The sequence below is a fragment of the Streptomyces sp. NPDC057697 genome (assembly GCF_042799335.1).
Classification (GTDB): domain Bacteria; phylum Actinomycetota; class Actinomycetes; order Streptomycetales; family Streptomycetaceae; genus Streptomyces.
Genome location: NZ_JBHVJA010000020.1, coordinates 1 through 56,339, shown reverse-complemented (window position 1 = coordinate 56,339; position 56,339 = coordinate 1). Strand labels below are relative to the sequence as shown.

Below are 56,339 nucleotides of genomic sequence, written 5' to 3'. Positions count from 1 at the left end.
GTCGTCGATCCAGGCGCGGTGCCCGTCGAGGACGCCGGGGGGCGCCGGCCGGACGTGGCGGGTGAGCACGTCGTGGACGGGGGCGGCGGCGAGTCCGGCGAGCAGCGCGGGGAGCTCGTCGGAGGGGACGAAGTGGTCGGCGAGGCCGCACAGTTGGGCGTCGGCCGCGCCGATGGGCGTACCGGTGAGGGCGAGGTGGGTGCCCAGTTCGCCGGGGGCCAGGCCGAGCAGATGGGTACCGCCCACGTCGGGGACGAAGCCGATGCCGGTCTCGGGCATCGCGATCCGGGAGCGTTCGGTGACCAGGCGCACGGTCCCGTGGGCCGAGATGCCGACGCCGCCGCCCATGACGATGCCGTCCATCACGGCGACATACGGCTTCCGCAGGCGCGCGATCCGGGCGTTGAGCCGGTACTCGTCGCGCCAGAAGTCCGCGGAGGCGGTGCCGCCCGTGACGGCGTCGTGGTGGATGGCGCGGATGTCTCCGCCGGCGCACAGACCGCGCTCGCCCGCTCCGGTGACGACGATCGTCTCGACGCCGGGGTCGGACTCCCAGGTGTCGAGGGCGTCTGCGATCGTGCGGACCATCGCGTGGGTGAGGGCGTTCAGCGCCTTGGGCCGGTCGAGGACGATGTGGGCCGCACGGCCCTCGGTGCGCAGCAGTACGGGGCTGTCGGAGGGGGCCGTCATCGGACGGCCTCCGTCAGTGCCCGCGCCACGATGACACGCATGATCTCGTTGGTCCCTTCCAGGATCTGGTGCACCCGCAGGTCGCGGACGATCTTCTCGATGCCGTATTCGCTCAGGTAGCCGTAGCCGCCGTGGAGTTGCAGCGCGCGGTCGGCGACGGAGTATCCGGTGTCGGTGGCGAACCGCTTGGCCATCGCGCAGAGCCGGGGCGCCGCCGGATCTCCACTGTCGAGGGCCTCGGCGGCCTGCCGGACGAGGGCGCGGGCAGCCGCGAGTTCGGTGGCCATGTCGGCCAGCCGGAACTGGAGTGCCGGGGCGTCCAGAAGCCGGGCGCCGAACGCCTCGCGGTCGGCGAGGTGGGCCAGGCTGCGGTCCAGAGCGCTCTGCGCGCCGCCCAGCGAGCAGGCGGCGATGCCGAGGCGGCCGCCGTTGAGCCCGTTCATGGCGATGCGGAACCCGTCGCCCTCGGCGCCGAGCCTGCGGTCGGCGGGTACGCGTACGCCGTCCAGGACGACCTGCCGGGTGGGCTGCGCGTTCCACCCCATCTTGCGTTCGTTCGGCCCGAAGGAGAGCCCGGGGTCGTTCCGTTCGACGACGAAGGCCGAGATCCCGCCGGGTCCCTCGCCGCCGGTGCGCGCCATGACGACGTACACGTCGGCGGCGCCGGCCCCGGAGATGAACTGCTTCACCCCGGTGAGCACGTAGTGGTCCCCGTCCCGGACGGCCCGGGTGCGCAGGGCGGCGGCGTCGGAGCCCGCCGCGGGTTCGGTCAGGCAGTAGCTGCCCAGAGTCTCGGCGGTGCAGAGGGCGGGCAGCCGGCGGGCGCGCTGGCCGTCGTCCCCGTACCGGTCGATCATCCAGGCGACCATGTTGTGGATGGAGAGGTAACCGGCGATGGAGGGGCAGCCGGTGGCGAGGACCTCGAAGACCAGGGCTCCGTCGGTCCGGGTGAGGGCGGAGCCGCCGTGTTCCTCTCGGACGTAGACGCCCGCGAGGCCGAGTCCCGCGGCCCTGCGCAGGACGTCCAGGGGGAAGTGTTTGTCCTGGTCCCAGGCGACGGCGTGCGGGGCGAGGTGTTCCTGGGCGAAGTCGAGGGTGACCTCGGCCAGGGCGAGTTGGTCCTTGGTGAGCGAGGTGGTGGTGGTCACGGCGCTCAGCCCATCGTCGGGATGGTGAAGCTCGCGCCCTCCTTGACCCCGGAGGGCCAGCGGGAGGTCACGGTCTTGGTGCGGGTGCAGAACCGGATCGCGTCCGGGCCGTGCTGGTTGAGGTCGCCGAATCCGGAGCGCTTCCAGCCGCCGAAGGTGTGGTAGGCGACCGGCACCGGGATGGGTACGTTGACGCCGACCATGCCGGTGTCGACCCGCCGGGTGAAGTCGCGGGCGGTGTCCCCGTCGCGGGTGAAGATCGCGACCCCGTTGCCGTACGGGTGCTCGCTGGGCAGCCGCAGCGCCTCCTCGTAGTCGGCCGCGCGGACGACGGACAGGACGGGCCCGAAGATCTCCTCCTGGTAGATCCGCATGGCGGGGGTGACCCGGTCGAAGAGGGTGGCTCCGGCGAAGAACCCGTTCTCGTGCCCCGGAAGGGTGAAGTCGCGCCCGTCGACGACGAGTTCGGCGCCCTCCTCCACTCCGGTGGCGACAAGGCGGCGGACGCGTTCGAGGGCGTCCCGGCCGACCAGCGGGCCGAAGTCGGCGTCCGGGTCGTCCGAGCGGCCGATCCGGAGCGTGGCGATCCGGTCCCGGAGCGCGGCGACGAGCGCGTCGGCGGTCTCCTCCCCCACCGGGACGGCCACCGAGATCGCCATGCAGCGTTCGCCCGCGGATCCGTACCCCGCGCCGACGAGGGCGTCGACGGCCTGGTCGAGGTCGGCGTCCGGCATCACGATCATGTGGTTCTTGGCGCCGCCGAAGCACTGCGCCCGCTTGCCGTGCGCGGCGGCGGTGGCGTAGACGTGCGCCGCGACCTGGGTGGACCCCACGAAGCCGAGCGCCCGCACCCGTGGGTCCTCCAGCAGGACGTCGACCGCCTCCCGGTCGCCGTTGACGACATTGAGGACGCCGGGCGGCAGTCCGGCCTCCAGGAAGAGTTCGGCGAGCCGCAGCGGTACCGAGGGGTCGCGCTCCGAGGGCTTGAGGATGAAGGAGTTTCCGCAGGCCAGCGCCGGGGCGGCCTGCCACAGCGGGATCATCGCGGGGAAGTTGAACGGGGTGATGCCGGCGATCACGCCGAGCGGGGCGCGCAGCGAGTGCACATCGATGCCGGTTCCGGCGCTGTCGGTGAAATCGCCCTTGAGCAGGTGCGGAATCCCGGCGGCGAACTCGACGACCTCCAGGCCGCGTTGGATGTCCCCGTGGGCGTCGGACACCGTCTTGCCGTGTTCGGCCGAGAGCAGGCGGGCGAGGTCGTCCCGCTCGTCCTCGACCAGTTGGAGGAAGCGCAGCAGGACCCGGGCGCGTCGCTGCGGGTTCCGGTCGGCCCATTCGGCCTGCGCGGCGGCGGCGTCGGCGATCGCCGCCCGCACTTCCTGCCCGTCGGCCAGGGGGACCCGCGCCTGGACGGCGCCGGTGTTGGGGTCGTGCACGTCGGCGAAGTTGCCGGACGTTCCGGCGGTGCGCTTGCCGCCGATGAAGTGGGTCAGTTCACGGACCATGGGAGCCTGCTCTCGTCAGGTGGGATCCGGGGAAGGCACGGCGGGGCGGCGTACGCGCCGGGGGCGGCACACGCGGGTCCTGCCGTGGGTCGTGCGGGGGGAGCCGTCGAGGACCGAGGGCTGTCCCGTAATCCCTGGTGGGTCAGCGCGCGGCGGCGGACGCGGTGCGCCGCGGAGCGGAGGGGCGCCCGGGGTGCCGGGCGCACGCGGACGTTCCGACGGCACGGCGGGGTGCCGTGGCTGTCGTCGCGCGCATGCCAGGGATTACGGGGCAGTCCTCAGCCGCGTGACGGGACCCGCGTGTGGCCGTGCGGCACGAGCCGCACGCGCTTCGCCGGATCACCTGGGCCATGGGTACGGACCGGTGCCATGAGTGTCTGCTCCATCCTCGTGGACAACACGGAACAACCCGCGGCCGGTATCCTGACTCCCGGATCGACGCACGCGCCCCGGCCTTCCCGACGGGTCTCCCCGTCAGTGGCCTTGTCCTGCTGAGGCGCACGCTCCCCGGTCACAGTGGCGGGACCGTGCCGGATTCACACCGGCTTCCCTGCACCGCGGACCTACCCCACGAACATATAGTTGGACGTCCTAGTAAGTCCACCCCCGCATCCGGCCGCGTCGACGACCGGCCACACCGGCCCGGCCCTCCCCGGCTCCCCGGCATCCGCGCCGGCGCACGGGGCATCTCCCGGCGGATCACGGGGCGGCTGTCGGCGGGATCGTCGTGCTCCAGGTGGAGTTGGAGCGCCTCCGGCCCATCGATAGCCTTCGGCCTCATGACACGCGCCTGGATCCTGCCGATGCTGATGGTGCTCTGCGGTTCGGCCCTCGCGGCGGGGTCGCTCGCCGGTGGGAACCCCGGCACGGCCGTTGCCGTACTGACCGTCTTCGTGCTGCTCGCGGCCGTGAACTCGCCCCTGTTCTTCCCGAGGTCGATCGGCGCGCCGGAGGCACGACGCCGCAGCGCGGCCGACGGACGGCCGGTCGTCTACTGGCGGCCCGGCTGCGCGTACTGCCTGCGCCTGCGCGTCCGGCTGGGCCTGCGTGCCCGCCGGGCGCTCTGGGTCGACATCTGGCGCGATCCGGAGGGAGCCGCGACGGTGCGGGCGGCCAACGACGGCAACGAGACCGTGCCGACCGTCGTCGTGGCGGGCCGGCCGTACACCAACCCCGATCCCGCGTGGGTGCGCCGGCAGCTCTCCCGCACGCCCGGGTCACCGACCGGGTGACGGAACCTGCGACGCCTCGGGCCGGGAGCGCGCGGATCGGGGACGTACGGATCGGGGACGTGCGGGGACGTGCGGATCGGGAGGGAGCGCGCGGGGACTTGCGGATCGGGAGCACGCAGGCCGGGAGCACGCGGACACGGAGGAACGCGCGGACGGTGCCGGAGTGCGGCAGCACCGGGGGCCGGGCGGCCGGTGCGATGCCGCTCGAACCCACCCGGTCCGCGCGGGAGGACGTCACCATGGGCTTGCGATACGGCGGCAGTTGACGTTACGTCACATATACGCCTCCGGCAGGGCCAAGGACCTCCGGAACGCCCGCCGCACACACCGTCGCCCGCCGCACCCCGACACCACGATCCGCACCACCGGGCCGGAGCGCACCGGGCGCCGCGGAATGCCCCGCGAGGCCCGCCGCCCCGACCCCGGCCCCCGGTGTCGCGGCGCGCCACCGGGGCAGCCACCGCGACCGGACGACCGGGGCCCCGGCCCCGCATCCCGCATCCCGCATCCCGCATCCCGCATCCCGCAACCGTCCGCGAGGCGGTGCGGCCGGGACGGCCCGGCGTGAGCAGCGCGCCCTCCCCCGGCCGTCCCGGAGCGGAGCGCTCGGGAGCGGCCGGGGGAGGGGACGCGCGGCGGGCCCCGCCGCCGCGGCTCAGGCCCCCAGACGCAGGGCGATGGTGTCGCCCACCTTGATCACCTTCTCGCGGAGGGCGCCCGCGAACGCGGAGCCGTCGACGCTGACCTTCCAGGTGCTGGAGCCGCTGTTGGCCTTGCCGTTGACCGCGGTGACGGCGCCCGTGCCCGACGAGGGGGTCACGGCCGTGACGCAGCCCGACGGGGTGGCGGCGCTCGTCGCGGCGGCCAGGACGTCGCCGAGGGTCGTGGTCGTACCGGTCGGGGTGAGGGCCACCGAGCACACCTTGAGGCTGCCGGTGCCGTCGTCGACGGTCAGCGCCAGCTCGGTGGCGGTGCCCGAGGCGAAGGAGGACTGGCCGACCCACTGCGGGGCGCCGGGGGTGACCGGGACCGGCGGGGCGGCCGTGAAGCCGCCGCCGACGACCCCGCGCAGCGCGTCGATCGAGGAGTAGGCGGACGGCGCGGTGTCGGACGGCTGGTACTTGAAGCCGCCTCCCGGGTTGTACTGGTTGGCGATCAGGAAGTCGACCGGCGTGTTGCCGTTGACGGTGAGGAAGTCACCGGTCTGCGGGTCGATCCCGCAGGCGTTCAGACCGGCCACGCCCCAGCCGTTGGAGCTGGTGTTGACCCCGTAGAGGGAGTTGAACGCGCCAGTGGTGGCGACCAGTTTGCCCTTGAGGAAGTTCTTGGCCCGCACGACGTCCGCGTCGGTGCGGGGTACGCCCGAGACGCAGAGGGCGGCCATCGAGGCGCCGGTCATGTCGACGTCGCTCGCGGAGCCGAGGGCGCCGGGGTCGCCTTCGGCCTTGCTGTAGGTCCAGCCGCCGTCGACGTGCTGGTTGGCCCGGATGCGGGCGACCATCGAGCTGGTCAGCGCCTGCGGGACCCGGACGCCGCCCGCCTGGGTACGGGCGCCGCCGAGCGCGAGGGCCGCGAAGACGGTGCCGTTGAAGTTCGCGGACGGGCCGAAGTAGCCGGGTTCGGCGGTCTGCCAGTAGGAGTAGATGTCGGCGACGAGGTTGCGCGAGGCGGAGACACGGGCCGGGTCGATCCCGGCGGCGTACGCGTTCAGTGTGCCCCGCTCGTAGTCGGTGACCACGGGGGCTGCGGAGGGCCAGCCGGACGTGGCCAGCAGATTGCGGTACACGGTGCGGGCGTTCTTCGTGGTGTCGCCGCCCGGAGCGACGTCGACGACGGCCGTCCCGGCGGCCGCGAAGGCGCTGAACGCCCACTCGTTGGACAGCCCGGAACCGGCGTACGAACCGTCCGCCGCCTGGAGCGACTTGAGGTAGGTGACGCCGTTGGTTCTGGAGGTGGCTATCTGCGCGGGGCTGGAGGTCGCGAGGGCGGGCAGCGTGGTGAGGGCGAGGGCGCCGAGCGCGGCGGGAACGACGAGTGCGAGACGGCGGGACGTACGGGGACGGGACATGGCCTGCTCCTGGAATCGGCGGACGCCGGTCTCCGGGGCATGCCGGGCCCTGCCCCGTGAGGAGGCACGGCCGGGCCTGGTCGGGAGCCGCCGTCCGGAACGCGTGGTACGGCTTCATGTGCTGCTGCACCATGGGCATTCGGGCTCGGAAACGGCCCCCGCCGTCCCATACCGCTGCGCGTCAGCTCCGGCCTCGCACCGGATTCCCCCATGTGGCAGCCCAGGACGCTACCCGAGCGGTGGAGGGTCCGCCAGCGGTTCGCCCGGGGCCGCCCGGATGTCCGGGATGCGTCCGGTGCGACGGACACCACCTTGACGGCCCGGCCGGAACCGTGTTGCACTCCGGCTGACAAGCACTCAGCACCAGGGGAAGCCGGTCGAATTCCGGCGCTGACCCGCAACCGTGGACCCGGTATCTCCCGGGTGAGCCGGAATGCCTGGAGCTGGACCGGAGCAAGAGGAACGCCGTCGCGGACTACGGCGTGGCCGTCGCAGTCTTCCCACGGCGCAGCCGTGCGGGGGCGCATCGCCACACACGCAGCCGCCCGGCAGAGCCGAGGGGGCCGTGGTGGGTACCGATCAGCAGACGAAGAGACGGACGGGCGGGAGACGGCGGCTGCTGTCCCTGTTGGCCGTCTTCTTCCTGACGCTCGGTGCGGGAGCCGCGTTCCTCTCGGCGTCACCGGCGAGCGCCGACCCCGTCGACCGGTGCACCGCCACGACCGGCGCCGTCGTCGCCGTCGACTTCGGCCCCTTCGGCGGTCCGGTGGTCCGTGGCTGCGACACCACCCCCACGACCGGCTACGAGCTGCTCCACGAGGGCGGGTTCAGCACCACCGGTACCGTCCACGACGGCGACGGCTTCATCTGCCGCATAGGCAACGGCTCCTTCGGCGGCGGCACCCAGTACCCCACCCCGGACAAGGAGGACTGCGTCCTCACTCCGCAGGCCACCGCGTACTGGTCGTACTGGATCGCCTCGCCCGGCCAGAAGAACTGGACGTACAGCCCCCTCGGCGCCATGTCCCGCACCCCTCGTGCCGGTGACGTCGACGCCTGGGTGTTCGGCGGCACGGACGTCGGCGGCACCACCGGCAAACCCACCTTCTCCCCCGACGACGTACGGGCCGAGGGCGGGTCCGCCACCCCGGACCCGACCGGCCCGACGGGACCGCCGACCACGACCCCGGACCCGGTCGACACGGCCGCGGCCACCCGCTGGATCACCGGGATGCTGAAGGACCAGGAGCGTGTCGTCGACGAGGGCGCCACCGCTCCGGACCACCTGCTCACCACCGAGGCCGTGTACGCCCTGGCAGCCGCCCGCTCCAAGGGCCCGGCGCTCCAGAAGGCCGCCGCGTTCCTCGCCCGGCCCGAGCAGACGGACGCGTACGCCTACCCGGCGGGCAAGAACGGGGTACCCGACGCCTCGGCCGCCGCGCGTCTGGCGCTCGTCGCCGAGGCCACCGGCGGGAACCCGCGCGACTTCGGCGGACACGACCTCCTCGGGGACCTCGTCGCACACGTCTGCCCGCGGGACATCGGGGACGGCGAGACGGTCCCCGGCTGCCTCACCAAGGGCGACTTCCGCACCACCGGCCAGGCCGACGCCCAGGCCATGGCCGTCATCGCCCTGCTCAACGGCGGGGTGACTCCCCCGGCCGACGCCGTGACCCGGCTGACCGGCCTCCAGTGCGAGGACGGCGGCTTCACCGGCATCCTCATCCGGTCCGGCGAGTGGTGCGACAGCGACGCGGCCTCCACCGGGCTGATCACCCTGGCCCTCCGGCGGGCCGGCGGCCACGACGCGGCGGTCGCGAAGGCACGGGCCTACCTCACGAAGTCCCAGCTCACGTCCGGCGCCTGGCCCTCGGCCTCGTACCTGACGACCGGCAGCGCGGGCCCCACCGGCTGGGCGGCGCAGGCGCTGCGCGCCCTGGGCGACACGGCTCGGGCCGACGCGGGCGTCTCCTGGCTCTCCGAGCAGCAACTGCCCGGCGGCGGCTTCGGGTTCGAGGAGGGCGAGACCGAGCCCCGGCTGTACGCCACCGCACCGGCCGTCGTCGCGGGAGCCGGGAGCGACCTGGTCGCACTCACCACCGAGAAGACCGATCCGCCGACCACGGAACCGCCGGCCGGCGCGGGGCCCGATCTGAAGAAGGGCATCGCCTACCTCACCGACCACCGCCGGCTGATCCAGGGCCACTACTACGAGAACGCCAAGGGGTCCGGGTTCGCCGACTTCGGCATGACCATCGACGGCGCCTACGCGCTCGCCGCGACCGGCACGGACAACAACGCCCTGCGCACCGTCGTCGACTTCCTCGACAAGGGCGGCAAGGACGGCACGGGCCGGGGAATCCACGACTGGACCATGATCGGCACCAAGTACGCGGGCGGCGGCTTCCTCGGCAAGACGGCCGTCCTGGCCGAGGCCGTGGGGCGCGACCCGCGCGACTTCGGCGGACAGGACCTGATCGGCGCACTGGCCAAGGCGGTCTGCCCGGCGAAGACACCGACGCCGCGCCCCTGCGCGGCCAAGGGCAACTACACCTACGCCACGTCCGTGTTCTCCCAGTCCCTCGGCGTCATGGCCCAGCTGCGCGCGGGCGAGACGGAGGCCGCGGCCGAGCCGATCGCCTACCTCAAGAGCCTCCAGGAACCCTCGGGCGCCTGGCCGAGCCTGATCGGCGAGAAGAGCGACGCCGAGGTCGACTCCACCGCGATGGCCGCGATGACCCTGGACCTGCTGCCCGACGCCGGCTCACGGGCCGCCGTGGACAAGGCCCTCGCCTGGCTGGCGGGCCGTCAGCTGGCGGACGGCGGCTTCCCCGGCGCCTCCGGGAACTCCGTGAACTCCGCCGCCCTGGCCGTGCAGGGCCTGTCGCTGGACGCCAAGAAGTACGCGAGCCACATCGCCGAGGCCCGCGCGTTCCTGGCCTCGCAGCAGAACGCCGACGGCGGGTTCAACGTGGTCAAGGGCGGCCAGCCCGGGTCCGACGTCCGTGCCTCGACCCAGGCCGTCGGCGGTGCCACCGGCATCTCGTTCGGCACCCTCACGCGCAGCCTCGACGGCACCGCTCCGGAGCCCGCGCCCAGCGGCTCGGACCAGCCGTCCGACTCCCCGTCCACGCCCGAGATCGTGACCCCGGGCGAGGAGACGGGCGGTACCGCCACTGCGGGCGGGCCCGGCGGGGGCGGCGCTCTGGCCTCCACCGGCGTCCAGGCCGGCGGCCTCGCCGCGGCGGCCGTCGCGCTGGTCCTCGGTGGCTGGGCCACGGTCCGCGCCGCCCGGCGCCGCCGCGCGGCCCCGGGGAGCGCGGCATGAGCGGCGGCCCTGTCCGGCGCGCCCTGGCCCGTACGGCGGGCGCGCTGGGGCTCACGGTGGCGGCGTTCGCCGCCACCACGGCCCCGGCCGGTGCCGCCCCGCAGCCGATGGGCCGGTGCACCACCTCCTCCGGCGTCGTGCTCGCCGTGGACTTCAGCCACTGGGGCGGGCCCGTCTACCGCTCCTGCGGAACCACGCCCACCACCGGGTACGAGCTCCTCAACCAGGGCGGCTGGCGGACCACCGGCACCGGCCACGACGGCCCCGCCTTCATCTGCCGCATCGGCTACAGCGGTCACCAGAACGGCAGGCAGTACCCGACACCGCGGCAGGACGACTGCGTGCTCACACCGCCCGCCTCCGCCTACTGGTCGTACTGGCACGCCGGTCCGGGACAGCGCACCTGGGAGTACAGCCAGCTCGGCGCCATGCTCTACAAGCCGAAGCCCGGCAGCGTCGACCTGTGGATCTTCGGCGGGACCGACATCGAGGGCACCGAGGGCAAGCCCACCCTCACCCCCGACCAGCTGCGTGCCAAGAACACGCGGCCCACCGGCGGCGGGCCCGTCCCCCGGGACACCCGCACCGCCGCGCCCCTTCCGCCCGGCGTCGACACCGGCCCCGCGCCGGAGAACCCGCCCCCTGCGGACCCGAAGCCCTCCGCGACGACGCCGTCCCCGAGCCCCTCGGCCTCACGGAGCGCGTCGCCCTCGGCGAGCCCCACGGAGAGCGCCTCGCCGACCCCCACCGCGCCGCCGCCGTCCGACACGTCCGCCTCCGGCCCCAGGGTCGTCGACGCGGCGCCCGCGGCCGAGGCGAAGTACGACATGGGTTCGTACCTGCCCGCCGTGGCGACCGGTGCGCTCGTCCTGCTGATCGGCGGCGCCGCCTGGTACGCGGCGAAGCGCCGCCGTACGGAGTAGCCGCGTGTCACGTACCACCACGGACGCGGCCGTGCCGCCGGTGTCCGGCTCCGGGCCGGACACCGGCGGCCGCCGTCTGCCCCGCGGCCTGCACCCCGTCGCCTGGTGGATCTGGGCCCTGGCCCTGGCCACCGCCGTCAGCCGCACGAACAATCCGCTGCTGCTCCTCCTGGTCCTCGCGGTCCTCGGATTCGTCATCACCATGCGCCGGACCGAGGCCCCGTGGGCCCGCGGATTCGTGTACTACCTCTACCTGGCCCTGACCGTCGTGGCGGTCCGGGTGGTCTTCCGCGCCGTCTTCGCCACCGGCATCACCCCCCACGACCACTTCCTCTTCTCGCTCCCCCACATCCCCACCCCCGGCTGGTACGCGGGCATCCGGCTCGGCGGCCCGGTCTCCCTGGAGGCGTTGCTGTCGGCCGCCGTCGACGGGCTGCGGCTGGCCTGCATGCTCTGCTGCATCGGCGCCGCCAACACGCTCGCCAACCCCAAGCGCGCCCTGCGCGTGCTGCCGGGCGCCCTGTACGAACTGGGTGTCGCCGTCACCGTCTCCATCAGTGTGGCGCCCCAACTGGTGCAGAGCGTCCAGCGCGTGCACCGGGCCCGGCGGCTGCGGGCCGGTCGCACCAAGGGGCTGCGGGCCCTGCGCGGCATCGTCGTTCCCGTCCTCGAAGACGCCCTGGAGCGCTCCCTGCGGCTGGCGGCCGCCATGGACTGCCGCGGCTACGGACGTGCCGGGACCGCCACCCGCCGCTCCCGCCGCGCGACCGGCGCCCTGATGCTGCTCGGCATGTGCGGTCTGTGCACCGGTGCCTACGGGCTCCTCGACGCCACCGCGCCCGCCGTGCTCGGCTTTCCCGCGCTCGCGGCCGGCGGGCTGCTGTGCGTGGCCGGGCTGCGCCTCGGCGGGCGCAGGGTCACCCGCACCGCCTACCGGCCCGACCCGTGGCGGGCCGCCGAATGGTCCGTCGCGGGCTGCGGGGTCCTGTCCGCGGTGCTCCTCTTCACCGGCGCCGGCTTCGACGCGGCCGCGTTGAACCCCTCCATCTACCCGCTCAGCTGGCCGCCGCTGCCTCCCGTACCGGCCGCGGCGGTCCTCCTCGCGGGAGCGGCCGGATTCCTGGCGCCGCCGCCGAGCGCGCCACCCCGTCCGGCCGTCCCCGCCCAGCGCACCGAGGAACCCGAGTGATCACCTTCGACCAGGTCACCGTCCAGTACGAGGACACCGCCGGACCCGTGCTGCGGGACGTGGACCTCACGGTGGAGGAGGGTGAACTCTGCCTCGTCGTGGGCCATACCGGCGTCGGCAAGTCCACCCTGCTGGGCGCGGTCAACGGGCTCGTCCCGCACTTCACCGGCGGCACCCTGTACGGGCGCGTCGTCGTGGACGGCCGGGACACCGCGGACCATCCGCCCCGCGAACTCGCCGATGTCGTGGGCGTCGTGGGCCAGGACCCCCTCGACGGCTTCGTCACCGACACCGTCGAGGAGGAACTCGCCTATGCGATGGAACAGCTGGCCGTTCCTCCGGCGACCATGCGCAAGCGCGTGGAGGAGACCCTCGACCTGCTCGGTCTCGCCGATCTGCGCCATCGCGCCCTGCACGAGCTCTCCGGGGGCCAGCAGCAGCGCGTCGCCATCGGCTCGGTCCTCACCGCGCACCCGCGGATCCTGGTCCTGGACGAGCCGACCTCCGCCCTCGACCCGACCGCCGCGGAGGAGGTCCTGGCCGCCGTCACCCGGCTCGTCCACGACCTCGGCGTCACCGTGCTGCTCGCCGAACACCGCCTGGAACGCGTCGTCCAGTACGCGGACCGCGTGATCCACCTGCCCGGCGACGGCCGCGTCGTGCCGGGCCCGCCCGCCGAGATCTTCCGTACCTCGTCCGTCGCACCGCCCATCGTCGAACTCGGCCGCACCGCCGGCTGGTCGCCGCTCCCCCTCTCCGTCCGCGACGCCCGGCGGGCGGCCGCGCCGCTGCGCTCCCGGCTGTCCCAGGCAGCGCCTCCGGCGGTGCGGCCCGCTCCCCGGGCGGACCGCGCGGCCCTGCTCACGGCTCGCGGGATCACGGTGACGTACCAGGGCGTTCCCGCCGTCCGGGAGGTCGGCATCGAGCTGCGCGGCGGGGAGGTCACCGCGCTCATGGGCCGCAACGGCTCCGGCAAGTCCTCCCTGCTCTGGGCCCTCCAGGGATCGGGTCCCCGGAAGGCCGGAACGGTCGCCGTGGGCGAGCCCGGTGGCCGGAAGCCCGAGGACCCGAAGAAGGTTCCGGCGGCAGCGGCCCGGCGGCTCGTCGGCCTGGTCCCGCAGACCCCCACCGATCTGCTCTACCTGGAGAGCGTCGACCAGGAACTGGACCAGGCCGACTCCGAGTCCGGGGTCGAGGCGGACGGGACACGGGCGCGCGCCCTCCTGGACCGGCTGGCGCCCGGCATCCCCGGCGCGGTCCACCCGCGCGACCTCTCCGAGGGGCAGAAGCTGGCCCTCGTCCTGGCGATCCAGCTCGCCGCCGCCCCGCGGGTGCTGCTGCTGGACGAGCCCACGCGCGGTCTCGACTACCGGGCCAAGGGCGAGCTGATCTCCATCGTGGACGGGCTCGCGGCCGAGGGGCGGGCGGTCGTGATCTCCACGCACGACGTGGAGTTCGTCGCCCGGGCGGCCGACCGCGTCGTGGTCATGGCCGAGGGCGATGTGGTGGCCGACGGCCCGACCGCCGAGGTCATCGTCGCCTCCCCCGTCTTCGCTCCGCAGACCGCGAAGATTCTGGCCCCGCTGCCCTTCCTCACCGTGGACCAGCTGGCCGCCGTACTCCCCGCCGACGGAACGGACCCCGACTCGTGAGCACGTACGCCCCGGCCATCCGGCTGCGTCCCCGGGCCGGGGCCGTCATCGCCCTGGCCGCCGTGCTGGGGGTCGTCGCGTTCTTCTGGCCCTTCCTCGTCGCTCCCGGTACGTTCGGCTCGGACTACACCCCGCTCCTGATCTTCGGCGCGCTGCTGGTGATCGTGCTGTGCGTGGTGATCTCGGAGATCGCCGAGGGCGGGATCAACTCCAAGGCACTCGCCATGCTGGGTGTGCTGTCCGCCGTCAACGCGGCCATCCGTCCTCTCGGCGCGGGCACGGCGGGCATCGAGACGGTGTTCTTCATCCTCGTCCTCTCGGGCCGGGTGTACGGCCCCGGTTTCGGCTTCACCCTCGGGTGCACCTCCCTCTTCGCCTCCGCGCTGATCACCGGCGGCGTGGGCCCGTGGATGCCGTACCAGATGTTCGGCTGCGCCTTCGTCGGAATGCTCGCCGGGTTCCTCCCCCGGGCGACCGGCCGCGCGGAAGTCCTCATGCTGGCCGTCTACGGCTCGTTCTCCGGCTACTTGTTCGGCTTCCTCCTGAACCTCTCCTTCTGGCCCTTCTCCCTGGATCCGAACAGCTCGATCGCCTATCTGCCGGGGCTGCCGTTCACCGAGCAGTTCCAGCGCTACGTCGCCTTCGATCTGGCCACGTCCCTCGGCTGGGACACCGGCCGCGCCGTCACCAATCTCGTCTGCATCGCGCTGGCCGGCCCCGCCGTTCTCACCGTCTTCCGCCGCGCCGCCCGCAAGGCCCGCTTCCAGGCCCCGGTCCGCTTCGCCCCTCCCGAAGCGGACCCTGGCCCCACCGTTCGATGAGCCGTCCGGCCGCGACGCCGCCCCGCTCCGGGCGCCGCTTCGACGATGCTCTCCGAGGCCACCGTTCCGCCGCATCGCCCCGCACCCCCGCCGCTCCATGACGGCCTGGCGGAAACCGCCCCCCGGCGGGCACACTGCCACGTGCCGACGGCCGCACGCCGCCGCACCGCGCACCACCGGGAGGGGCGAACCCGGCCCGTTCCGGAGCCGGACCGCCTCGTTCCTGGAGACCCTGTGAGCACTGCCCTTCTCGTGATGGACGTCCAGCGGGCCGTCGTGGACATCGCCGACGACGGCTCCGGATACCTGCCGCGCCTGCGCAGGGCGATCGACGGCGCACGGGCGGCGGGCATTCCCGTCATCCACGTGGTGATCGCCCTGCGCCCGGGGTTCCCCGAAGTCGGCCCGCGCAACCGGGCGCTCGGCGCCGTCGCACGGGCCGGGCTCCATGTCGAGGGCGACCCCGGCACGGAGATCCACCCCGATGTGGCGCCCCTGCCGGGCGAGGTGGTGGTGACCAAGAGACGGGCGAGCGCCTTCTCGGGCAGCGATCTCGACATGGTGCTCAGGGCGCAGGGCATCGAGCACCTCGTCCTCACCGGTATCGCCACGAGCGCCGTGGTGCTGCACACCCTGTGCCAGGCCAACGACCTGGACTTCGGCCTCACCGTCCTGGCGGACGCCTGCCTGGACCTCGATGCCGAGGTCCACCGCTTCCTCACCGAGAAGCTGTTCCCGCAGTGGGCGGACGTCGTCACCGTCGACGAGTGGCTCGACGCCTGACGGCCCAGGGGCCTCCTCCGCCCGGCGCCGGACGGGGCGACCGGGCGGCGGGCGGCGTTCGTCGAACTCCTCTCCTCGCCGGAGGCGGGCGTGCGTGCCGGTGGTGCCCGGCAGCCGTTGCCCGGGAAGGCGTCGGGGCCGGGCGGTCGGTCGGCGGTGTCAGGGCCGGGGTTTCTCGGCGAACACCCAGCGGTTGCCCGCCAGTGCGTCGTTCGGCTCGGGCAGCGGGCCGCGTCCGTGCCGGCGGGTGTAGTCGAAGGGCGTCCGGACCGATGTGGACCAGCCCTTGCCCGCCAGGAGTCCGGCGGAGTCGGGGCGCGGCTCCCTGGCGAACAGATGGAGCAGGTCGATGCCGATCTGGTCCGCCGTCGAGGTGTAGAGCGGGCTGTCGCGGTACTCCAGCAGGTCCTTGTCGAGCTTGACCTCGTACGCCAGGGCGCTCCCTGCGGCGCTCAGCCGGTCCACCGTGCCGATGAGGTGCGTCTCGGCGGCGGCGGGCAGGTAGAACAGCAGCCCCTCGGCCAGCCAGACGCTCGGTACGGCCGGGTCGAAGCCGGCTGCGGCCAGCGCGGCGACCCAGTCGTCGCGCAGGTCGGCCGGGACGGGGACGCGCGCCGCGCTCGGGGCGGCCGACAGTCCGTCCAGCACCTTGTGCTTGAACGCCAGCACGCCTTCCCTGTCGATCTCGAAGACCGTGCACCCGGCGGGCCAGTCGAGCCGGAACGCCCGGGTGTCCAGCCCGGCACCGAGCAGCACCACCTGCCGGACGCCGCCCGTGTGCACCGACCGGAGGAGGAAGTCGTCGAGAACTCTCGTCCGCAGACCGAAGTAGCGCGCGAACCGCCCCCACAGCGGGTTCGCGTCCCCGTCCGCGACCTGTTTCGGGTGGACCGGCCAGTCGGCGGACGCCGGTGCGGCGCGGACGAAGTGTTCCGCGTAGACGTCCCGGGCCAGCGCGTCGTCGCGGTGGGTCTCGATCGCCCGTGCCGCGGCGACCAGGAGGGCGGTCAGGCCGACGCCTCCTTCCACGCCCTCCACTCCGGTGTTCACAGATGTCGTGCTGACCACTTGGGCTCCCTTGGGCGAGTTGAGTCCGCGAACGGCGAGGATCGCGGATGACGGATCAGCGGCGGACGGTCGGCGCCACCGCTCGGGGCGCTCCGGTCTCCGCGGAGGGCCCGGTGGAGGGCCCGGTGGTGCGCGGTCCTGCGGCCGCCGGGCGGGCCGGGGCGCGTGGTGCCTCGTTCATCCGCTCCTTTCCTCCGGGATCAGGACGGGTTTGACCACGCGGCCCGCTTCGCAGTCGCGTTCGGCCTGGTTGATGTCGGAGAGCGGGTACGTGCGGATCAGCTCGTCGAAGGGGAACCGCCCGGCCTGCCAGAGCCCGGTCAGCCGCGGGATCAGCAGGCCCGGCACCGCGTCCCCCTCGCAGATGTGGGACATGGTCCTGCCCCGGTCCAGCGCGCCCGGCTCGATCGGCAGCGCGGTGTGGAGCCGGGCCACCAGACCGAGCCGGCCGGCCGGGCGCAGGGCCCGGAGCGCGTCGTTGATCAGCGGGGCGGAGGCCGTGGTGTCCAGCGCGTACCGTGCGCCGCCCTCGGTCAGCCGCCGGATGCGGCCGGGCAGGTCGGCCGAAGCGGCGTGCAGCGGGATCGCGCCGAACCGCTCGGCGAGGGCCAGCCGTTCGGGATGCCGGTCGACCGCCACGGTCACCGCTCCGGAGGCCGACGCCGCCATCACCGCGGCCAGGCCCACCGCGCCCGCGCCGAAGACCGCGAGGGTGTCGCCGGGCCCGGCGCGGAAGGAGTTGAGCACGGCTCCGGCACCGGTGAGGAAGCCGCAGCCGAGCGGCCCGAGCAGTTCGACGGGGAGCGCGGGGTCGGCCCGGACCGCGTTGCGGGCCGGCACCACCGCGTACTCGGCGAACGAGGACTGGCCGAACCACCGGGGGGCCAGTGCGCCCCCGGACGCGTCGGTGAACCGCGCGGCGTTCTCCTCGCGTCCCCCGAAGAGGTTGAGCGAGGCGAAGGAGTCGCAGTAGGCGGGGGCGGCGGCCAGGCAGTTCCGGCAGTGCCCGCAGGAGTCGAAGCTGAGCACGACGTGATCGCCCTCGTCCAGGCCGGTGTTCGGGCCGCCCGTCTCCACCACGACCCCGGCCCCTTCGTGGCCGAGCACCGCGGGCAGTGGTGAACGGCCCGCCGAACGCCGGACGGCGAGATCGGTCCGGCACATCCCGCAGCCCGCGATCCTGACCAGGATCTCGCCGTCGGCCGGTCCGGAGTCCAGGACCACCTCCTCGACGGCGAACCGGCCCTCGTACGCGCGCAGTACCGCCGCGCCGAACCTCATCGTCATGGCTCCTCCGGGCAGTGCACGACGAACGGCCGGAGGTTTCCGTAGAAGCCCCACGGCCCGCCCGCGACGCCGAGGCCGCTGTCCTTGATGCCCGCGAACGGCTGGGCGAGGGAGAGCTCGGCGTGGTGGTTGATCCACGCCGTCCCGCACTCCAGCCGGTCCGCGACCGCCTCGGCCCGGTCCAGGTCGGTCCCCCACACCGAGCCGCCCAGTCCGAAACCGGTGCCGTTGGCCGCCTCGACGGCTTCGTCGAGGCTCCGGTACGGCAGCACCGGCAGCACCGGGCCGAACTGTTCCTCCGTCACCACCGGGCTCTCGGGCGGGACGTCGGCCAGGACCGTCGGGGCGTGGAAATAGCCCGGGCGGTCCAGCCGGTGGCCACCGGCCGCGGCTCGGGCGCCGTCGGCCAGGGCCCGGGTGGTGTAGCGCTCGACCCGGGCCAGTTGGGGGGCGTTGTTGAGCGGGCCCAGTTCCGTGCCCGGGTCGAGGCCCGCTCCGACGACGACGCTCTTCGCGCGCTGTGCGAGGGCCTCGACGACGTCGGAGTAGATCCTGGCCGGGGCGTAGACGCGCTTGACCGCCATGCAGACCTGCCCGCAGTTGCGGAACGCCGCGTGGAAGAGCCGGTCCGCGATCCGCTCCACGTCCACGTCGGGCATGAGGACGGCGGCGTCGTTGCCGCCCAGCTCCAGGGTGACGCGGCCGAGCGAGGCCGCCGCGCCCGCGGCGACGGCCCGTCCGGTGGGGACGGAGCCGGTGAAGGTCACATGGCGGATCCCCGGATGGGAGGCCAGGCGGGCCCCGAGGGGTTCGCGGCCGGTGACGACCGTGAGCACGTCCTCGGGGAGGGCCGTGGCGAGCACGGAGGCGAGCAGCCGGGTGGCGAGCGGGGTGAACGGCGAGGGTTTGAGCACCACCGTGTTGCCCGCGGCGAGCGCGGGCGCCAGTTTCGCCGAGGCCAGTTGGAGGGGGAAGTTCCACGGGACGATCGCGGCGACGGGTCCGAGCGGCCGCCAGCGGATCTCGCTGCGCACCGGACGGCCGTCGACGAGGGGCCGGGGCTCGGCGTCGAGCTCGGTGAAGTAGCGCAGACGGGCCGCCGTGCGGGCGATCTCCGCGTACGACTCGGCCAGGGGTTTGCCCTGTTCCCGGGTGAGCAGGGGGGCCAGCTCCGGGCCGGCCGCCTCCACGGCGTCGGCTGCCGCGAGCAGCGCGGTGGTGCGGGCGTCGTGGTCGGCGCGCCAGCCGCGCCAGGCTTCGTGGGCCCGGCCGACGACGGCGTCCAACTCGTCCGGCTGCTGGTCGGGGGCGTCCCCGAACGCCTCGCCCGTTGCCGGGTCGAGGACGGCGAAGCGTTTCCTCACGGTGCCGGGCGTCGCCCGGTGGAGCTGGTCCGTGGCCATGGCGCGGTCAGCTCGCGGTGGGTACGGCAGCCGCGTGTTCCCGGGCGTGCCGGTCCATCTCCGCGCGGAAGGCGGCCACCAGGTGCGGCTGGATCCTTCCGGTGGTGCGGTCGCCGCCCTCGCAGACCGCCCCGCGCACCCCCACGATGTCGGTGCCGATGCGGGTCAGCGTGCCGAGGTCCGCCGCCTTCACGCTGCCCGCGAGTGCGGCGAGCAGGCCGGCTTCGTGGGCCCGTCGTACGAACTCCTCGCAGGCCTCGGGCGGAACGTGGTCGAACAGCCGCGTCCCGTCCTTGACGGCGGTGTCCAGCATGGCCGCGTCGCAGCCGGAACGGCGGGCGATGTCGGGCAGTGCGAGCGGGTTGACGCAACCGATCCGGTGGGCGTCGGCGTAGCCGGAGGCGACGACGAACGCGTCCGGCCGGTGGTCCTTCACCGCCCGGACGACCCCTCGCATGACATCGATGGCCTGGTCGGGCGTCGTGCATCCGTAGAGGCCGACCTTGATGTACGTGGCTCCCGAGACGGCCGCGCCGAGCGCCGCCTGGGCCACCGTGCCGGGCTTGTACGGCACGTCTCCCACGGTGGCGGACACCGGCTTGTCCGCCGGGACCGCGTCACGGATCTCTCTGATGACCCACGGGTAGTTCGCGCCGAGCGAGCCCTCGTCGGGCTTCTTGACGTCGACGATGTCGAGGTGGTCCGCCGCCTTCGCGCAGTCGAGGGCTTCCTCGACGCTGTCCGGGGAGATGAGAAGCAACAATGTGGACTCCTTCCATCGCGTGTCCACCCGCCGGGAGGCGGGTGCGCGATGTCGTGTGGATCCCTTGCGGGTCAGCTCATCCTTCCCAGGCCCCGGGCCCCCCGGTAGGGCGCACGGAGGCCGAAGGGTGCTGTCCCGGCCCGCCCAGCGCGCCGTGCACGCCGGTTCGAACCAGCCCCACCCGAACCGTGGACGCCACCTTCCCCGGGACGGCACCCCGGTCCCCGCGGTCCCGGGGGCGCGGGCTGTCGGCCCGCGCGGCCGGGAAGCGTCTTCAGGGCCTTCGAGGCGACGGTGACGACGGTGACGAATCCGCCGGTGCCGCGCCGGACGGGGCGCGGGATGAAGGCGTCGATGCTGCCGGTGGTGCCGATGTCGACCACCGTGACGAACTCCTCGCCTCCCGCCGGGAGTCCCGCGGCGCGGCTACCCCCACAGGGCCCGCGCGAGCGCCGCTCCGGTGAACGCGGCGCCGAGTCCGGCCACCACGCTCGCCGTGACGTTGAGCGCCGCGTAGAAGCGTGCCCCGTCCTCGGCCAGGCGCAGCGTCTCGTACGAGAAGGTGGAGTAGGTCGTCAGTGCCCCGCACAGCCCGGTGCCTATGAGGAGTTGCACCGCGGACGACGCGGCCCCGGCGGCGGCCGCGCCGGTGAGCAGCCCGAGGATCAGGCAGCCGACCACGTTGACGGTGAAGGTGCCCCAGGGGAAGAGGGTGTCGTGCCGGGACTGGACGGTGCGGTCGGTGAGGTACCGCAGGGGGGCGCCGATCATGGCGCCCGCGATCACGAGCAGCCAGTTCACTGCCCCTCCTTGTCACGGCCGGTGTAGCGGATGACCTCGCAGTCGTCGACGATGACGGCTCCTTCGGAGACGAGTTCGTCGAGCTGGGGCAGGAAGGCCCGGATCCGGTCGGGGACGTCGACGATCACGACGGCGACGGGCAGGTCCTCGCTCAGGGACAGCAGGCGCATCGTGTGGATCAGCGAGGAGGCCCCGAAGCCTTCGATGCCCCGGAAGACGGAGGCTCCGGCCAGCCCGGCCGTGCGGGCCCGGTGGACGATCTCGGTGAAGAGCGGTTTGTGGTGCCACACGTCGTTCTCGCCGACGAGGACGGTGACCCGCAGCGCGGAACCGGTGAGCTTCATGACTTCCTCCATTCGACGACACGGCGTGTCACGGTGACCGCGAGCCCGACCGAGCCGATGGCGGCGAGCAGCGTGAGGGCCAGGTAGGCCAGGCCGGTGCGCGCCTCGTCGCCCTGGACCAGGCGCTGGATGTCGGTGGCGTACGTGGAGAAGGTGGTGAATCCGCCGAGGACACCGGTGCCGAAGAAGGGGCGGACCAGCCGGTGGGCCGCCCAGACATCGGTGATCACCACCATGAACACGCCGATCACGGCGCAGCCGACGGCATTGACGATCAGGGTCGTCCACGGGAAGGCATGGTCCGCGGTGGGCCACAGCAGCGATGCCCCGTACCGTGCGGCCGCCCCCAGCGCGCCGCCGAGCGCGACCGCCGCCACCACGGGGCCCTGCCGCGGCCGCTGGTCGGTGCGGCGCCCGGGGACGAGGAGCTCGACATCCGGGTCGATCTGCTCCTCGTGCAGCACGGGGGTTCGGGGCTCTTCCACGTACGTCTCCTACTCGCCGGGCACACCCGTACAGGGATGCGCGTCGCAAGTAGGGACCGTTGGCGGCGTCGGTGCCGCGGTTCGGGTACGGCGGGCCCCACCGCCGTGCGGTGGGGCGAACCCAGCGCTCCGGGACAGCTTACCGGGCGCCCGGAGTGTTCTCCCGCCCGGCCCGGACCGGCAGTTGTACCGCCCGGCCGGGCGCGGGACACTGGACACATCGGGCGATGGGGCTCGCCGTAACCGCGCCGACGCGGCGCTGATGGCTTCTGCGTGATCCAGCCGACTGGCATTACGGGAGGTGGGCACGGTGCCCCGCATCACGGTCGAGGTCGACTCGACGATCGGGTCCTCCATCGGCAGGCACGGCGGTCCGGAGTCCGGGACGGGTGGGGCGCGGAGCCGGGCCGGGGGCTGGCCGGTGGGCGAGGGCCGGGTGGAGGACACCCTGGACACGGAGGGCCGGTCCGTGCGGACCATGGTCCTCATGCGGGAGCCCGCACGGCCGGGGGACGAGGTGCGGGCCTGGCCCGTGGCGGTGCTCCACCTCAGCGACGGACGGCACGACCTGGACGAAGTGGTCTGCGTGGCCGAGGAGGAACCCTTCGTCGATCTGGTCGACACCAGGGATCTGGGCCGCTGGCACGCGGAGCCCGCCGCGTGGGCGGCGGCGCTGGGCCGCCTCTCCCCCGGCACCGCGTACCGGGTCACCGGCTGCGGCAGCCGCAGGGAGGCCGACCGGCTGGTGGCGGATGCCCGGCACACCTACCTCCAGCTCACCGGCTGCATGGAGTGAGCCCCGCACGCGGAGCGAAGGGAGCCCGGCGGTGACGACGATCATTGACGGCCGTACGCGTCATGCGGTGGCACTGCCGTCGGCCCGCCACCGGTTGCTGCGGATGACTGTGCACCTGCCGATCACCAATGGCGCGCCGGGACCGGTCCACGCGCGGGTCCTCGTCGTCGCGGATGTGCTGGCGCGGACGCTGGAGGCGGACGGCCGCCAGCTGATCCGGGCCTGTGTGCTTCCCGAACCGTCGCCGGAGCGGGTCAGGGCGACGCAGACCTTCATGGACGCGCTCGGAGCGCATCCCCCGGCCGCGTTCACCGGCAGCGCCGAGGAGGCGCTCGACGTCCTGGGAGGCCCGGCGGATGTGAACGTCTTCGGTGACGGACGCCACGATGCCGAGGAAGGGGTGTGGGTGGAGGCGGGACGCGTGGACGGGGCCGGGGCGCAGGGCCTGACTCCGGCCAGGGGCGAGGATCTGCTGGCCGTCAGGCTGGCGCTGCTCGGCCATCCGTACCACTGCCCGGCCACGCTCGCTCCGGACGATGTGGCCGGTGCCGAGCGGACGCTCCTGCGCTGGCGGGAGCGGGTGGCGCACTGGGCGTGTTCGCCGTCGAAGCCGGTGCCGGAGCGGTTCGGCCGCGCGGCGGCCGAGGCGCTGGCCGCGGACCTCGGCACCCCGGCCGTCCTCGATCTGCTGCGCCGCGCCGAGGAGGCCGACGACATGCCGGAGGGCGCGAAGTTCGAGACCTTCGTCTCCCTGGACCGGATGCTCGGTGTGGAGGTCATGCGCGAGATCGGGCGCGGCCCGCTGGCAGGGACGGGGTGAGACGGTGACCGGACCACGACTGAACGTGCTGCGGCGACTGATCGTGCTGCGGCACGCCAAGTCGGCCTGGCCCGAGGGCGTGCCCGACCACGAACGCCCGCTCGCGGGCCGGGGCCGCCGCGACGCCCCTGCGGCCGGGCGGCTGCTGCGCGAGACGGGTCGCGTTCCCGATTTGGTCGTCTGCTCGGCCTCCCTGCGTACCCGTCAGACATGGGACCTGGTCGCGGCGGAACTGGGCGCCGCGCCGGAAGTGGTGTTCGAGCAGCGGGTGTACGGGGCGAGCGCGTCCGAGCTCATGGGCGTTCTGCGGGAGGTGCCGGAGCGGTGGCGGAGCGTGCTGCTGGTCGGCCACCACCCCGGGGTGCGGGATCTGGTCCTGTCCCTCGCGGGGAGCGGGGACGAGGAGGCGCTCGGGCGGGTCCGGGAGAAGTTCCCGACCTCGGCGGTCGCCGTCCTGGAGCTGCCCGGCCCGTGGGCGCGTCTCGGGCCCGGCGGGGCGGAGTTGACGGATTTCGCCGTGCCCCGAGGCTCCCGCGCCATGCCCCGGTGAAGCACACCCCGGCGGGTCCGGGGCGGGCGGGGCGGGCCGGGTGCGGACCCGCCGGGAGGGGCGGCGGACCGGCGGCCACGCCGCCCGGTCGTCCGGCCGTCCGCCAGGCGTTCGGCTGTCGCCCGTCGCCCAGGCGTTCAGCTGTCCCCGAGCCCGAAGGGGAGCGCCCGGGGGTGTGCCTCGGCGAGTTCGAGGAGCCGGTTGTACTCGGCGACGCGCTCGCCACGGGCCGGAGCGCCGGACTTGAGCTGCCCGCAGCCGGTGCCCACCGCCAGGTCGGCGATGAAGGCGAGCGAGACTCCGGTGATCGCGTTGGCGCCGAGCCGCGACTTGGTGTCCGTACCGTCCAGCGCGATCAGCTCGGCGTCCACCTCGGCCGCGGACGCGAAGTCGCGGCCGGCCAGGGCCCGCGCGATCTCGCCGTTGACCTGGACGACGGCCCGTGTGACACCCTGGCCCTCGAACCGGGCGGGGTCGGGTCCCCGTCCCGTAGTTCGACCGCCTCGCGGGTGCCCGTGGACACCCCAGAGGGGACCCCGGCCCGGATGTGTGTGCCGTCCGGGGTGATGAGGCTGACGGCGAGGGTCGGGCGGGCCCGGGAGTCGAGGATCTCCGCGGCACGTAGCCTGGACATGCGCAGTGACATGATGTGCGTCCTTCGCCGGTCGGCTGTGGTGCGGTCGGCCACGGTGCGGCTGTCGTCGATCGGCCGTCGTACGGGCGGCCGCGGTGCAGCTGTCGTCGTACCGCGGCGGTGTCAGCCGTGCCCCTCGGCGGCCACGGCCTCGGCGGCGGCCCTCGCCGCGCCGGGCTCCGCGTAACGCCCGCCGCGCACGGTGGGACGCAGCGCGGCGTCGAACCGGTAGTACAGCGGGGCGCCCGTCGGGATGTTCAGGTGCTCCGCCTCCGGCCCGGTGAGCCGGTCCAGGAGCGTGACCAGGGCGCGCAGCGCGTTGCCGTGGGCGACCACGAGCACGGTGCGCCCGGTGCGCAGCTGTGCGGCCAGCACGTCCGTCCAGTACGGGGCGACCCGCGCGACGACGTCGGCGAAGCTCTCCACGACGGGCGGTCCGCCGTCGGCCAGACAGGCGTATCTCGGGTCCTCGCGCAGGCGGGCGAGCGCGTCCGCCGCGAGCGGGCCGGGCGCCCCGGTGGGCGACCGGCGCCACGCCCGGTACCGCGAGGGGCCCGCTTCCCGGCGCACCTCGCGCTTGACGCGCCCGGTCAACGCCCCGTACTGGCGCTCGTTCAGCCGCCAGGTGCGGTGGACGGGCACCCAGGCACGGTCCAGGCGCGACAGCAGGATGTCCGCGGTACGGATCGTTCTCCGCAGTACCGAGGTGTGCACGAGGCCGGGTACGAGACCGTCGCGGGCCAGCAGCTCCGCGGCCCGCTCCGCCTGCCGCTCGCCGTGCGGTGTCAGCGGCACGTCGGCCCAGCCGGTGAAGCGCCCCTGCGCGTTGGTGGTGCTCTGCCCGTGCCGGAGGAGGATCAGCGTGCCCGGGGCGGTCACGAGGGCGCTCCGGTCTCCGCTCCGCGGGCGCGTGCGCGGGACGCCTCGATCTCCGCGTACGCCGCGTCCCGTCCCTCCCAGTGGGATCCCTCGACGGACTTGCCCGGTTCGAGGTCCTTGTAGACCTCGAAGAAGTGGGTGATCTCCAGGGTGTCGAAGGAGGGGATGTCGCTGATGTCCTGCACGGTGGCGTAGCGCGGATCGTGGGCGGGCACGCAGAGGACCTTCTCGTCGGGCCCCTTCTCGTCCTTCATGACGAACATGCCGACGGCCCGGCACTCGACGACACAGCCGGGGAACGTCGGTTCGCCGACCAGGACGAGGGCGTCGAGCGGATCGCCGTCGCGGCCCAGCGTGCCTTCGATGTAGCCGTAGTCCGCCGGGTACTTGGTGGAGGTGAACAGCAGCCGGTCCAGCCGGATGCGGTGCAGCGTGTGGTCCATCTCGTACTTGTTGCGGGATCCCCTGGGGATCTCCACCGTCACGTCGAACTCCATGGTGTCCTCCTCGTGTCCAGGGCCTGGCTCTTCGGTGCGTCGTCGGAGCCGGCGACGGGGACGGCGTCGTGCGGGGCCGGGAGTCCGGCGTAGATCCGCCCGTCGAGCAGCGTGGGGGCGCGACGCACCACCTCTCTCTCGGCGCCCACGGTCTCGTGCCGGGTGCGCCAGTTCTGCTTGCGCAGCACCTCGTCGATCTCCCAGCGCAGCAGCGCCGTCCGGCCGGCCAGCACCGCGTGCACCGGGCCTTCGCGCGCGCCCCGCCAGTTCAGGGCGTGGCGCAGGCAGATGCCGTGGGTGTGCGTGTACTCCTCGGCCCGTACGGGGTCCTGGAGCTGGGCGGCGAGCAGGGCCGTCTGTCCGAGCCCGGCCGTGCGCTGCTCCTCGCAGGCCCGGCAGCGCGGCGCGGACAGCAGGTCGGGGCCCGCGTCCGCGCGCCGTCTGCCGCCCTCGCCCAGCAGCCTGCGGAAGCGGCCGAACCGCGCGTCCCACTGGTCGCGGTTGGCGGCGAGGACGGCGGCGACGTTCGGCCCGCCGACGGCCGCCAGGTCATGGAGGTGGCGGGCGCACAGAACGGACTCCTCGCCCGAGGGCGGCCCGTGGGCGGTGGCCGCCGCCCATGTCGACAGGCGTCGTACGGAGCGGTGTTCGGCCAGGCAGAGCGGGCAGCATTCCAGGTCGGTGTCCGTTCGCCAGCGGCCGGTCACCGAGCGCCGCTGCTGCTCCTCCTCGACCGCGAGCAGCGGGTCGAGCCGGCCGAGGAGCACGTTTCGGACCGGTGCGTCCTCGTCGGCACCGGCCAGCAGGGCGAGTCCGTAGCGCCCGTCCCCCAGAAGCGCGGACCCTGCGTCGGCGAGCGGGGGTCCGTACGCCCGGGGCATACGTGCGGCCAGCACCGCCAGGTGCGGCAGGCACAGCGCGCCCTGCCGCACCGCGTCCATGACCGGGGGGTGGCCCAGGGCGTTCAGGAGCGTCCCGGAGGCCCGCTCGGCCGCGTCGTCGCCCGCCACGCAGCACGGGCACCGGGTTCGGCGGGCGTCCGGTGCGTCGAGCAGCCGGGTCCATCCGGCGAGCGCCAGATCGTGCACCTGGGGCATCAGCCACGAGGCCGAGGCGTCGGCGAGCAGGCGCCGGGTGTGGGCGGGGCAGAAGCCCGCGGCGGCCTCGACCCGGGCGCGGGTGTCCTGCTCCGTATGGGTCTCGATGACGAAGTACTTCAGCCAGCGCGCCGCGAACTCGTCGCGTTCCCGGCACACGGCGCACGGCCCGCCGTCCAGCAGGTGCAGGGCGTCGCTCAGCGCACGCGGGTCCCGGCCCCGCGCCCTGCCCCACCGGTGGCGGCCGTCCGCCCGGTCGCGGAGCGGGAGGCTCGGGCGCCAGTGGGCCGGGCCGGTCCCGGAACGCTGCGGGGGCCGGGGCTCGGTGGGTTCGGGCATGGCACCTCCTGGTCGCGGCTGTGACAACCAGGGACCGTCAGCGGTCGGCGACCGCGGTTGCGGTGAGCCCCATCACCGGCACGCTCGGCGTGCACTTCCAGTGTGCGCCTCCCGCACGGCCCCGGCAGCACGGCGGAGCCGGGGCGCACCCGATCGGGGGGTCCGGGGCCCGCCGCCGGGCGGCCGGGCACGCGCCGGAGGCCGTCCCGCGCGGGGCGGCCTCCGGCCGTGACGGGCGGTCAGTCCCGGGCGAGGCGGCGGTGGGTGCCCCGGCGGGGGCGGGCGGCGTCCGTGCCGAGGCGCTCGGCCCGGTTGGCCTCGTAGTCCGCGTAGTTGCCCTCGAACCAGAACCAGGTGGCCCCGCCCTCCCAGGCCAGCAGGTGCGTGGCGGTCCGGTCCAGGAACCACCGGTCGTGCGCGGCGACGACGGCGCAGCCGGGAAAGCCCAGCAGCGCGGTCTCCAGCGACGCCAGGGTCTCGGTGTCGAGGTCGTTGGTGGGTTCGTCGAGCAGCAGGAGGTTACCGCCCTGCTTGAGGGTGAGCGCGAGATTGAGCCGGTTGCGTTCGCCGCCGGACAGGGCGTCGACGGGTTTCTGCTGGTCGGCGCCCCGGAAACCGAAGGTCGCCACATAGGCGCGCGAGGGCATTTCGACGGGGCCGACCCGGATGTGGTCCAGCCCCTCGGAGACCGCCTCCCAGACGCTGCGTGTCCCGTCCAGACCGGCCCGCGCCTGGTCGACGTACGACAGGCGGACCGTCTCGCCCAGGCGCAGCAGCCCCGAGTCGGGCGGTTCCTGGCCACAGATCATCCGGAACAGCGTGGACTTCCCGACGCCGTTGGGGCCGAGGACGCCGACGATGCCGCCCCGTGGCAGGGAGAAGGACACGTCCTCCCAGAGCGCCCGGTCCCCGTATCCCTTGGTCAGGTGCTCGGCCTCCAGGACGAGGCCGCCCAGCCGGGGGCCCGGCGGGATCCGGATCTCCTCGGAGTCCGGTCCGTGGGCGCGGTCCGCCTCCGCGGCCAGTTCCTCGTACCGCCGCAGTCGGGCCCTGGACGGTGTCCGCCCTCCCCTGGTGCCCGAACGGATCCACTGGAGTTCGTCCGCCAGCCGCTTTTGCCGCTTGGCGTCCCGGTGGCCCTCGACCTTCAGCCGGGCCGCCTTCGTCTCCAGATACGTGGCGTAGTTGCCCTCGTACGCGCGGGCGCGGCCCCGGTCGATCTCCAGGATCCACTGCGCGACGCCGTCCAGGAAGTACCGGTCATGGGTCACCGCCACGACCGTGCCCGGGTAGTCCGCCAGATGCTGCTCCAGCCAGGCCACGGACTCCACGTCGAGGTGGTTGGTCGGCTCGTCCAGCAGCAGCAGGTCGGGCCGGGAGAGCAGCAGACCGCACAGCGCCACCCGGCGCCGTTCGCCGCCGGACAGCTCGCGTACGGGGGTGTCGGGAGGCGGGCAGCCCAGGGCGTCCATGGCCTGTTCCAGCCGGGATTCCAGGTCCCAGGCCCCGGACCGGTCGAGTTCTTCCTGCAACTCGCCCAGTTCGTCCAGCAAATGGCCCGACCGCTCGTCCCCGGCGTCGGCGTCGGCAAGGCGGGTGGTGATCTCCTCGTAGCGGCGGAGCCCGGCGCGGACACCGGCGACGCCGTTCTCGACGTTGCCGCGCACCGTCGCCCCGTCGTCCAGCGGCGGCTCCTGTTCCAGGATGCCGACACCGGTGCCGGGGGCGGGGAACGCGTCGCCCGCGACGGGCCGTTCGAGCCCGGCCATGGTCCGCAGGACGGTGGACTTCCCCGCTCCGTTCGGGCCCACCACGCCGATCTTGGCGCCCGACGGGACGGTCAGCGTGACATCGTCCAGGACCACCTTGTCGCCGCGCGCCAAGCGGGCCCCGCGCATCGTGTAGACGTACATCCCGGGTCACCTCCGCCGTCCGGCCGCCGGTGGTGCCGCCGCGTCGACCGGGAGGAGCACGGTCCCCGCGCCGTGCGGCCGTGCGGGGGCGGGCGCGTCCTCACCGGTCCTGTTCCGGTGCAGGGCACGCAGATCGTGGAGCAGGTTCTCCAGGGAGGGCCTGAGGTCCCGTTCCGGCAGGTCGTCCATCGGTACGAAGTACGGTTCGCGGCCGGGCTCGCACGTCCGCGGCCGGTCGGCGATCTCCTCGTCCGGGACGAGGACGATCTCCACCAGGCAGCGGCCGGTCCGCGGGTCGCGGATGTCCAGCACCACGGCGCAGTGCAGCGCGGTCACACGCAGACCGGTCTCCTCGCGCAGCTCGCGGCGGGCACAGGCGATCAGACCCTCGTCGGCCCGGACGTGGCCGCCGGGCAGCTTCCACACCGGGTGGCCGTCCTCGGTGCTGCGGACCAGCAGGACTTCGTCGCCCCGGAAGACGGCGACGGAGCAGCGGGTCTCCGGGAATCGTTCGGGGTCTCGCGGCATGGCACACCTCTGTGTCCGGGTGCGCCCGCGGGGGCGCACGGTGGATGCAGAGACCATCAGCGGGCGGTGCCGCGGTTGTGGCGAGCCTCATCGCCGTACGCAGTCAATCGTCGCCCGGTTCGATCCGGTCGGCAAGGCCGGGCGGCCGCCGGGCGGGCGGCGGGGGCCGACGCCCGGCGGCCCCGAGGCTCCTGCGCGTCGCGAGGAGCAGGGGAAGCGCCGCCAGCTGCGCGACGACGGAGAACACCACCAGCGCCGTGATCGAACGGCTGTACAGGACGCCCAGGACGACGCTGCCGACGAACCAGCAGATCCCGAAGCCGGTGTCGAACAGGCCGTAGGCGGAGGCCCGGTGCCGCTTCCCGGCCATCCCGGTGACCACGGACTTGACGATGGTCTCCTGCGCCGCCGCCCCCAGGCCCCACGCCATCACGCCCACCACCGCGAGCCCCGCGCCGCCGAGGAAGACCAGAGGGGCGAAACACGCCGTCAGGACCGTGGCCACCACCACCGTCAGCAGCCCGAACCGGTCGAACGCGCGGCCCAGCACCAGGGCCGCCACCGCCTCGGTCGCCATCGCGACGGAGTACAGGACCGGCACCCACGCCTCGGGTACGACATGGGCCCTGCCGAAGTGGTAGGCGATCAGCGGGTAGTCGGCGTAGGCCAGCGCGACGAGTCCCATCGCCGCCAGATAGAGCCAGAAGGCCCGGGGCAGCCCCGCCTCCCGGGGGAGGTCCTCCACCACTTCCAGGTCCGACGGATCCGGGTACTGCCACCGGGCGACCACCAGCACCACCAGGGTGAGCACGGCCGGAACGAGCAGCACGGCGAAACCGGCGCGGTAGCCGCCGCGCAGATGCAGCACCAGGGCGACGAGCAGCGGTCCGGCCATCCCGCCCGCCGCGTCCAGCGCCTCCCGTACGCCGAAGACCCGGCCGCGCCCGAGTTCGCCGGTGGCGTGGGCCAGCATCGCGTCGCGCGCGGGGTTGCGCATCGCCCGCCCGGTGCGCTCGGCGACGATCAGCACCGAGGCCGCCACCCAGTTGCCCGCCAGGGCCAGCAGCGGCACGACGGCCATCTGCACCAGGTAGCCCGTCAGGGTGATCGGCCAGTAGCGGCCCGTGCGGTCGGCCGCGTACCCGAAGACGAAGCGCAGCACGTAGCCCAGCAGTTCCCCGAGCCCGGCCACGAGCGAGATCACCAACGCTCCGGCGCCCAGGCTCCCGAGGAACGGCCCGGTGATGCTGCGGGCGCCCTCGTGCGCCATGTCCGCGAAGAGGCTCACGACGCCGATCAGCAGCACGAACCGGTACGCCGGGGAGCAGCCCCGTCGCCCCGGGAGTCTCCGTGGTCCCATGGGCCGCCTCCGCCTCCGCCCGGTGCCGCGGGAGGCGCGCGTACCGTCCCGCCGGTGCCACCACCCTCGCCGGTCGGCCGGTCCGGCGCCCGGCGACCGGCGTTCGGGCCGGGGCCGGGGACCGGGTGCGGTCCGGGTCCGTCACGGCTCCCGGTGCGAGGGGCAGGGGTTCGACAGCAGTCCGTTCAGCCGGGCGCTGTGCACGGTGGTGAGCCGGTCACGAGTGCCGAGCTTGCGGTAGATCCGCTCGATGTGTTTGTCGACGGTGCGGGCGCTGATGCCGAGCCGTCGGCCGATCGCGGTGGTGGTGAGCGCGTCCGCGAGGAGGAGCAGCACCGTCGTCTCGCGGGGCGTCAGCCCGTACGGCGCCGCGTCCGCGGGTGCGGGCGCCCGGCAGTCGTGGCAGCCCGAGGACGCCCCGGCCGCACCGGCACGCCACTGGCCGAGCAGGATGCGCTGCCGGTCCACGGCCACGAGGAGCGGCTGCACCTCGGCGCCGTAGGCGAGCGCCGCGGGGGCGAATCCGGTGTCCGGCCGGAACAGTACGTAGCCGCGTACGGGTGCGTACGCGCCGGGCAGCGGGATGCCGAAGGCGAAGCGCCGTCCGGGGGCGAAGCGGCGCACGTCACGCAGGCGCTGGAGGCGGCCCAGGGCGTCCGCCGGCCGGGGGCTGGAGTCCCCCGACGAGGTGTAGTACTCGGCGAACGGGCGGCCGAGCCTGATGAGCCGGCGGGCCTGCGGCTGGTCGAACTCGGATCGCGCCGAGGGGACCGTGACGACGGACATCGCGCCTTCGTCCGGCTGCCATTCGCTCTCCTTGCACACGGCGGCCTCCGCGTCGCACGCCCGCAGCAGCTCCGACAGGACGAGGGGGTGCAACGCGTCGGGGTCGCGCTCGTGCATGGTCTGGATCGCCAGGTCCCGCATCCTGCGCAGCTGAGCCGCAGTGCCGGTCATCGTCTCTCGCCCCCGCCTCGAACCGCTTCACCACCCGCTCCCGAGTCTCCCCCATGGGTGTGCACTCGTTCGCGCCGGTGACGGGGCCGGACCAGCCTCGTGACAGAACCGCTACGGGCCGGGCGGCGCCTCGGACCGCGCCGCCTCCTGCGCCAGCGCGGCGGCCAGCCGCCGCATCACCGTACGGTTGGCCCGCCGCACCACGGCCCGGACGACGGGGGCCGAGAGCCGGTCGGCGAGCGGGACGCGGATCCAGGCGTAGGTGAACGAGATACGGCTGCCGCCCGCGGCCGAGCCCTCGATCAGATACGTCCCGCACGCCTGCCGTCTCCCGGCCGCGCTGACGTTCCGCTCCACGATGCGCCGGGGTGCCTGCGCCTCGACGACCTCGATCGCCACATCCGTGCGCCGGCCGCCCAGCGTCGCCGTCACCGTCGCCCGGGAGCCGACGCCCCGGGCGGGGCCGCTGTAGCGCCAGCCGGTCAGGTAGTGGTCGGTGAACCGCTCGTGATGGGCCATCACATCAAGGAAGTCGTAGACCTGCTCGGGCGTCTGCGCCACATCGGTCGACACGATGACGGGTCTCATGTACCAAACGGTACAGCAGATGTACCACTTGGTACACTCCCGCCATGGAGACCAGCGGGGACCGGCGGGCAGAAGACGACGAAGGCCCTGGTCGGGGCGGTGACCGACGCGCACGGATCCTCGATGCCGCGGTGGACCATGTCGCCGCCCACGGCCTCGCCGATCTGAGCCTGCGCCGCCTCGGCGCGGGCATCGGCGTCAGCCATCGCATGCTGATCCACTACTTCGGCACCAAGGAACAACTGCTGGTCGAGATCGTCCGGGCCTCCGAGCGGCGCCAGCGCGACCTGCTCTCCCGGCTCCGCGCCGAACCCGGCCTCTCGCCCGCCGACGCCGCCCGGCACCTGTGGCGGCAGCTGACCTCACCCGAACTCGCCACCCGGACAAGGCTGTTCTTCGAGCTGTACGGGCAGGCGGTCCAGGGACGCCCCGAGGCGGCTCCGGTCCTGGACGGTCTCGTCACCGACTGGCTCGCCCCTCTCGCCGCCGCGGAGACCACCGGGAACACCGACCCCGGCACCGCCCGCACCCGCGCCCGCCTCGGACTCGCCGTCGTCCGCGGCCTCCTCCTCGACCTGCTCGCCACGGGCGACCGGGCCGGCGTCGACGCGGCGATGGAGGAGTTCCTCACGGCGTACTACCCGGCCGAAGCGGCCGATGGGCGCGCGCCTGACGGCGGCGGCACGGGCGAGAGCTGAACACCGGGAGTCCACGGCCGTTTCGGCCCCGGCCGCCCCGTCCGGCATCCCACGGCACCGAGCGCCCCCCGCACACGCCCCTCCGCCGCGGTGGCGTGGCCGCCTCCCGGGAACCGGCCATGCCACCGCGCACGCTCACAACAGGCCGAACGACCGCAGCACCCTGCGCTGGGCCGGAGTCGGCCGGGTGGGCCAGTACAGGTAACAGACCCCGCCCGTACCGCTCCTGACCTTGCCCTCCGCGTCGTAGCGCTTGGTGCGCAGCCAGATGTTCTCCCACTCCCTGCGCCGGTAGACCCGGCGCACGGCGTCGTCGTCCGGCGAGGCCGGGTCGTTCGCGATCACGTCGCCGTCCTCGGTGAACCCGATCACGGTCATCAGGTGGCCGGACGTCCCGTACCCCGCGCCGGTCAGCTCCTCCTTGAGGAAGGACTGCGACGTGATGACCGGGATGCCCGCGCGGATCAGGGTCTCCAGGTCGGCCAGCGAGCCGAGCCGGGTCACCGCCGCGCTCATCTCGTGGTACGTCGCGGCGTACGCGGCGTTGAACGGCCAGTTGCCGCAGCCCTCGTACTGGTAGTCGTAGGTGAACCGGGCGGCGTGGCAGACCTGTGGGTCGGCCAGGCCGGGCTTCACCCAGGCGAGGTCCTCGGCGGTCGGCCGGCGGCCCCAGTACTCGATGATCATCTGCGAGGAGGTGGGACTGCACCAGGCCTCGCCCCCGTTGTCGTACTCGGGGTACTGGCCCGCGTGGACGTTCTGCGAATAGCGGGGCACCCGCAGTTCGCGGGCGAGACGCGGGGTGCCGGCGGGCACGGTGAAGCGGTCCGGGATGTCGGAGGCCATCGCGCCGAGCCGCCGGACGGTGGGCGTCAGGCGGCTGCCGGGGGTGCGGTGGAGGGTCAGCCGCAGCCGGTACGAGACCAGCCGCAGGCCGCTCGCCGCGTCGTCCACCGAGAAGGTGTCGGTCCAGACGGAGCTCCTGCCGTCGCTCTGGTCGTCGACGGAGGTACGGCGGATGTCGCCGTCCCCCGAGGCCCAGCGGCCCATCACGTACCAGGGGGTCGAGGTGCCGTCCGAGTAGCGGCCCCGGAGCTCGATCTGGATCCAGGTGCCCGCGGGGGTGTGCGCGTTCCAGGAGGCGATCACCTCGGTCGCCGGGACCGCGGACCGGTGGACCGGCGAGGTCCAGGTCGCGTACTCCCAGGTGGCGGTGGTGCCGGTGTGCGGATCGGTGTAGTCGGTGCGGCCCTCGGCGTGACCGATCACCAGGCCGGGGCAGAGGCCCGCGACGGCCCGCGTCCCGGCGCCGGAGCCGGCGCGCCAGTCGGTGTAGGTGTGCCAGGCATGGTTGTCCACGGCGGGGCCCTCCGGCGCGGGGGCCGCAAAGGGAGCGGCGGCCGCCGGACCGGCGGACGACACCGCGCCGGCGGTGGCCGCCGCCGCGAGCGCGGCGGTGAGCACGGTTCTGCGTGAGGTCGGTCTGTTCATGGGCTGGACCCCCGGTGGTCGGCGGAATGGGGCTGCACGTGCACGACAGTGCGCCAACTATCGCGGGTCGTGGCCGGGTCCGGCCAGCGATTCGACCCGCGTCGATCGACCAATATTGGTCTGGTCCACTGGCGTGACCTGCTGCTGCTCCGGGGCGGCTCGTAGGCTGGTGGACATGAACGACCTCTCGCCCCTCGCCGCCCGGCTGCGCGCCCTGGCCCCGTCCTGCGGACCGGTCCGGCTGGTCGCCGTCGACGGCCACGCGGGGTCCGGGAAGAGCACCTTCACCGCGCGCCTGGCGGCCGCCCTCGACGACGCCCCGGTGCTGCACCTGGACGACCTGGCCACCCACGAGTCCTTCTTCACCTGGGTGGACCGGCTGCGCGAGCAGGTGCTCGCACCGCTGGAACGCGGTGAGCGGGCGCGGTACGCGCCGTACGACTGGACCGCGCGGCGGTTCGCGGAGCCGCGCGGCCTGGAGCCCGCCCCGGTGGTTTTGATCGAGGGGGTCGGGGCCGGACGCCGGGCGCTGCGGCCGCTGCTGGCCCGGCTGTTGTGGATGGACCTCCCCGCGGCGGAGTCCTGGGAACGCGGCCGCCGCCGGGACGGGCCCGCGCTCTCGGAGTTCTGGGACGGATGGACGGCGGCCGAGGCGGAGCACTTCTCGGCCGATCCCTCACGCCGTCATGCGGACACCCTGGTACGGCAGTTGCCGGTGGGATACGCGTTGCTGGACGGCCCGGGAACGGCAGCAGGAACGAACCATTCCGTCACCGAGCGTGAGCGTGGCACGGCGCCGTATTGAATGGTGAGAAATCGCCCGGCGAGTACCTCAACTCCGCTTGACCGGAGGGCGGTACAGGTCTTACGTTCTCAATGTGCGGCTTTTCGGAGCCCACCAAGGACACGAAGCCCCCGATTGTTCCCCCGTGATCGGGGGCTTCGTTCTGTCCTCAGATCCCCTCCCCCGCGCCGGAGCAACGGATTCCGCTCACCCTGGGTCACGGCGCTCCTTCGGCCTGCGCCGCTCTTAGTCGCACACTCCCTGCGCAGGTACGATGCCTCTCGGTGCGGTCAATTCCCGTCCGTGGCAAAGTGATTCGGCGCGCCCCGGTGGGCAGGATCGTGCGGCGGGACATCCTGGGGGCACGGTTTGTGGGGGACCAGATGGACAGCGGCACGCAGGGCGCACAGGCCCCGGCCGACCTCGCCTGGCTGCGTGGCGTGGACGCCTACACCATGGGCGCCTACCCACAGGCCGAGGAGGAGTTCAGGGCTGCGGTACGCCTCGATCCCGGCATGGCGGACGGCTGGCTGGGCCTCCATGCCCTGAGGGTCGACACGACGACCGCGCTGCTGCGCATGTACCGCCATCGCGAGCGCTTCGGCGAACAGCGCACCCGCCATCGGCGCACGCTCAACTCCTGGTACTGGCTGGGCTGGTGGGTGCAGCCGGTGCTGGAGAGCGCGCGTGATCTGCTGCTCGCGCACGCCTCGCACTGGCTGGACGGCCGCCATGTTCCCGAGCTGGACCGGGCGCTCGCGGGCCTGCCGCCGGTGGACGCGGACCCGCAGGTACGGTTCCTGCACGCCTGCCGCTCGTACCTGGTCAAGGACTGGGAGCAGCTCGTACGCAACACCGAGCAGCTGATGGACGATCCGCTGCTCGGCATCGAGGCGGGGCTCTTCGGCGGCATGGCGCGGGTGCGCCTGGAGATGTACGGGCAGGCCGAGCCGATGCTCGCCACCGCACTGATGCGCTGCCGCAGCGAGCAGCCGCAGCGCAAGGAGCTGCGCTACTGGCTGGCCCGCGCGCACGAGGGCACCGGCCGCAGCGCCGCCGCCCTGCCGCTCTACCGGGCGGTGCACCGCATCGACCCGGCGTTCATGGACACCTCGGCCCGGCTCGCCGCGATCGCGGACTACGACGGCCTGGAGGGTACGGACGAGGTCGCGGGGCTGGCCGCCGTGTCGCTGGCCGGGTTCGGCCCGGACGGCACCGCCGCGGAGTCACAGCCGGACGCGGATCCGCTGCTCGGCTCCGATCCGCCGGACGGGCGGGAGCTGCGGCCCGGCGCCGAGGTGCCCGGTCTGCCGGGCACGGGCATGCCGCCGCCCTCCGGCGGGGCGCGGCGCAGGGCCTCGGCTCCCGGTCAGCCGCCGTCCCCGTTCCCGGCGGGGCCCAGCGATCCGGTGCTGCTCGCCGAGGCGCTGGCCGAGCTGGAGCGGATGGTGGGGCTGGAGCCGGTCAAGCGCCAGGTCAAGGCCCTGTCCGCGCAGCTGAACATGGCGCGGCTGCGGTCCGGCCAGGGGCTGCCCGTGCAGCCTCCGAAGCGCCATTTCGTCTTCTCGGGCCCGTCCGGTACGGGGAAGACGACCGTGGCCCGCATCCTGGGCCGGGTCTTCTACGCGCTGGGACTGCTCGGCGGCGACCATCTGGTGGAGGCCCAACGGGCGGATCTGGTGGGCGAGTTCCTCGGCCAGACCGCGGTCAAGGCCAATGAGCTGATCGACTCCGCGCTCGGCGGGGTGCTCTTCGTCGACGAGGCGTACAGCCTCGCCAACAGCGGCTACAGCAAGGGCGACGCCTACGGCGACGAGGCCCTTCAGGTCCTCCTCAAGCGCGCGGAGGACAACCGGGACCATCTCGTCGTCATCCTCGCGGGCTATCCGGAGGGCATGGACCGGCTGCTGGCCACCAATCCGGGGCTCTCCTCGCGTTTCACCACCCGGGTGGACTTCCCGAGCTACCGGCCGCTGGAGCTCACCTCGATCGGCGAGGTGCTCGCGGCGGAGAACGGCGACGCGTGGGACGAGGAGTCCCTGGAGGAGCTGCGTTCCATCAGCGGCCACGTCGTGGAGCAGGGCTGGATCGACGAGCTGGGCAACGGACGGTTCCTGCGCACCCTGTACGAGAAGAGCTGCGCCTACCGCGATCTGCGGCTCTCCGGCTACGCGGCCGTGCCGGGCCGGGACGATCTGGCCACCCTGCGGCTGCCGGACCTGATGCAGGCGTACGGCGAGGTGCTGTCCGGCCGGGGGCCGGTGGACCGGGGGCCGCAGGAGCCGCCGCTCCTGTGAGCCCCGGCCGCCGGAGGACCGGCGACGGCACGGCCGGGGCGTGTGCCGAAAGTGGCGTCGTGAGCCCTAAGCGCGGGCCCGGCGGTGTCCGGTGCGTGCGACCGCACGGCGCGGGGCCGCCCCGACACCGGGTGCATCGGGGCGGCCCCGGCAACGCGGCGAGCGTGCGTGCCGGACACCGCCGGGCGGACGGGACTCTCGCTACACGCCCTGGCGGACCGCCGCGGTGAGCTCGCCGGAGCCGGTCGTCGTGCTCGTGGGCTCCGCCGCCCGGCGCGGTACCGCCACCCGGTGCGCGGGGTCACGGACCTCGCCGACGAGCATCTCCAGGACGTCCTCCATGGCGACCAGGCCGAGGATCCGGCCGGACGCGTCGGCGACCTGGGCCAGGTGCGTGGCCGCCCTGCGCATCACGGTCAGGGCGTCGTCCAGGGGCAGCTCGGCCCGTACGGTCGCCATCGGGCGCCATACGTGCTGGGGAACGGCCCGCTCGCCGTCCTCCAGGTCCAGGACGTCCTTGACGTGCAGATAGCCCATGAACGGGCCGCCGCCCTCCGCGCACACGGGGAAGCGCGAGAAGCCGGTGCGTACGGTCAGCTCCTCTATCCGGCGCGGGGTGACGGACGGGTCGACGGTCACCAGCGCGGCGCGGCGGAGCAGCACGTCGGTGACGGGCCTGCTGCCCAGCTCCAGCGCGTCCTCCAGCCGCTCCTGGGCCTCCGGCTCCAGCAGCCCGGCCTGGCCGGCGTCCTCGACGAGCCGGTTGAGCTGCTCGCTGGTGAAGACGGCCTCCACCTCGTCCTTCGGTTCGACGCCGAACATCCGCAGCACCAGCCGGGCGCAGGCGCCCAGCGCGGCGGTGACCGGGCGGCAGATCCGGGCGAAGCCGACGAGACCGGGGCTGAGCCAGAGCGCGGTCTTCTCCGGCGCCGCCATGGCGAGGTTCTTCGGGACCATCTCGCCGATGACGAGGTGGAGGAAGACCACGAAGACCAGGGCCAGGACGTAGCCCAGCGGGTGGACGAGGCCCTCGGGCAGGCCGACCGTCTGGAAGACCGGCTCCAGGAGATGGGCGACGGTCGGTTCGGCGACGGCGCCGAGGGTCAGCGAGCAGACGGTGATGCCGAACTGGGCGGCGGCCATCATCTGCGGCAGGTTCTCCAGGCCGTACAGCACCTGGCGGGCGCGGGCCGAACCGGCCGCCGCGAGCGGCTCGACCTGGCTGCGCCGTACGGAGACGAGGGCGAACTCGGCGCCGACGAAGAAGCCGTTCGCCAGCACGAGGAGTGCGGCGAAGAGCAGTTGGACCAGGCTCATCGCACGGCCTCCAGGACGTCGCGCGTCAGCGGGTCACCGCTGATGTCCTGCTCGGCCGTGCGGACGAAGCGGACCTTCTCGGCGCGGTAGTGGCCGACCTGGCGTACGGAGATCCGCCAGCCGGGCAGCTCGGCCCGGTCGCCGGGGGCGGGGATGCGTCCCAGCAGGTCGGCGACGAGTCCGGCCACGGTCTCGTACGGCCCGTCGGGGACGTCGAGTCCTATCCGGCGCAGGGTGAGCACCCGGCAGCTGCCCTCGGCGTCCCAGGCCGGGTGGCCGTCCTCGGGGGCGGCGGGGGCCAGTTCGGGCCGGTCGGCGCCTTCGGCGTCGTGCTCGTCCCTGACCTCGCCGACGAGTTCCTCGATGATGTCTTCGAGGGTGACGACACCGGCGGTGCCGCCGTACTCGTCGACCACGACCGCGATCGGCTGCTCCTTGCGCAGCCGCTGGAGCAGCTGTTCGACGGGCAGCGTCTCCGGGACCAGCAGCGGTGGCACGGCGATGCGTCCGGCCGGGGTGCGCAGCCGGTCCTGGGCGGGCACGGCGAGCGCGTCCTTGAGGTGGATCATGCCGATGACCTCGTCGATCCGCTCCCGGTAGACGGGAAAGCGGGAGAGGCCGGTGGCGCGGGTGAGGTTGAGGACGTCCTGTGCGGTCGCCGAGGACTGAAGGGCGCTGACCTTCACCCGGGGGGTCATGACGTGCTGGGCGGTGAGCCCGGCGAGCGACAGGGTCCGTACGAAGAGGTCCGCGGTGTCCTGTTCGAGGGTGCCGGCCTCGGCCGAGTGCCGGGCCAGGGAGACCAGCTCCCCGGGGGTCCGGGCGGAGGCCAGCTCGTCGGTGGGTTCGACGCCCAGCAGCCGCACCAGCCGGTTGGCCACGGTGTTCAGCAGGCTGATCACCGGCCGGAAGGCGGCGGAGAATCGGTGCTGGGGTCCGGCGACGAACCGGGCGACCTGGAGCGGCCGGGAGACCGCCCAGTTCTTGGGGACGAGTTCGCCGATCACCATCTGGACGGCCGAGGCCGCCATCATCCCGATCACCACGCTGACGCCGGGGACGGCGCCCCCGGGCAGCCCGGTCGCGGTGAGCGGGCCCTCCAGCAGCTGGGCGAGGGCCGGCTCGGCGAGCATGCCGACGACCAGTGAGGTGATGGTGATGCCGAGCTGGGTGCCGGAGAGCTGGAAGGAGAGCTCACGCAGGGCCTGGACGACGGTACGGGCCCGCCGGTCGCCCTCGGCCGCGGCGCGTTCGGCGTCCGGCCGTTCCACCGTGACCAGCCCGAATTCGGCGGCCACGAAGAATCCGTTGGCGAGGATGAGAAGGAATGCCGCGCTCAGAAGCAGCAGGGGGGTGGTCATGCCGCCGCCTCCGGGGAAGGGGCGGCGCAGGTACTACCGGACGATCCGTCCATTGCTGGAAGGAGTCACTCCTTGGGTCGCAGGAAAGCCCCGCCGGTCCCGGTTCTCCTGGACCTCTGGGTGCGGGGCGGGGTGCACGGGGCACCGCCGTCCTCCAGAGTAGTCAAGAACGGGCCGTACGGGGCAGGGGGCTCAGCCGTTGTCGGTACCCGTGCCGTGGTTCTCGGCGAGGGCACGCAGCGTGCGGGCGTCGCGGATGGCCTGCTGCTTGGCGATTCCCGGCTGGATGCCGAGGGCGGGCATGCTGGTGCCGTCGCTGAGGTCGAGGAAGACCCATGGATCGCCGACACGCAGGTTGACCCGGAGGATCTCGGCCCAGGACAGCCGGCGCGTCCGGGTGAGATTGACCACGGTCACCCCGTCCTCGTGCGCGACGACCTTCGGGCGGCTGAGCAGCGCGAGCACGCCGAAGAAGAGCAGCGCCGTGAAGACGAAGCTGGCCCGCTCCCCCGGGCTCAGTTGCTCCAGGGTCAGGGCGATGGCGGTTATCACGAGGAACATCGCCGCCCCCACGGTCAGCAGGACCACCCGGGTTCGGGTCGGCCGGAACGTGACCGGGAGGGTGGGGAGTTCGGGCCGGGGCGCGGGGGCGGACATGATGTTCTTCTGTCTTCCGGGTGGTTGCCCGGCCGTCAGAGGCGGCAGGCGTGGATGGCGGTGGTGAGGATGGCGCGGGCGCCGAGGTCGTAGAGATCGTCCATGATCCGCTGGGCCTCCCGGGCGGCGACCATGGAGCGGACGGCGACCCAGCCCTCGTGGTGCAGCGGCGAGATGGTCGGCGACTCCAGGCCCGGGGTAAGGGCGACCGCGCGCTCCAGGTGCTCGACGCGGCAGTCGTAGTCCATCATCACGTAGGAGCGGGCGACCAGGACGCCCTGGAGACGGCGGAGGAACTGCCGCACCTTGGGGTCGTCGTCGGGTGCGCCGGTGCGGCGGATGACGACGGCCTCCGACTTCATGATCGGCTCGCCGATGACCTCCAGCCCGGCGTTGCGCAGGCTGGTGCCGGTCTCCACGACATCGGCGATGACCTGGGCGACGCCGAGCTCGATGGCGGTCTCGACCGCGCCGTCGAGGTGGACGACGGAGGCGTTGACGCCGAGGTCCGCGAGGTGCTTGGCGACGATGCCCTCGTAGGAGGTGGCGATCGTCATGCCGTCGAAGTCCTGCGGGCCCTCGGCCGAGCCGGGCTTGGTGGCGTAGCGGAAGGTGGAGCGGGCGAAGCCGAGCTGGAGGATCTCCTCGGAGTCGGCTCCGGAGTCCAGCAGCAGGTCGCGGCCGGTGATGCCGATGTCGAGGCGGCCGGAGCTGACGTAGATCGCGATGTCGCGCGGGCGCAGGTAGAAGAACTCGACCTCGTTCTCGGGGTCGACGAGGACGAGTTCCTTGGACTCCTTGCGCTGCTGGTATCCGGCCTCATGGAGCATCGCCATCGCAGGCCCGGAGAGTGAACCCTTGTTGGGGACGGCGATGCGCAGCATGAGGTCAGGTTTCCTTTGCGAGGAGGGAGTCTTCTGCGGACGTGCGGACATGTGCGGTGCGGGGGCGGTGCTCAGAGGTGGGCGTAGACGTCGTCGAGCGAGATCCCGCGGGCGACCATCATCACCTGGACGTGGTACAGCAGCTGGGAGATCTCCTCGGCGGCGGCGTCCTTGCTCTCGTGCTCGGCGGCCATCCAGACCTCGGCGGCCTCCTCGACGACCTTCTTGCCGATGGCATGGACGCCCTTGTCCACGAGCTCGGCGGTACGGGAGGTGGAGGGGTCGCCGTTGGCGGCCTTGAGCTGCAGCTCGGCGAAGAGCTCTTCGAAGGTTTTGTTCGCCATGATGGTCTTAGAGTACGGGGTCCGAGCCCCGCGCTCAGCGCCAGGGCTCGCTGATGGTACGCAGTGTGGCGGCGGTGGCGACGGCCGCGGTGACCGCTTCATGCCCCTTGTCCTCGTTGGAGCCCTTCAGGCCGGCCCGGTCGAGCGCCTGCTCCTCGGTGTCGCACGTCAGTACGCCGAAGCCGACCGGGACGCCGGTGTCGACGGCGACCTGGGTGAGGCCGTGGGTGACGCCGTGGGAGACGTACTCGAAGTGCGGGGTGCCGCCGCGGATGATCACTCCGAGGGCGACGACCGCGTCGTAGCCCCGGCCCGCGAGGACCTTGGCCACGACCGGGAGTTCGAAACTGCCGGGCACCCGGAGCAGGGTCGGTTCGTCGATGCCCAGTTCGTGCAGGGCGCGCAGGGCGCCGTCGACGAGTCCGTCCATGACCTTCTCGTGCCACTGCGCGGCGACGACCGCCACGCGCAGGTCACCGCAGTTGCGTACCGACAGTTCGGGTGCGCCCTTGCCGCTCATGTCTCTCCTACCGCTCGTTTCCGTGATCTCACTGGTTGCCGCAGGTCGACACCGTGGCGGTGTCGAGCCAGGGCAGGTCGTGCCCCATGCGGTCGCGCTTGGTGCGCAGGTAGCGCAGGTTGTGTTCGCCGGCCTGGACGGGCATCGGCTCGCGGCCGGTGACGGCGAGGCCGTGCCGCACGAGCGCGGCCGTCTTGTCGGGGTTGTTGGTCATCAGCCTGAGGCTGCGCACGCCGAGGTCGTCGAGGATCCGGGCGCCTGCCGCGTAGTCCCGGGCGTCGGCGGGCAGCCCGAGTTCCAGGTTGGCGTCGAGGGTGTCGATGCCGCGCTCCTGGAGTTCGTAGGCGCGCAGCTTGGAGAGCAGGCCGATGCCCCGGCCCTCGTGGCCGCGCAGATAGACGACGACGCCGCGGCCCTCCTCGGTGATCCGGCGCATGGAGGCGTGCAGCTGGGGGCCGCAGTCGCAGCGCTGCGACTGGAAGATGTCGCCGGTCAGGCACTCGGAATGGACCCGGACCAGGACGTCCTCGCCGTCGCCGAGATCGCCGTGGACCAGGGCGACGTGCTCGACGCCGTCGACGGTGGAGCGGTAGCCGTACGCGGTGAACGCGCCGAAGCTGGTCGGCAGCCGGACCTCGGCCTCGCGGCGGACGGTCGGTTCACAGCTGCGGCGGTAGGCGATCAGGTCCGCGATGGAGATGATCGTGAGGCCGTGCTTGCGGGCGAACGGGACCAGCTGGGGCAGCCGCAGCATCACGCCGTCCTCACCGGCGATCTCCACGATGGCCCCGGCGGGCCGCAGTCCGGCGAGCCGGGCGAGGTCGACGGCGGCCTCGGTGTGGCCGTCGCGGACCAGCACGCCGCCGGAGCGGGCGCGGAGCGGGAAGACATGGCCGGGGCGCACGAAGTCGCCGGGGACCGCCTCGCCGCCCGCCAGCAGGCGGAGCGTGGTGGCCCGGTCGGCGGCGGAGATGCCGGTGGTGACGCCGTGTGCGGCGGAGGCGTCGACGGAGACGGTGAACGCCGTGCGCATCGACTCGGTGTTGTGGTCGACCATCTGCGGGAGTTCGAGCCGTTCCAGCTCGTCGTTCTCCATGGGCGCGCAGATCAGACCGCGGCACTCGCTCATCATGAACGCGACGATCTCGGGGGTGGCCTTCTCGGCGGCGACGACGAGGTCGCCCTCGTTCTCCCGGTCCTCGTCGTCGACGACCACGACGGGCCGGCCCGCGGCGATGTCGCGGACGGCCTGCTCGACGGGGTCCAGGCGGAGGTCCTCGGCGGCGTCGCCGTGTTCCGGGTGCAGCCAGGTGGGCTGGGCAGTCATGCCGTGGCTCCTTCCAGAGCGGGTGTCCGCGAGCGCAGCCACCAGTCGCGCATGCCCCACAGGACGAGGGCGCCGTACACGACGTAGATGAGACCGGAGAAGGCGAGTCCGCTGTGGAAGTTCAGCGGTACGCCGACCAGGTCGACCAGGAGCCAGGCGAACCAGAACTCCACCATGCCGCGGGCCTGGGCGAGCATGGCGACGAGCGTCCCGGCGAAGATGTACGCGTCCGCCCACGGGCTCCAGGAGAGCGAGGGGAACGCGGTGAACAGGCCGCCGACCGCGAGGGTGCCGAGCGCGGCGCCGCCCAGCAGGAGGCCGCGCTCGCGCCAGGTGGCGAACCGTACGGCGATGGAGCCGTCCTGGGCCTGCCGCCTGCCCCGGGTCCACTGCTGCCAGCCCCAGACCGCCACGGCGACGACGACGAGCTGCTTGCCGACGCTGCCCGCCTGGTGCACGGAGGCGTTGGCCGCGACCAGCACGACGCCGGAGAGCAGCTGGGCGGGCCAGGTCCAGATCGAGCGGAGCCAGCCCAGGGTCAGCGCGATCAGGCCGACGGTGTTGCCGATCATGTCGGACCAGATGATGTGCTGTCCGAAGACGGTGAACGCCTCCGAGTTCAGCCAGTGCAGGGCGCTCACTTCACCGGCTCCTCGGGGTCTCGCGCGCGGTCGCCGAGCAGCCGCTCGACGTACTTCGCGATGACGTCCACCTCCAGGTTGACCGGGTCGCCGGTCTCCTTGATGCCGAGCGTGGTCAGGGCGAGGGTGGTGGGGATGAGGCTGATGGTGAAGCAGTCGGGTCCGGCGTCCACCACGGTGAGGCTGACGCCGTCGACGGTGATCGATCCCTTCTCCACCACGTAGCGGCTCAGCTCCGGGGGGAGGGAGACCTTGACGATCTCCCAGTGCTCGGAGACCTCGCGGCCGACGATGTGCCCGGTGCCGTCGACATGGCCCTGGACGATGTGGCCGCCGAGCCGGCCGCCGACCGCCATGGGGCGTTCCAGGTTGACCCGGGAGCCGGTGTCCAGGGCGCCGAGGCTGGACCGGTTCAGGGTCTCGGCCATCACGTCCGCGGTGAACTCGCCGTCGCCGAGGTCGACGACGGTGAGGCAGACGCCGTTGACGGCGATGGAGTCGCCGTGCTTGGCGCCTTCGGTGACCACGGGGCCGCGCAGGCGGAATCGGGAGGCGTCGCCGAGCTTCTCGACGGCGGTGACCTCACCCAGTTCTTCGACAATTCCGGTGAACACTCAGTTTCCCTTCCGGGCAGGGCCGGGGACGGCGGTGACGCGCAGATCGGGGCCGATCCGGACGGTCTCGGTCACATCGAGGCGCAACGCGTCGGAGATGGTGGAGATTCCGGCGTCGGCGAGGGCCGCGGGGCCGGCGCCGAGGAGCACGGGGGCGAGATAGCCGACGACCCCGTCGACCGTTCCCGCGGCGACGAAGGCCCCGGCCAGGGTCGGGCCGCCTTCGAGGAGTACGGAGCGGACGCCGCGCCCGTGCAGGGCGCGGAGCAGAGCGGGGATGTCCAGGCCGGTGCCGGTGGCGGCCCGCGGCAGCCGCAGCACGGCCTCCTCGGGCAGGTGCCGGGCGTCGGCGTCCTCGGCGACGGCGATCAGGGTGGGGGCGGTGCCGTCCAGGACGCGGGCGCCGGGGCGGACGGCGGTGGCGGTGGTGTCGACGACCACCCGCAGCGGCTGCACGGCGTCCTCGATGCCGCGCACGCCGAGCTGGGGGTCGTCGGTGCGGGCGGTTCCGGAGCCGACCACGACGGCGTCGGACTCGGCGCGCAGCCGGTGGACGTCGGCGCGGGACTCCGGGGAGGTGATCCAGCGGCTGCTGCCGTCGGCGGCCGCGATCCGGCCGTCGAGGGTCGCCGCGTACTTCCACAGGACGTACGGGCGGCCGAGCCGCACCGAGGTCAGCCAGGCCGCGTTGCCCGCCTCGGCCTCGGCCGCGAGGAGCCCCTGCCCGACCTTGATCCCGGCCGCGCGCAGGGTGTCGGCACCGCCGGTGGCCTGCGGGTTCGGGTCGCCGACCGCGTAGACGACCCGGGCGACCCCGGCCTCGACGAGGGCCTGGGCGCAGGGGCCGGTGCGGCCGGTGTGGTTGCAGGGTTCGAGGGTGACGTAGGCGGTGCCGCCCCGGGCCCTCTCGCCCGCTTCGCGCAGGGCGTGGATCTCGGCGTGCGGTCCGCCGGCCCTTCGGTGGAAGCCTTCTCCGGCGTGGCGGCCCGCGGCGTCGAGGACGACGCAGCCGACGACGGGGTTGGGGCTGGTGGAGCCGAGACCGCGGGCGGCGAGTGCGATCGCACGGCGCATGGCGGTGATGTCGGCTGCGGTGTCCACCGGGTCCTCCTGCCTCTTCGGGCACGGACTCCGGGGCCTGTCGATGACGACAGATGAAGCGGGAACGCCACGGGGGAACGCCGGAAATGCCGGAAAACACGGATGGACCGGTTGCCCGGAATCCATCCGCCGACGGCGGCGTACCCGCGAAACGGCCCGCCGCGCACTGCCTCCCATCCGGACTTTAACCGTCGGTCCAGGAATCCCACCTGGTCAACCGGCCGCTGGATGCGGACGGGTCGCGGACTATAACCGCCGGTTCGGAATTGCACCGACCCCGGAGTGCGCTGCTGCTGGTACACGATCAGTGTGCCACGCCCGGCGGCGGGCCATACGAGTGAGCGCTTGTGGGCTGGCTCACAGGGAGCCCGCCCGGAGCGCCTCGCCGAACAAGTTGATCCTTAAAGGTCCAGACCTATTGACGCACTGGTCTAGTCCTTTTAATCTCTGCGTCACCTCCGAGGAGCGGTCCCGCGGTGTGCGCACACCCGGGGCACCGACACGACCCACCCCCTTGCCAGTTGTGTTCTGCCGAACCTCCCCGGGAGGAACCGAACGTGCTGTCCCCCACCCGTGCGAGAGCCACCCTGCTCACGGTCGGCGTAGCCGTCGCCGGTCTGCTGATGGGCTCGCTCGCCGCCACTGAGTCGGCCGCCGCCGACCAGGAGTCCTGTCGCCCCGACGGGCTCTACGAGACCCCGGGCGTCGCCGTCCCCTACTGCTCCGTCTACGACACCGAGGGCCGCGAGAAGATGGGCGCCGACCATCCGCGGCGGGTCATCGGGTACTTCACCGGCTGGCGGACCGGCAAGGACGGGAAGCCCGCCTATCTCGCCTCCGACATCCCCTGGGACAAGGTCACCCATCTGAATTACGCGTTCGCGCACGTCGACGGTGCCCACAGGCTCTCGGTGGGCGCCGACGGGCCGGACAACGCCGCGACCGGCATGACCTGGCCGGGCGTCGCGGGCGCCGGGATGGACCCGGCCCTCCCCTACAAGGGCCATTTCAACCTGCTCAACACGTTCAAGAAGAAGTACCCGAACGTGAAGACCATGGTCTCGGTGGGCGGCTGGGCCGAGACCGGCGGCTACTTCGACGCCAGCGGCGAGCGGGTGGACTCCGGCGGCTTCTACTCGATGGCGACCAACGCCGACGGCTCGGTCAACCAGGCGGGCATCGACACCTTCGCCGACTCGGCCGTCGCGTTCGTCAAGAAGTACGGCTTCAACGGCGTCGACATCGACTACGAGTACCCGACGACCATGAAGGACGCGGGCAACCCGCTGGACCGGACGCTCTCCAACGCCCGCCGGGCCGGTCTGGTCAAGGGCTACGCCGCGCTGATGAAGACCCTGCGCGAGAGGCTCGACCGCGCCTCCGCCGCCGACGGCACCCACTACCTGCTGAGCGTGGCCGCGCCCTCGTCCGGCTATCTGCTGCGCGGGATGGAGACCTTCCAGGTCCAGAAGTACCTGGACTACGTCAACATCATGTCGTACGACCTGCACGGCGCCTGGAACGAGTACGTCGGCCCGAACGCGGCGCTGTTCGACGACGGCAAGGACGCCGAACTGGCCCAGGCGGGTGTCTACTCGACCTCGCAGTACGGCGGCATCGGCTACCTCAACACCGACTGGGCCTACCACTACTTCCGCGGCTCCATGCCGGCCGGCCGGATCAACATCGGGCTGCCGTACTACACCCGCGGCTTCAAGAACGTGCAGGGCGGCAGGGACGGGCTGTGGGGCAGGGCCCCCTCCACCGACTGCCCGGCCGGCGCGGGCCTGACCAAGTGCGGCGACGGCGCCGTGGGCATCGACAACCTCTGGCACGACCAGGACGCGAACGGCAAGGAGTCCCCGGCCGGTTCCAACCCCATGTGGCATGCGAAGAACCTGGAGAAGGGCATCGTCGGCGACTACGTCACCGACTACGGATTCCCCGCGGACACCGAGCTGACCGGCACCTACGCCCGCGCGTACGACCCGACGCTGGTCGCGCCCTGGCTGTGGAACGCCGAGAAGAAGGTCTTCCTGTCCACCGAGGACGAGCAGTCGGTGGCCGCGAAGGCGGACTACGTCGTCGACCGGGGCATCGGCGGCACCATGATCTGGGAGCTCGCGGGCGACTACGGCTGGAACGCCGCCAAGGGCCAGTACGAGCCGGGCTCCACGCTCACCTCCACGATGTACGACATCTTCAAGTCGGCCGCCCCGTACGGCGCGAAGCGGTCCACCGTCGACCTGCCCGCCGAGGCACTCGACATCGACGTGTCGTTCGACCAGTTCCCGCTCGGTGACTCCAACTACCCGATCAGCCCCAAGCTGAAGATCACCAACCGTACGGGGGCGACGCTGCCCGGCGGCACGGAGTTCCAGTTCGACTACGCGACGTCCGCGCCCCCCAACGCCAAGGACCAGTCGGGCTTCGGCACGACGATCGTGCGCAGCGGCCACACCGCCGCCACCAACGTCGGCGGGCTCAAGGGCGACCACAACCGCGTCTCGCTGAAGCTCCCGGCCTGGCAGAGCCTGGCCCCCGGCGCCTCGGTGCAGGTCGACTTCGTCTACTACCTGCCCACCTCCACTCCGTCGAACTGGACGGTGACCTTCGGCGGGAAGTCGTACGCCCTCGCCGCCGACCTGGCACGCGGCACCACCCTGGTCGAGCCCGGTACGGGCACGTCGACGCCGTCGCCGGACCCGTCGACCGGCGGCGGGTGCACCGCGCCCGCCTGGAGCGCGGGCTCCGAGTACGGCGCCGGTACGACGGTGAGCCACGGCTCGCACCAGTGGAAGGCCAAGTGGTGGACGAAGGGCGAGACGCCCGGCTCCACCGGCGACTGGGGCGTCTGGCAGGACCTCGGGGCCTGCTGACACCCTCCCCCGAACCGCCCGGCGGTGACCGGATCGCCCCCGGTCGCCGCCGGGCTCCCGGCCGTGCCGCACACCGGACCGCCGGGCGGACGAGGCAGGCGGGGCGAGCGGGCGACCGCCCGGCGGTTCAGCCGGACGGGGCGAACAGCTCGTCCTGAGCGGCCTCCCGGGCGGCGAGCAGCGCGCCCCGGAGCACCGCGGCGCCGCCCAGCCGCCCGGCCCTGACCTCGGTGCGCAGCGGTGACATCAGGGTCAGCCGCTCCTCGACCCGCGAGGCGAGCGCGTCCCCGCCCGCGTGGCCGACCTCGCCCGCCAGCAGCACACAGCCCGGGTCGAGGACCGAGGCGATGGCGGCGGCGCCGACCGCGAGGCGCCCGGCGAGGGCGTCCAGGAACGCCTCGCCGTCCCCCTCCCCCGCGAGCGCGGCCCGCACGGCGGACGCGGCGCCCGGTTCCTTGTCGCCCTCGGCGGCGCCCCGGGGCACGGCGATGCCGTGGGCGGCGGCCAGCTCGCAGACCGGGGCGGAGCCGACCAGCGCGTGGAACCCGCCGTCGCAGTTGAGGGCCGAGGGCGTGCCGGGAATGCCGGGCACCGGCAGGAAGCCGATCTCGCCGGCACCGCCGGAGGCCCCTCGGCGGAGCTTCCCGTCGAGCATGACGGCGGCGCCGACGCCGTGACCGAGCCAGAAGAGCACGAAGGTGTCGCGGTCGGTGGCCGCCCCGCCGCGGTGTTCGGCGACGGCGGCGAGATTGGTCTCGTTCTCGACCAGTACGGTCGCGGGCAGCCGTTGCTGGAGCACCCCCACCAGCCGCCGGTGCCAGGCGGGCAGCCCGGTGGTGTCGCGCAGTTCGCCGGTGACCGGGTCGATCAGTCCGGGCGCGCCGATGCCGACGCTGTGCAGCGGACCGGCCCCGGCCTTTCTCGCGGTGCGTTCCAGCAGGGCGGCGGCCTGTTCGGCGGCGGCCTCGGTGCCGGTGTCGCCGCCGATGGGCAGGGTCGCCTCGGCCAGGGTGGTGCCGAGCAGATCGGCGACGACCACCGCCACGCTGCCGGTGCGTACGTCGAGGGCGGCGAGATGGGCGCGGTCGGCGGCGATCCCGTACAGCCGGGCGTTGGGGCCGCGGCGCCGGGCACCGGCCTCGCCGACGACACGGATCAGACCGGCACCCTGCAAGCGCTCGACGAGGTCGGCGACGGTGGGCCGGGAGAGGCCGGTCAGGGTCTTCAGCTGCGCGGCCGTCAGCGGACCGTCCTGCTGGAGCAGTCGCAGGGCGAGCCGGTCGTTGATGGCCCGTGCGGTGCTCGGTGATGCGGGCATGCCGGGATCCTTCCAGATCGCTGACGTACTGGACGCACAGACGCACTATTTATCAGGCAGGGTTCCTGATAGTTTACCGCCCGCACCGTGGAGACGGGCACCGGGACCACCGGCGACAGAGAATTTCCCAGGAGAGGGCACCGCGGTATGACAACGGATCCCACAGACACGGCCTTCGACCTGGCGCGGGTGAGGCGCGCCAGGTTCGCCGTCGCCGCCGTCTTCACCGTGCACGGCACGGTGACCGGCAGTTTCGCCACCCGGGTGCCCTGGATCCAGGACCACGCCGGGGTCAGCGCCGGGCAGCTCGGCCTCGCCCTCGCCTTCCCGGCGATCGGCGCCTCGCTCGCCATGCCGCTGGCCGGCGCGATCAGCCACCGCTTCGGCGCCAGGACGGCGCTGCGCGGGCTGCTCGCCCTGTGGACGCTGGCGCTGGTGCTGCCCGCGACGGCGCCCAACCTGGTGACGCTGTGCGCCGCGCTCTTCGTGTACGGGGCGACGGCCGGCATGTCGGACGTGGCGATGAACGCCCTCGGCGTCGAGGTGGAGAACCGGCTCGACAAGTCGATCATGTCCGGGCTGCACGGCATGTGGAGCGTGGGCGCCCTGATCGGCTCGGCGGCCGGCACGGTCGCCGCGCACCTGGGCACCGACGCCCGGGTGCACCACACGCTGGCCGCGCTGGTGCTCACGGCGCTCGGCCTGATCGCCTGCCAGGGCGTGCTGGACCTGCGCAGCGAGCCGGACGAGGAGCCTCCGCCGCGCTTCACGCTGCCGCCGAAGTCGGCGCTGGTCATCGGCGCGGTGGGCTTCTGCGCGGTGTTCGCCGAGGGCGCCAGCCTGGACTGGTCGGCGGTCTACCTCCGGGACATCATGGACACCTCCGCCGGGCTCGCCGCCGCCTCCACGACGGCGTTCGCGCTGACCATGGCGGTCGCCCGGATCGCCGGTGACAAGGTCGTGGACCGCTTCGGCGCGGTGCGGACCGTACGGGCCGGCGGCGTCCTCGCGACGGTCGGCGGGCTGCTCGTGGTCGCCTCGCCGGACGCGGTGCTCGCGATGTGCGGCTTCGGGCTGCTCGGGCTCGGCGTGGCGGTGGTGGTGCCGCTCGCCTTCGCGGCGGCCGGGCGCAGCGGTCCGAACCCGAGCCAGGCGATCGCGGGCGTCGCCACGATCACGTACACCTCGGGGCTGATCGCCCCGTCCGCGATCGGTTCGCTGGCCGAGGCGACCTCGCTGGTGGTCTCGTTCGGCCTGGTGACGGTGCTCGCGTTCGGCCTGGTGCTGGGGGCCGGGGTACTGCGGGCGGGCGACCGCAGGCCGGTGCCGTCCCCGGACGCCGGTGCCCCGGGCCCGGCGGCGGCCGAGCCGCGGCCCTGAACCGCCCCACCGACGGGCCGTGCGGGGTTTCCGTCCCCGCGCGGCCCGCATCGTCCGTGCTCAGGGGCGTGGCCCGGCCGTGAGCACGCCGCGATCCGGCATTACCATGGCGCTGATCATTTCTGCGGCAACGACGTGCCCGGCGAGGCGCTCGGCTCCGCACCTACACCACAGGGAGCGACCATGGGCGGCCTCGGCGTGCGCTGGACCTTGCACGGCGACGGGAAGACCCCCGCACCGGGGGCCGTGGTCCGGCCGGACGAACGGCTCTCCTGGCCCCGTACGTTCGGGCTGGGCGCCCAGCACGTGGTCGCGATGTTCGGCGCGTCGTTCGTCGCTCCGGTGCTGATGGGCCTGGACCCGAACCTGGCGATCATGATGTCGGGCGTCGCCACGGCCATCTTCCTGCTGGCCACCCGTGGACAGGTGCCCAGCTACCTCGGCTGTTCGCTCTCCTTCGTGGGGGTCGCGGCGACGATCCGGGCGAGCGGCGGCAGCAGCGCCGTGGTCACCGGCGCGGTCTTCGTCGTCGGCGTGGTGCTCTTCCTCGCCGGTCTCGCGGTGCAGCGCTTCGGCGCGCGGATCATCCACGCGGCGATGCCGCCGGTGGTCACCGGCGCCGTGGTCATGCTGATCGGTTTCAACCTGGCTCCGGTGACCGCGTCGACCTACTGGCCGCAGGACCAGTGGACAGCCCTGCTGGTGATGCTGTTCACCGGGTTGGCCGTAGTGTGCCTGCGCGGTTTCTTCTCACGCATCGCGATCTTCCTGGGCCTGGTCTTCGGGTACGCGCTCTCCTGGGTCCTCGACCAGGTCTTCGGCAAGATCCACTCCCCGGCCGGAGGGGCCGGGGCGGTGGACCACTGGCGGCTGGACCTGTCCGGTGTCGCCAAGGCGGACTGGATCGGGCTGCCCTCCTTCCACGCGCCGAGCTTCGAGTGGTCGGCGATCCTGGTCGCCCTGCCGGTGGTCATCGCGCTGATCGCGGAGAACGCCGGACACGTGAAGGCCGTCGGCGAGATGACCGGCGCCTCGCTGGACGGCAAGCTCGGCACCGCGATCGCCGCCGACGGCGCCGCGTCGATGCTGTCGACCGCGGTGGGCGGGCCGCCGAACACCACGTACTCGGAGAACATCGGTGTGATGGCCGCGACCCGGGTCTACTCCACCGCCGCGTACTGGGCCGCCGCCTGCTTCGCCCTGCTCTTCGGGCTCTGCCCCAAGTTCGGCGCGGTCGTCGCCGCCATCCCCGGCGGAGTGCTCGGCGGCATCACGGTCATCCTCTACGGCATGATCGGCCTCCTGGGCGCCCAGATCTGGCTGAACGCCAAGGTCGATCTGCGCAACCCGCTGAATCTCGTACCGGCCGCCGCGGGCATCATCATCGGCGTGGGCGGGGTCAGCCTGAAGATCACCGACAACTTCGAGCTGAGCGGCATCGCGCTGGGCACCATCGTGGTGATCACCGGTTACCACGTGCTGCGCGCCTTCGCCCCGGCCCACCTCAAGACCCAGGAGCCCCTGCTGGACTCGGGCACCTCGGCGTACGACGAGGGCTCCTCGAAGGACGGCGCCTGACCGGGCCGGTGGGGCGCCGCCCGCCCGCCTCGCGCGGCCGACGGCGCCCCCGCCCGGGGCTCAGAAGCAGTCGCCGTACCAATGGACCGCGCCGGGCGCCGTGACCGTGGCCCGGACGTCCGCCGCGGAGGCGTGCAGCGGGCGGGCCATCCCCACGTGTTCCGTCACCTGCCGGGCGTCCGCCAGCAGGGCGGGCAGCGCCGCACGGATCTCCGGGTCGCCGGGCAGCCGGACCCGGGCCCGGCCCAGGCCCGCCGCGCGGCCCCGTTCACCGACGGCGGCGAACAGTTCGGCCAGGCACCCGGGGGCTCCCGCGAATTCGCGCACCTCCACGCACTCCCCCTCGTACTGGACCACCAGCAGACCGACGAGCGCCCCGGATCCGGGATCCTCGGCCACGAGCGAGCGTTCGAGGGGGCCGTACCAGGCGGGCACGCGCACCGCCCAGTCCTCGGGCGCCCGCAGCGAGCTGAGCGGCCGGACGGCGTTGTACGCGTGGTGCAGCGCCGCCACCTCGGCGGCGTCCCGCGCGGTGGCGGCACGGATCCGGAACCTCCCCGCGGCGGACGGCACCGCGAGCCTCCCCTCCGTGTACGTGCTCGCGAACTCCTCCCACCCCGAGCCGCGGTAGACGCCCGGGGTCCCGGTGAAGAGCAGGGACCAGTCGCACCGCTCGGCCGTCATGGTGCGCTCCGCCGCCTCCAGCAGCCGCCGCACCAGCCCCTGCCCGCGGGCCTCGGGCCGGGTGGCGACGCTGCCGATGCCGCCGACCCGGCGCGGGACGCCCCGCGCGTCACGGATCAGTCTCGGCACATAGACCACGACCGCGTCGATCCCGTCCCCCGCCGCGTTCTGCGCGACGAAGGTGTGGCGGTGGCGGTCCGGGTCCAGGGCGTGCAGACGGACGATCTGCGGGGCGTCGAAACACCGCTGCCACAGGGCGGCCAGGGCCGGGTCGTCGGCCGCCGTGGCGGTACGGACGACGGCGGTCACAGGATCAGGTTCCCGTCCGTGCGCACCCGCTCGCCGCTCGCGGGCATGGCGACGCGCTTCGTCCCGTCCTCCACGCACGCGGTGTGCAGCACGGAGTCCAGCGCGTCGGGGGCGAGGTGGAGCGTGCCCCCGGTGAAGCGGCCGGCGGTCGCCGCGTAGTGGTTGGTGCCGTCGACGATGCGGACATGGGCGGTGTCCGCTCCGGCGGCGGTGCTGCTGATCCCGGTGATGTCCCAGGTCACCTTCCCGGGACCGGCCGCACGGCCGAGCAGCGCCTTGGCCTTGTTGCCGCCGGTGAACCGGGCGCCGCCCGTGACGGTGAACCGCTGGTCGCGCACGGCGCTGAGCTCGATGCCGGTGTTGTCGTAACTCCCGCCGTCGATCCGCAGATCCGCCGATCCGACCGAGAGCGGCGCCGCGTTCCCGGCCCCGGTGACGGTGCAGTCGGTGAAGTGGACGGGGCCCGCGCCGCGCAGGACCGCGCCGTCGACGCCGGTGAACGTGCAGCGCACGAAGTGCACGGACACGGTGACCGGGGTCTGGACGAGGACCGCCCCGGCGGGCGGCTCGAAGGAGCAGTCGCTGATGGTGGTCGGCCGGGTGGACCGGGCGGAGCGCTGGGCGACGGCGAAGGTCTTCGCGGTGCAGCCGCGCACCTGGGCGCCGTCCGCGTTGACGGTGAGGGTGCCGGCCTGGTCGAAGGTGGGGCGCGCGATCACCGTGATGTCCTCCAGAGTGAGATCGGTGATCTTGGTGTTGGCGGTGAACCAGGAGCAGACGTGTCGGCGTACGGTGATCCGCTTCGCGGAGATCCCCCACTGGGCGCCGGAGTTGGCGATGTCCATCAGCCCGGAGTTGCCGTCGAAGAGGAGGTCGTGCTCGTACTGTCCGTGTGTCGTGAAGGGGTTGCCGCCCGCGTCGTCCCCGTCGCCGTGGCAGTTCACCACGGTGCAGTAGGCGGAGGCGGTCAGGTCGTTGAGGTGGCGCACGTTGCTGGTCGTGCAGTCGGCGACCCGTCCGTACAGGCAGTAGATCTGCTGGGTGAGATAGCCCGCGCCGCCGTACTCGACGGTGGGCGGGTTCTTCAGGGAGCAGTCCTCGGTGCGGAAGCGGGTGCACCAGCGGCGCATGACGACCGGCCAGAAGGTGCCGGTGGCATGGATCCCGGAGACGTCGCAGCCCACGGCGTACTCGAAGCTGACGGGGTGCGAGCCGGTGTACTCGTCGGGGCCCGCGCCCTCGAAGACCATGTTGCGGACATGGGTGTCCCGGACGGGTTCGACGCGGGTCCAGGTGAGCCTGCGGCCCGCGGCGAGCTCCCAGCCGTTGAGGTAGCCGATCCGGATGTGTCCCGCGTCGACGATCTCGGTGATCTCGACCAGCTTCTGCAGTTCGCGTTCGTCGCGGCCGCCGCCCTCGACCGGGTCGACCTGGACCGTCCACCACTGGCCGACCTCGAACGCCTTCGCGTCGGGCACCGGGAAGGTGTCCGTGAGCTCGATGACCTTGCCGGAGAGCGCGTGCTCGACGGTGGTGTCGGTGGGGGTGCCGCGGAAGGAGAGGACGGCGCCGAAGGGGTTGTCGTGGGTGTTCTTCTCGATGCCTTCGGTGCGTATGCGGTGGCCGCCGAAGTCGAGTTCGATGTGGGAGCGGTGGAAGAGGTGGCGTTTGGTGAACAGGAGGTCGGTGTGGGCTTCGATGCGGTGG

50 protein-coding genes, 1 pseudogene and 7 riboswitches (1 of these 58 running past the window's edge) are annotated in these 56,339 nt (G+C 73.3%); of the genes and pseudogenes, 16 read left to right on the top strand and 35 right to left on the bottom strand.

Features of this window, described 5'->3' with window-relative positions; translation table 11 throughout:
- The 3 genes in view from ACFVFH_RS33570 to ACFVFH_RS33560 are tightly spaced (each overlapping or abutting the next) and all read right to left on the bottom strand, a layout consistent with a single transcriptional unit that may run on beyond the window.
- On the bottom strand, positions 1-690 hold the 5' portion of the coding sequence (locus ACFVFH_RS33570; protein ID WP_383776060.1) for an enoyl-CoA hydratase/isomerase family protein. The gene continues 387 nt to the left of window position 1, outside the view; 690 of the gene's 1,077 nt are visible here — the first part of the coding sequence; it begins with the start codon at positions 688-690; its stop codon lies beyond the left edge, outside the window.
- Positions 687-1,847: an acyl-CoA dehydrogenase family protein gene (locus tag ACFVFH_RS33565; RefSeq protein WP_383776145.1), complete on the bottom strand. Its 1,161-nt coding sequence runs from the start codon at positions 1,845-1,847 to the stop codon at positions 687-689. The genes ACFVFH_RS33570 and ACFVFH_RS33565 overlap by 4 nt, the downstream gene beginning before the upstream one ends.
- Positions 1,844-3,343 carry a CoA-acylating methylmalonate-semialdehyde dehydrogenase gene (locus tag ACFVFH_RS33560; protein ID WP_383776057.1) on the bottom strand — a complete coding sequence of 500 codons (1,500 nt, stop codon included), beginning with the start codon at positions 3,341-3,343 and terminating at the stop codon, positions 1,844-1,846. Before ACFVFH_RS33560 ends, ACFVFH_RS33565 begins: the two co-directional genes overlap by 4 nt.
- 395 nt (positions 3,344-3,738) lie before the next feature.
- Positions 3,739-3,929, bottom strand: a riboswitch (cobalamin riboswitch).
- A gap of 193 nt (positions 3,930-4,122) precedes the next feature.
- Here ACFVFH_RS33560 and ACFVFH_RS33555 point away from each other — a divergent pair.
- The gene (locus tag ACFVFH_RS33555) at positions 4,123-4,575 is read left to right on the top strand and encodes a glutaredoxin domain-containing protein (RefSeq protein ID WP_383776054.1); all 453 of its coding nucleotides are present in this window, start codon (positions 4,123-4,125) and stop codon (positions 4,573-4,575) included.
- 655 nt (positions 4,576-5,230) lie between these two features.
- On the opposite strand, the gene ACFVFH_RS33550 is transcribed toward ACFVFH_RS33555, so the two are convergent.
- On the bottom strand, positions 5,231-6,643 hold the full coding sequence (locus ACFVFH_RS33550) for a hypothetical protein (protein WP_383776051.1): 1,413 nt from the start codon (positions 6,641-6,643) through the stop codon (positions 5,231-5,233).
- 133 nt (positions 6,644-6,776) lie between these two features.
- A riboswitch (cobalamin riboswitch) is annotated at positions 6,777-6,852 on the bottom strand.
- A 158-nt stretch (positions 6,853-7,010) separates the two neighbouring features.
- Positions 7,011-7,081, top strand: a riboswitch (cobalamin riboswitch).
- Between the two features lie 130 nt (positions 7,082-7,211).
- On the opposite strand from ACFVFH_RS33550, the gene ACFVFH_RS33545 reads away from it, so the two are divergent.
- The 6 genes from ACFVFH_RS33545 to ACFVFH_RS33520 all read left to right on the top strand — a co-directional run bounded on the left by ACFVFH_RS33545 (position 7,212) and on the right by ACFVFH_RS33520 (position 15,339).
- Positions 7,212-9,971: a prenyltransferase/squalene oxidase repeat-containing protein gene (locus ACFVFH_RS33545; RefSeq protein ID WP_383776048.1), complete on the top strand. Its 2,760-nt coding sequence runs from the start codon at positions 7,212-7,214 to the stop codon at positions 9,969-9,971.
- Positions 9,968-10,894: a hypothetical protein gene (locus ACFVFH_RS33540; protein ID WP_383776045.1), complete on the top strand. Its 927-nt coding sequence runs from the start codon at positions 9,968-9,970 to the stop codon at positions 10,892-10,894. The genes ACFVFH_RS33545 and ACFVFH_RS33540 overlap by 4 nt, the downstream gene beginning before the upstream one ends.
- A gap of 4 nt (positions 10,895-10,898) precedes the next feature.
- The gene (locus tag ACFVFH_RS33535; protein ID WP_383776042.1) at positions 10,899-12,083 is read left to right on the top strand and encodes an energy-coupling factor transporter transmembrane component T; all 1,185 of its coding nucleotides are present in this window, start codon (positions 10,899-10,901) and stop codon (positions 12,081-12,083) included.
- Entirely contained in the window at positions 12,080-13,735 is a 1,656-nt protein-coding gene (locus ACFVFH_RS33530) for an ABC transporter ATP-binding protein (RefSeq protein WP_383776039.1), read from the top strand. Before ACFVFH_RS33535 ends, ACFVFH_RS33530 begins: the two co-directional genes overlap by 4 nt.
- Positions 13,732-14,556, top strand: coding sequence for an ECF transporter S component (locus tag ACFVFH_RS33525; protein WP_383776036.1), 825 nt, complete (start codon positions 13,732-13,734; stop codon positions 14,554-14,556). Before ACFVFH_RS33530 ends, ACFVFH_RS33525 begins: the two co-directional genes overlap by 4 nt.
- 234 nt (positions 14,557-14,790) lie before the next feature.
- On the top strand, positions 14,791-15,339 hold the full coding sequence (locus tag ACFVFH_RS33520; RefSeq protein WP_383776033.1) for a cysteine hydrolase family protein: 549 nt from the start codon (positions 14,791-14,793) through the stop codon (positions 15,337-15,339).
- 159 nt (positions 15,340-15,498) lie between these two features.
- Here the strand turns inward: ACFVFH_RS33520 and ACFVFH_RS33515 are convergent, their stop codons facing one another.
- The 8 genes from ACFVFH_RS33515 to ACFVFH_RS33480 all read right to left on the bottom strand — a co-directional run bounded on the left by ACFVFH_RS33515 (position 15,499) and on the right by ACFVFH_RS33480 (position 21,490).
- Entirely contained in the window at positions 15,499-16,407 is a 909-nt protein-coding gene (locus ACFVFH_RS33515; protein WP_383776030.1) for a class I SAM-dependent methyltransferase, read from the bottom strand.
- A gap of 55 nt (positions 16,408-16,462) precedes the next feature.
- Positions 16,463-16,588 (bottom strand): hypothetical protein, encoded by a 126-nt coding sequence (locus ACFVFH_RS33510; RefSeq protein ID WP_383776027.1) that lies wholly within the window; start codon positions 16,586-16,588, stop codon positions 16,463-16,465.
- Positions 16,585-17,688 carry an NAD(P)-dependent alcohol dehydrogenase gene (locus ACFVFH_RS33505; RefSeq protein ID WP_383776143.1) on the bottom strand — a complete coding sequence of 368 codons (1,104 nt, stop codon included), beginning with the start codon at positions 17,686-17,688 and terminating at the stop codon, positions 16,585-16,587. Before ACFVFH_RS33505 ends, ACFVFH_RS33510 begins: the two co-directional genes overlap by 4 nt.
- A gap of 2 nt (positions 17,689-17,690) precedes the next feature.
- The gene (locus ACFVFH_RS33500) at positions 17,691-19,097 is read right to left on the bottom strand and encodes an aldehyde dehydrogenase family protein (RefSeq protein ID WP_383776024.1); all 1,407 of its coding nucleotides are present in this window, start codon (positions 19,095-19,097) and stop codon (positions 17,691-17,693) included.
- Positions 19,098-19,104: 7 nt separating this feature from the next.
- The gene (locus tag ACFVFH_RS33495; protein WP_383776021.1) at positions 19,105-19,860 is read right to left on the bottom strand and encodes a (5-formylfuran-3-yl)methyl phosphate synthase; all 756 of its coding nucleotides are present in this window, start codon (positions 19,858-19,860) and stop codon (positions 19,105-19,107) included.
- Between the two features lie 426 nt (positions 19,861-20,286).
- Positions 20,287-20,661, bottom strand: a complete 375-nt coding sequence (gene crcB / locus ACFVFH_RS33490; protein ID WP_383776018.1) for a fluoride efflux transporter CrcB — start codon at positions 20,659-20,661, stop codon at positions 20,287-20,289.
- On the bottom strand, positions 20,658-21,005 hold the full coding sequence (locus ACFVFH_RS33485) for a DUF190 domain-containing protein (RefSeq protein ID WP_383776015.1): 348 nt from the start codon (positions 21,003-21,005) through the stop codon (positions 20,658-20,660). The genes crcB and ACFVFH_RS33485 overlap by 4 nt, the downstream gene beginning before the upstream one ends.
- Positions 21,002-21,490: a fluoride efflux transporter FluC gene (locus ACFVFH_RS33480; RefSeq protein WP_383776012.1), complete on the bottom strand. Its 489-nt coding sequence runs from the start codon at positions 21,488-21,490 to the stop codon at positions 21,002-21,004. Before ACFVFH_RS33480 ends, ACFVFH_RS33485 begins: the two co-directional genes overlap by 4 nt.
- A 214-nt stretch (positions 21,491-21,704) precedes the next feature.
- Positions 21,705-21,769, top strand: a riboswitch (Fluoride riboswitch).
- A 31-nt stretch (positions 21,770-21,800) separates the two neighbouring features.
- On the opposite strand from ACFVFH_RS33480, the gene ACFVFH_RS33475 reads away from it, so the two are divergent.
- From ACFVFH_RS33475 to ACFVFH_RS33465, 3 genes are read left to right on the top strand one after another with little or no spacing between them, the layout of a single operon-like run.
- A complete protein-coding gene (locus ACFVFH_RS33475; RefSeq protein WP_383776008.1) occupies positions 21,801-22,286 on the top strand; it encodes an inorganic diphosphatase in 486 nt (161 codons plus the stop codon).
- A 31-nt stretch (positions 22,287-22,317) separates the two neighbouring features.
- Entirely contained in the window at positions 22,318-23,106 is a 789-nt protein-coding gene (locus tag ACFVFH_RS33470; protein WP_383776005.1) for a hypothetical protein, read from the top strand.
- A gap of 4 nt (positions 23,107-23,110) precedes the next feature.
- Positions 23,111-23,656 (top strand): SixA phosphatase family protein, encoded by a 546-nt coding sequence (locus tag ACFVFH_RS33465; protein WP_383776002.1) that lies wholly within the window; start codon positions 23,111-23,113, stop codon positions 23,654-23,656.
- Between the two features lie 167 nt (positions 23,657-23,823).
- On the opposite strand, the pseudogene ACFVFH_RS33460 reads toward ACFVFH_RS33465, so the two are convergent.
- The 9 genes and pseudogenes from ACFVFH_RS33460 to ACFVFH_RS33420 all read right to left on the bottom strand — a co-directional run.
- Positions 23,824-24,302: pseudogene (locus ACFVFH_RS33460) on the bottom strand (hypothetical protein); the annotation flags it as partial.
- Positions 24,303-24,413: 111 nt separating this feature from the next.
- Positions 24,414-25,169, bottom strand: coding sequence for a 2,3-diphosphoglycerate-dependent phosphoglycerate mutase (locus ACFVFH_RS33455; RefSeq protein ID WP_383775999.1), 756 nt, complete (start codon positions 25,167-25,169; stop codon positions 24,414-24,416).
- Positions 25,166-25,666 carry an inorganic diphosphatase gene (locus ACFVFH_RS33450; RefSeq protein WP_383775996.1) on the bottom strand — a complete coding sequence of 167 codons (501 nt, stop codon included), beginning with the start codon at positions 25,664-25,666 and terminating at the stop codon, positions 25,166-25,168. Before ACFVFH_RS33450 ends, ACFVFH_RS33455 begins: the two co-directional genes overlap by 4 nt.
- Positions 25,651-27,102, bottom strand: coding sequence for a hypothetical protein (locus ACFVFH_RS33445; RefSeq protein WP_383775993.1), 1,452 nt, complete (start codon positions 27,100-27,102; stop codon positions 25,651-25,653). The genes ACFVFH_RS33450 and ACFVFH_RS33445 overlap by 16 nt, the downstream gene beginning before the upstream one ends.
- 21 nt (positions 27,103-27,123) lie before the next feature.
- Positions 27,124-27,188: riboswitch (Fluoride riboswitch) on the bottom strand.
- Between the two features lie 153 nt (positions 27,189-27,341).
- Complete coding sequence (gene ettA / locus ACFVFH_RS33440) at positions 27,342-29,015, bottom strand: energy-dependent translational throttle protein EttA (protein WP_383775990.1); 1,674 nt, start codon at positions 29,013-29,015, stop codon at positions 27,342-27,344.
- A 6-nt stretch (positions 29,016-29,021) separates the two neighbouring features.
- The gene (locus ACFVFH_RS33435) at positions 29,022-29,543 is read right to left on the bottom strand and encodes an NUDIX hydrolase (RefSeq protein ID WP_383775987.1); all 522 of its coding nucleotides are present in this window, start codon (positions 29,541-29,543) and stop codon (positions 29,022-29,024) included.
- A gap of 40 nt (positions 29,544-29,583) precedes the next feature.
- A riboswitch (Fluoride riboswitch) is annotated at positions 29,584-29,647 on the bottom strand.
- Positions 29,647-30,903, bottom strand: a complete 1,257-nt coding sequence (locus ACFVFH_RS33430) for an MFS transporter (protein ID WP_383775984.1) — start codon at positions 30,901-30,903, stop codon at positions 29,647-29,649. Its footprint overlaps the riboswitch before it by 1 nt.
- Before the next feature lie 141 nt (positions 30,904-31,044).
- Entirely contained in the window at positions 31,045-31,860 is an 816-nt protein-coding gene (locus tag ACFVFH_RS33425) for a LuxR C-terminal-related transcriptional regulator (protein ID WP_383775981.1), read from the bottom strand.
- Positions 31,861-31,971: 111 nt separating this feature from the next.
- Entirely contained in the window at positions 31,972-32,448 is a 477-nt protein-coding gene (locus ACFVFH_RS33420) for an SRPBCC family protein (RefSeq protein WP_383775978.1), read from the bottom strand.
- Between the two features lie 44 nt (positions 32,449-32,492).
- On the opposite strand from ACFVFH_RS33420, the gene ACFVFH_RS33415 reads away from it, so the two are divergent.
- Positions 32,493-33,146: a TetR/AcrR family transcriptional regulator gene (locus tag ACFVFH_RS33415; RefSeq protein ID WP_383775975.1), complete on the top strand. Its 654-nt coding sequence runs from the start codon at positions 32,493-32,495 to the stop codon at positions 33,144-33,146.
- 135 nt (positions 33,147-33,281) lie between these two features.
- On the opposite strand, the gene ACFVFH_RS33410 is transcribed toward ACFVFH_RS33415, so the two are convergent.
- Positions 33,282-34,637: a peptidase C39 family protein gene (locus ACFVFH_RS33410; RefSeq protein ID WP_383775972.1), complete on the bottom strand. Its 1,356-nt coding sequence runs from the start codon at positions 34,635-34,637 to the stop codon at positions 33,282-33,284.
- Positions 34,638-34,812: 175 nt separating this feature from the next.
- Between ACFVFH_RS33410 and ACFVFH_RS33405 the strand changes: the two genes are divergently transcribed.
- Complete coding sequence (locus ACFVFH_RS33405; RefSeq protein WP_383775969.1) at positions 34,813-35,442, top strand: uridine kinase; 630 nt, start codon at positions 34,813-34,815, stop codon at positions 35,440-35,442.
- Positions 35,443-35,804: 362 nt separating this feature from the next.
- On the top strand, positions 35,805-37,718 hold the full coding sequence (locus ACFVFH_RS33400) for an AAA family ATPase (RefSeq protein ID WP_383775966.1): 1,914 nt from the start codon (positions 35,805-35,807) through the stop codon (positions 37,716-37,718).
- Positions 37,719-37,919: 201 nt separating this feature from the next.
- Here ACFVFH_RS33400 and ACFVFH_RS33395 read toward each other — a convergent pair whose 3' ends face one another.
- The 10 genes from ACFVFH_RS33395 to ribD all read right to left on the bottom strand — a co-directional run bounded on the left by ACFVFH_RS33395 (position 37,920) and on the right by ribD (position 46,484).
- Complete coding sequence (locus ACFVFH_RS33395) at positions 37,920-39,035, bottom strand: hemolysin family protein (protein WP_383775963.1); 1,116 nt, start codon at positions 39,033-39,035, stop codon at positions 37,920-37,922.
- Entirely contained in the window at positions 39,032-40,396 is a 1,365-nt protein-coding gene (locus ACFVFH_RS33390) for a hemolysin family protein (RefSeq protein ID WP_383775960.1), read from the bottom strand. Before ACFVFH_RS33390 ends, ACFVFH_RS33395 begins: the two co-directional genes overlap by 4 nt.
- Before the next feature lie 192 nt (positions 40,397-40,588).
- The gene (locus ACFVFH_RS33385; RefSeq protein WP_383775957.1) at positions 40,589-41,053 is read right to left on the bottom strand and encodes a PH domain-containing protein; all 465 of its coding nucleotides are present in this window, start codon (positions 41,051-41,053) and stop codon (positions 40,589-40,591) included.
- A 35-nt stretch (positions 41,054-41,088) separates the two neighbouring features.
- Positions 41,089-41,937 carry an ATP phosphoribosyltransferase gene (hisG, locus tag ACFVFH_RS33380; protein WP_383775954.1) on the bottom strand — a complete coding sequence of 283 codons (849 nt, stop codon included), beginning with the start codon at positions 41,935-41,937 and terminating at the stop codon, positions 41,089-41,091.
- A 71-nt stretch (positions 41,938-42,008) separates the two neighbouring features.
- Entirely contained in the window at positions 42,009-42,281 is a 273-nt protein-coding gene (locus ACFVFH_RS33375) for a phosphoribosyl-ATP diphosphatase (protein ID WP_018524273.1), read from the bottom strand.
- Between the two features lie 34 nt (positions 42,282-42,315).
- Positions 42,316-42,801, bottom strand: coding sequence for a 6,7-dimethyl-8-ribityllumazine synthase (ribH, locus tag ACFVFH_RS33370; protein ID WP_383775951.1), 486 nt, complete (start codon positions 42,799-42,801; stop codon positions 42,316-42,318).
- Positions 42,802-42,829: 28 nt separating this feature from the next.
- Complete coding sequence (locus ACFVFH_RS33365) at positions 42,830-44,128, bottom strand: bifunctional 3,4-dihydroxy-2-butanone-4-phosphate synthase/GTP cyclohydrolase II (protein WP_383775948.1); 1,299 nt, start codon at positions 44,126-44,128, stop codon at positions 42,830-42,832.
- On the bottom strand, positions 44,125-44,769 hold the full coding sequence (locus tag ACFVFH_RS33360) for a nicotinamide riboside transporter PnuC (RefSeq protein WP_383775945.1): 645 nt from the start codon (positions 44,767-44,769) through the stop codon (positions 44,125-44,127). Before ACFVFH_RS33360 ends, ACFVFH_RS33365 begins: the two co-directional genes overlap by 4 nt.
- Positions 44,766-45,383, bottom strand: coding sequence for a riboflavin synthase (locus tag ACFVFH_RS33355; RefSeq protein WP_383775942.1), 618 nt, complete (start codon positions 45,381-45,383; stop codon positions 44,766-44,768). The genes ACFVFH_RS33360 and ACFVFH_RS33355 overlap by 4 nt, the downstream gene beginning before the upstream one ends.
- Positions 45,384-46,484: a bifunctional diaminohydroxyphosphoribosylaminopyrimidine deaminase/5-amino-6-(5-phosphoribosylamino)uracil reductase RibD gene (ribD, locus tag ACFVFH_RS33350; RefSeq protein WP_383775939.1), complete on the bottom strand. Its 1,101-nt coding sequence runs from the start codon at positions 46,482-46,484 to the stop codon at positions 45,384-45,386.
- Between the two features lie 159 nt (positions 46,485-46,643).
- A riboswitch (FMN riboswitch) is annotated at positions 46,644-46,774 on the bottom strand.
- 267 nt (positions 46,775-47,041) lie between these two features.
- On the opposite strand from ribD, the gene ACFVFH_RS33345 reads away from it, so the two are divergent.
- Entirely contained in the window at positions 47,042-49,363 is a 2,322-nt protein-coding gene (locus tag ACFVFH_RS33345; protein ID WP_383775935.1) for a chitinase C-terminal domain-containing protein, read from the top strand.
- Between the two features lie 127 nt (positions 49,364-49,490).
- On the opposite strand, the gene ACFVFH_RS33340 is transcribed toward ACFVFH_RS33345, so the two are convergent.
- The gene (locus ACFVFH_RS33340; protein ID WP_383775932.1) at positions 49,491-50,681 is read right to left on the bottom strand and encodes an ROK family protein; all 1,191 of its coding nucleotides are present in this window, start codon (positions 50,679-50,681) and stop codon (positions 49,491-49,493) included.
- A gap of 147 nt (positions 50,682-50,828) precedes the next feature.
- Here ACFVFH_RS33340 and ACFVFH_RS33335 point away from each other — a divergent pair, with 147 nt between their 5' ends.
- The gene (locus ACFVFH_RS33335) at positions 50,829-52,061 is read left to right on the top strand and encodes an MFS transporter (protein ID WP_383775929.1); all 1,233 of its coding nucleotides are present in this window, start codon (positions 50,829-50,831) and stop codon (positions 52,059-52,061) included.
- 183 nt (positions 52,062-52,244) lie between these two features.
- The gene (locus ACFVFH_RS33330; RefSeq protein WP_383775926.1) at positions 52,245-53,639 is read left to right on the top strand and encodes a uracil-xanthine permease family protein; all 1,395 of its coding nucleotides are present in this window, start codon (positions 52,245-52,247) and stop codon (positions 53,637-53,639) included.
- Positions 53,640-53,699: 60 nt separating this feature from the next.
- On the opposite strand, the gene ACFVFH_RS33325 is transcribed toward ACFVFH_RS33330, so the two are convergent.
- Together ACFVFH_RS33325 and ACFVFH_RS33320 are read right to left on the bottom strand one after the other, a co-directional pair.
- On the bottom strand, positions 53,700-54,632 hold the full coding sequence (locus tag ACFVFH_RS33325) for a GNAT family N-acetyltransferase (RefSeq protein WP_383775923.1): 933 nt from the start codon (positions 54,630-54,632) through the stop codon (positions 53,700-53,702).
- On the bottom strand, positions 54,629-56,339 hold a 1,711-nt coding region (locus tag ACFVFH_RS33320), incomplete at its 5' end, for a peptidase C14 (RefSeq protein WP_383775919.1). The genes ACFVFH_RS33325 and ACFVFH_RS33320, both read right to left, overlap by 4 nt.

Coding starts and splice junctions, on each gene's coding strand:
- ACFVFH_RS33335 (WP_383775929.1), top strand. CDS start 50,829: ATGACAACGGATCCCACAGACACGGCCTTCGACCTGGCGCGGGTGAGG.
- ACFVFH_RS33340 (WP_383775932.1), bottom strand. CDS start 50,681: ATGCCCGCATCACCGAGCACCGCACGGGCCATCAACGACCGGCTCGCC.
- ACFVFH_RS33430 (WP_383775984.1), bottom strand. CDS start 30,903: ATGGGACCACGGAGACTCCCGGGGCGACGGGGCTGCTCCCCGGCGTAC.
- ACFVFH_RS33500 (WP_383776024.1), bottom strand. CDS start 19,097: ATGGCCACGGACCAGCTCCACCGGGCGACGCCCGGCACCGTGAGGAAA.
- ACFVFH_RS33390 (WP_383775960.1), bottom strand. CDS start 40,396: ATGACCACCCCCCTGCTGCTTCTGAGCGCGGCATTCCTTCTCATCCTC.
- ACFVFH_RS33560 (WP_383776057.1), bottom strand. CDS start 3,343: ATGGTCCGTGAACTGACCCACTTCATCGGCGGCAAGCGCACCGCCGGA.
- ACFVFH_RS33445 (WP_383775993.1), bottom strand. CDS start 27,102: ATGCCCGAACCCACCGAGCCCCGGCCCCCGCAGCGTTCCGGGACCGGC.
- hisG (WP_383775954.1), bottom strand. CDS start 41,937: ATGCTGCGCATCGCCGTCCCCAACAAGGGTTCACTCTCCGGGCCTGCG.
- ACFVFH_RS33420 (WP_383775978.1), bottom strand. CDS start 32,448: ATGAGACCCGTCATCGTGTCGACCGATGTGGCGCAGACGCCCGAGCAG.
- ACFVFH_RS33450 (WP_383775996.1), bottom strand. CDS start 25,666: ATGGAGTTCGACGTGACGGTGGAGATCCCCAGGGGATCCCGCAACAAG.
- ACFVFH_RS33410 (WP_383775972.1), bottom strand. CDS start 34,637: ATGAACAGACCGACCTCACGCAGAACCGTGCTCACCGCCGCGCTCGCG.
- ACFVFH_RS33550 (WP_383776051.1), bottom strand. CDS start 6,643: ATGTCCCGTCCCCGTACGTCCCGCCGTCTCGCACTCGTCGTTCCCGCC.
- ACFVFH_RS33510 (WP_383776027.1), bottom strand. CDS start 16,588: ATGAACGAGGCACCACGCGCCCCGGCCCGCCCGGCGGCCGCAGGACCG.
- ACFVFH_RS33365 (WP_383775948.1), bottom strand. CDS start 44,128: ATGACTGCCCAGCCCACCTGGCTGCACCCGGAACACGGCGACGCCGCC.
- ACFVFH_RS33330 (WP_383775926.1), top strand. CDS start 52,245: ATGGGCGGCCTCGGCGTGCGCTGGACCTTGCACGGCGACGGGAAGACC.
- ACFVFH_RS33395 (WP_383775963.1), bottom strand. CDS start 39,035: ATGAGCCTGGTCCAACTGCTCTTCGCCGCACTCCTCGTGCTGGCGAAC.
- ACFVFH_RS33375 (WP_018524273.1), bottom strand. CDS start 42,281: ATGGCGAACAAAACCTTCGAAGAGCTCTTCGCCGAGCTGCAGCTCAAG.
- ACFVFH_RS33485 (WP_383776015.1), bottom strand. CDS start 21,005: ATGAAGCTCACCGGTTCCGCGCTGCGGGTCACCGTCCTCGTCGGCGAG.
- ACFVFH_RS33415 (WP_383775975.1), top strand. CDS start 32,493: ATGGAGACCAGCGGGGACCGGCGGGCAGAAGACGACGAAGGCCCTGGT.
- ACFVFH_RS33435 (WP_383775987.1), bottom strand. CDS start 29,543: ATGCCGCGAGACCCCGAACGATTCCCGGAGACCCGCTGCTCCGTCGCC.
- ACFVFH_RS33540 (WP_383776045.1), top strand. CDS start 9,968: ATGAGCGGCGGCCCTGTCCGGCGCGCCCTGGCCCGTACGGCGGGCGCG.
- ACFVFH_RS33400 (WP_383775966.1), top strand. CDS start 35,805: ATGGACAGCGGCACGCAGGGCGCACAGGCCCCGGCCGACCTCGCCTGG.
- ACFVFH_RS33405 (WP_383775969.1), top strand. CDS start 34,813: ATGAACGACCTCTCGCCCCTCGCCGCCCGGCTGCGCGCCCTGGCCCCG.
- ACFVFH_RS33555 (WP_383776054.1), top strand. CDS start 4,123: ATGACACGCGCCTGGATCCTGCCGATGCTGATGGTGCTCTGCGGTTCG.
- ribH (WP_383775951.1), bottom strand. CDS start 42,801: ATGAGCGGCAAGGGCGCACCCGAACTGTCGGTACGCAACTGCGGTGAC.
- ACFVFH_RS33385 (WP_383775957.1), bottom strand. CDS start 41,053: ATGTCCGCCCCCGCGCCCCGGCCCGAACTCCCCACCCTCCCGGTCACG.
- ACFVFH_RS33425 (WP_383775981.1), bottom strand. CDS start 31,860: ATGACCGGCACTGCGGCTCAGCTGCGCAGGATGCGGGACCTGGCGATC.
- ACFVFH_RS33505 (WP_383776143.1), bottom strand. CDS start 17,688: ATGAGGTTCGGCGCGGCGGTACTGCGCGCGTACGAGGGCCGGTTCGCC.
- ettA (WP_383775990.1), bottom strand. CDS start 29,015: ATGTACGTCTACACGATGCGCGGGGCCCGCTTGGCGCGCGGCGACAAG.